Below are 56695 nucleotides of genomic sequence, written 5' to 3' on the forward strand. Positions count from 1 at the left end.
ACCCACTCCCGTTCCCGGGAGTACCCCCCCCCCCCCCCCCCCCCCCCCCCCCCCCCCCCCCCCCCCCCCCCCCCCCCCCCCCCCCCCCCCCCCCCCCCCCCGCCGTGGGTTGCGGGGGCGGCGTGCGCGGGCCGGTCCCGGATGTCACGGGCGCGGTACGGCGGCGCGCGGAACGGCGGTACGGCGGAGCGGTCCCGACATGGCCGCGAGCGGTACGGCGGAGCGGTCCCGGCATGGCCGCGCCGCCCTCGCCGCGGGTGGTCCGTGGCGAGGGCGGCGCGGTCGACAGCGGCCGGGCGGAAGGGTGTCAGGCCGGGGTCAACTCCGGGGTCGGCTCCTGGACCGGGGTCAGTCCGTGGGCCAGGCCCGACAGCGGCCGGGTGCCGCCGAGCTGGTTCAGATCGGCGCCCTCCCAGCCGCGGGCGCGCAGCTCGGTCAGGACCCGCGGCGCGCGCAGCATCCGGCCGCCCGCCACCGTGTAGGAGGCGTCGAGGTCCACGGCGGCCAGCCCGTTGACCTCGGCGACGACGGCGGCCAGCGCGTCCGCGGCCACCGCTTCCGTACGCGCCGCGCGGGCGCCCTCCCCGGCCGTCACCCGGAAGAGGTCGGGGCGGCGCGCACCGGGCAGCGCGGAGCCGGTGTCCAGGCAGTGCAGCCGCAACTCCCGCTCGTCCAGGGGCCGTTCCGTGGTGACCTCGGCGAGCAGCCGGCCGTCTTCCACGGACACCCGCGCGGACCGTACCGCCGGATGCGCCAGCAGCACGCGCTCGGTCGCGTCCAGGTCCACCGCGTCGGGTCCGAGCCGGGCCAGGCGACGCGGGGCGGGGGCGGCGAAGTCGAAGAGCGCGGCGGCCTCGTCGAGCCGCAGGTCGACGGCCGCGTCGCGGTGCGCCTCCAGCAGCCGCCCGTACCCGCGCAGGAAGTGCTCGACGGCCGCCGCGTCCATCACGTCGGCCCGCGCGTTGAGGCCGACGGTGACCCCGTCGTCCCACTCCCCGACCCGCAGATAGGTGTCGGTCTCGGACAGCGCCCACGCGGTCGGCTCCGGTGTCCGCAGGAGGCGCTCCTTGCGGGTGCCGCAGCTCTTGGTCCCGTGGTTGAGGAAGTTGACCTCGGAGGAGGTCCTGATCGGCGCGCCGCGCCGGAAGGCGTCCTGGGCGACCAGCTCCACGATCTCGTCGTACGGCGCGTACGCGTGCTCCTGCGCCGTCTCCAGCGCGGCGGCGACCCGCGCGACCACCTCGGCGAATCCGGGGTCGCCGCCGAGGTCGACCGAGACGAGCGCCGGCGAGAACATGCACGTCAGCACGGACATCCGGGGTCCGTCCTGGCGGTGGCTGGTCAGCCAGCGGTGGGTGACCGTCCGCTCCCCGGTGTACGTGGCCATGGCCACCGCGTACGCCGCCAGGTGCACCGCGGAGGGCCACACCCGCAGCCGGGCGGCGATCTCGCGGACGGCGGGGAGCAGCGCGGGCGAGGTGAGCGTCGCCCCGAAGGCGGCGACGCCGTCGGGCACGGCCGGCTCACGGCGCCGTACGAACATGTCGGCGGGCAGCTCGGGCACCGCCCGCCGCCAATAGCGCAGCATCTGCGCCCGCTCCGGCGACGGCCGCGCCTCGATGGCGGCGAGGTCGGCGGGCTGGTACGCGACCGGCCCCAACTGCGCCCGGCGGCCGGTGGCGAGCGTGCCGAGCAGTGCCTCGAAGTCGCGCTGGAAGAGCTGCATGCTCCAGTCGTCGAACGCCGTGTGGTTGAGGACGAGCGCCAGCGTGCGCGGCACTCCGCCCGTGGTGACCGCGCAGGCCCTGATCGGCCACTCGCGTTCCGGGTCGAACTCGGTGGTGGACATCTCGGCGATGACCGCCGCGGGTCCCGGCGTACCGTCCTGCTCGGTGGCGGCGACCAGCAGCGGCATCGGCCCCGGCGGCTCGACCCGCTGTCTCGGGCCCGGCCTGGCGTGTGCGTCGAAGACCGTGCGCAGCCCCTCGTGCCTGCGCACCAGATAGGCCAGCGCGGACCGCAGGCCCGTCAGGGAGAGTCCCTGCGGCAGCGGGTAGTTGGTGACGATGTGCGCGTCGTGACGAGCGCCCGCGGGCACCTGCTGGTACCTCAGCCAGTGGTACCGCTGCCCCCAGCAGAGGTCCGCGCTTCTCACCTCGGGCATCCCGCCCTCCTTCCAAACCGTGAGTGGGACCGGCCCGGCCGCATTCGCGCGGGCCCGTGAATCACCTCCCAGCATCAGGCCCGAACGGGAATAACGGCAGCGTTTCACGGTGGCCGCTTGTTGACGGCAAAAAGCTGCCATCGGGATTCGACCAGGTGCAACCCGGCAAGGGTTGACGGGAGTTGCGCCGTCCGGGAATCTCATGGTGTCGGAGAAACCAGATCCGGCATCCGGGGCCCACTCGGGTCCCGAATTTCCTTACATGGAAGGTGTGGTTCCTTTGTCCAAGACCGCCGTGAAGGCCGCCGTCAAGGCCGCGTCCAAGGCCGCCAGCAAGGCTGCCGTCAAGGCCGCTGACAAGTCGGCGACCAAGGCCGCGTCCAAGGCGGCCAGCAAGGCTGCGAGCAAGGCCGCGTCGAAGGCGGCCGTCAAGGCCGCGGTGAAGGCCGCGTCCAAGGCCGCCTGATCTCGGACCTGCAACATGTCTGAGCTCACGGCCGTGTGACGTCCGTCGCCGGCAAGGCGCCGCGTCCGCCATCAGGCGGCCGGCGCCCTGCCGGCGGGCAGCCCTCCCCCAGGGCCGGACGGCCGACCGCTCGGGCCCACTTCTCCCAGGGAAGGGGAAAGTCCGGTGGAACACGCCGAGATTATCGAGCACCTTCAGCATTCCCTCTCCGTGATCCTGGACCGGCCGCTCCCCGAATTCAGCGCGGATACCAGGATTCTCGAAGACCTGGAGATCGACTCCATGCGTTTTGTCGAACTCCTCATGAGCCTTGAGGACACCATCGGCCTCGAAGTCGACCCCGACACTCTCGAACCCGAGGTATTCCAGTCCGCAGGCTCCTTTGCCGACTACATCAAAATCCGGCTGGACCTCACGCGGGTCGCCGGTTAGCCGAACACGGCACGGCCCAACGGAGGATTCGATGAGGGACACGCTCGTGGCGTGTGAAGCGGCGGCCCATGACGGCGGGTTCACGCCCGGCCTGGAGCTGGCGCTGCGCACGGTGGAGGTCGGCGCTCCCGCGGGACGCGTCGCCGCTTTCCCGGCGGGCCGGGTGCCCACGGGCGCCGAGGTCGTGCCGCACCGCCTCGCGGAAATGGAGGGCGTCGCCTTCGTGGCGTGGCCCCACCGGCCCGCAGAATCCGCCGCACCGGCCTCGTACGACGGGCCCGACGACCGCCGCACCGTATTCGCCGCGCTGCTCGGCGCGGTACGGGTGGGCGTGTCCCGCAGGCTCCTCGACGACGCGGTCGCCCACCTGTCCGGACGGGTGGGCGGCGGCGAGCCCCTGATCCGCAAACAACTCGTGCTCGGCACCGTCGCCGACGTCATGACCGCACTCGACGCCGTACGCCAACTCCTGCTCGTCGCCCACCGCGTCCCCGCGGCCGTGGCCGACGCGCACGACCGGATCACCGCGCTCGACTGGGACACCGCCAAGCTCTTCGGGGCCTCCGGTTACCTCGCCGACGGACCGGTGCGCGCCGCGTACGTCGGCCGGCTCGCGGCGGACTGCTGGACCGACCGGGAGGACGTACAGCCATGATCCCCCTCGACACCCCGCTGCGGGAGCTGCGCGAACAGTGCCGGGAAGCGGGCCGGGAACTGCGCGCCCACGCCCTGGCCGTCGACGCCGACCCGGCCGGCACGGCCCACCTCGACCTGCCCGTCATGGCGCTGGTCAGGTCCGCCTCCACCCCCAAGGACTACCGCACCGGCTCCGCCGTGGACGACGGCGGCTACTCCGACACCTGCCTGTCCCGCGTGGTCGCCAGCGTCGAACTGGCCCGCGGCGACGCGGGGGTGCTCAGCGCCAACACCGGTCCCTCCCTGGCCGGCGTCGCTGTCGACACCCTGGGCAACGAGGCACAGCGCGAACTGTTCTACGACACCATCGCCGACGGTCGCGCCTGGACCTTCTTCGGCATGACGGAACCGGAGCACGGCACCGACGCCACGGCGATGGAGAGCAGGTTCGACGCGGCGGGCGACCCCGCCGACGGTTACCTGCTCTCCGGCTCCAAGCGCTACGTCGGCAACGCCTCCCGGGGCGCGATCGGCGTGGTCTTCGCCAGGACCGGCCGCAGCCCGCTCTCCATCCGCGGCGCGCTGATCCGGCAGCCCGCGCCCGGCTTCCACGGCGAGCCGCTGGACATGATCGGTCTGCGCGGCGCGCGGATCTGCCGGCTGGACCTCGACGAGGTGCCCGTGCCGCGCGAGATGCTGCTCGGCGCCCACCTGCCCGCCTCCCGGCGCGGTCTGTGGGGGATCAGCAGGACCTTCAACGCGATGCGGCTCCAGATCGCCGCCCTGGCCCTGGGCACCGCTCTCGGCACCCGCGACTACGTGACCGAGCAGCGTCCCGGCTGGTCGGGGCACGAGGTGGTCTCCGCCCGGCTCGACGCGGCCACGGCGCTGCTGTACGAGTCCGCCGCGGCCGTCGACCTCCAGCCCGACGTCGTACGGCCGCCGTCCATGGCGAAGCTGCACACCACCGATCTGGCGGTGCGCACCACGCACTGGGCGGCCCGGGCGCTCGGCCCCGGCGCGCTGATCGAGCACCCGCTGCTGGAGAAGTGGAGCCGGGACGTGCTCGCCTTCGAGTTCATGGAGGGCACCAGCAACATCCAGCGGCTGCACATCACCCACGACCTGGCTGCGCGGAAGGGACGGACATGACCGCCACGGACCTGACGGCGCGACCGGCCACGGCGTCCGTCCCCGCCCCCGCGACAGCTCCCGCGCCCGCGTCCTTCGCGTGGTCCGCCCGGCCGGTCACGGAGGCCGACCACGACGCCGTACTCGACCTCTTCACCGAGTCCGACTTCTACTTCCGCACCGCCCGCCCCGCCACCCGCCCGCAGTGGGAGATCCTCGCGCTGCTGGACGAGGACACCCGGCTGCTGAGCGCCGACGGACGGCCCGTGGGCCTGTACGCCCTGGAGGCGATGGGCGCCGAGCACGCCTGCCACTACGTGCTGCACCTGCGGCTGACCTCACGGCTGCGCACGGACGCCTGGGCGTCGGCGTACCGCGAGCTGGTCCGGGCGCTGCGCTGGCAGCGCGAGGTGGTCCGACTGGCCGTCGTCGTCCACGAGTTCGACGACCGGGGCCTGACCGCCGCCCGCCTGGCGGGCTTCACCGAGGAAGGCGTCCTGACCGGACACGTCGTCCACGACGGACACCGCCGCGGTTCCGTCTTCCTCTCCCGGATCTGGGAGCCCACGTCATGATGCTGCGCGGATACCGGGGCGCCGACCTGCCCCTGCTCACCGGCCACTGGCTGCCGGGCGAGCTGCTCGGCCTGTCCGTGCCCGGCAGGCCCGTCCTGGCGGAACCGGCCCGGGTGCCGGCGCCGGAAGGTCCCGGCGAGGACGGAGCGCCGGGCCAGGACGACGAGTTGTGCGTCGTGCCCGGCACCGGCTTCGTCCGGCTCGCCGCCCTGGACTGGGTGCACCGCAGGGCGCGGCTGGAGATCGGTCTGCGCTCCGGCGCGGAGACCAGCGCGGAGCCGCTGCTGAAGGCCGCCCTCGACCACGCTTTCCGGGTGCTCGGCCTGAGCCGGGTCTTCGGCTGGGTCACCCCGGCCGTGCCGCTGCCCGACGGGCTCCCGCGCGACGCCCTGCTGCGTGACGCGGGGCTGAGCCCGGAGGCCGACATCCCGCGGGCGCTGTGGCTGGACGGCCGCCCGGTGGCCCGACAGATCTGGGGAGCGACCCGCCATGGCTGACCTGACCCTGCTCGGCACCGCCGAGGCCGCCGCACGGCTGAGCGCCGCGCCGCAGGCCGCCCGCGGCTTCCTCGGCCTCGACCCGGTCACCCAGAACGGCCCGCTGCTCGCCCGCGAGCTGGCCCGTACCGGAGCGCAGGTGCTCCAGGCCGGGGACGTGCTGCTGGGATACGTGCCCAACCCCGCGCAGCCGCGCCAGGGTTGGGTCGCGACCACGTCCGCCGACCCGGAGCCGCTGGCCGCCCTGCTCGCCTTCCTGCGCACCTACCGCCGGTGCACGTCGTATGTCGCCGAGGTCCCCGACGGCTCACCGGCCGTGCCCGCGCTCGAAGCCTGCGGCTTCACCGGCGCCGGCCGGCTGCCCGGCCATGTCTTCCACACCGGCGGCTACCACGACGTGCTGGTCTACTGCGCCACCGAGGAGGGCTGACCCATGCCGTTCGTGACCGTCCGGCATTTCACCGAGGACGACATCCCCACGCGTACCGCCCTGTTGCGCGAGTCGCGCTTCCAGGCGAATCTCACCGACTTCGCGGTCGTCAGCGACGACGACGCGCTCACCGCCAACCAGCGCCGCACCCTCACGCGTGAGCACGACGTCAAGCGGATGTTCACCATGTGCGACTCCCGCGGCGCGACCGTCGGCTTCGCCTGGATCACCTCGATCGACTGGCCCGGCCAGACCTGTGAGCTGTCCTTCGGCGTGCTGCCGGAGTGCCGGGGCCCGTACGGCGCGACCGCCGTGACCGCCGCGCACGCGTACATCCGCGCGGAGTTGAACATGCGGGTGGTCGTCAACCAGGTCCTGGAGCACAACACGATGCTGGTGTCGTCCGGTGAACTCACCGAGCAGCGGCGGGTGCGCTGCGCGTACGACTCCTACACCGTCGGCGAGTGGCGCACCGCCTGCTACTGGACCGAGAGCGAGCAGGACGTGCACCGCCGGCGCGAGCAGGTCGCCGACCGGCGCCGTGCGATCGCCGCCCGTATCCGCTCCACGTCGTCCCAGCCGTCATGAGCGCCCGCGCCGCGGAAGGCGGCTATCTGCACCACGCGACGATCGTGGGCGACACCGTGGTCTTCGTGTGCGAGGACGACCTGTGGACGGTGTCCGCCGAGGGCGGCACCGCGCGGCGGCTCACCGCGGGCACGACCGCGTGCGCGGGCCCCCGGCTCTCGCCCGACGGCCGCCAGGTCGCCTTCACCGGCTCCCCCGACGGCCTCACCGAGGTCTGCCTGACCTCGGTCTCCGGCGGCCCCGTCCGCCGGCTGACCCACCAGGCGGGCCGGTGCACGGTCACCGGCTGGCACCCGCTGACCGGCGAGATCCTGTACGCGAGCACCGCGGGCCAGCCCGAGGGCTTCGGCTTCCGGCTGTTCGCCGTGCACCCCGACGGCGGCCCGCCGCGGCTGGTCGAGGCGGGCCCCGCCGCGTCCGTGTCGTACGGGCCCGGCGGCGGTTCGGTGATCGGCCGGAGCATCGCCGACCCGGCGCGCCGCAAGCGCTACCGCGGCGGCGCGGCCGGTGAACTCTGGGTGGACGACGACGGATCCGGCGCGTACCGGCGGCTCGCGCTGCCCGCGGGCAATCCGGCGGACCCCTGCTGGGTCGGCAACCGGATCTACTTCATCAGCGACCACGAGGGCACCGGCAACGTCTACTCCTGCCACTCCGACGGCACGGGTCTGACCCGGCACACCGACCACGACGAGTACTACGCGCGCGGTCTGTCCAGCGACGGCCGCCGGCTGGTCTACCACAGCGGCGCGGTCCTGCACGTGCTGGACCCGGCGCGCGGCGGCACCCGGCGGCTGCGGGTGGAGCTGGGCCCCTCGGGCGTCCAGCACCAGCGCCGTATCGTGTCGGCCACCGGTTTCCTGGACGGCGCGCGGATCGGCCCCGACGGGCAGACCCTCGCGGTCACCGCCCGCGGCAAGGCGTTCACGCTCGCGCCCTGGTCGGGTCCGGTACGGCGGCACGGGCGCCCGGACGGTGTCCGCTACCGGCTGCTGAACTGGCTCGCCGACGGCGAGCGGCTGGTCGCGGTCGCGGGCGACTCGGGGCCCGGTGAGCGGCTGGTGCTGCTGCCCGCGGAGGGCGGCGCGGAACTGCTCGGCGTGCCGCTGGCCGACCTGGGCTATGTCACCGCGCTGGCCGCCTCGCCCGCCACCGGGCAGGTCGCCTTCGCCACCAACCGGCAGGAGCTGTGGAGCGTCGACACCGACCGGCCGAAGCTGGAGCCGCGGCTGCTCGACACCAGTGCCCATGAGCGGATCGAGGATCTGGCCTGGTCGCCCGACGGCCGCTGGCTCGCCTACACCTATCCGGACACGCCCAGGAGCACGGCCATCAAGGTCGCCGAGGTGGACACCGGACGCACCTCGCGGATCACCCGACCGGTGCTGCGGGACGCGCTGCCGTCCTTCGACCCGGCGGGCCGCTATCTGTACTTCGTCGGACAGCGCGACCTGACGCCCGAGCACGACCAGGTCCAGTTCGAGATCGGCTTCCCCTTCGGCGCCCGGCCGTACGCGGTGCCGCTGACCGCCGACCGGCAGCCGCCGTTCGCTCCGCCGCAGCAGTCGGCGGGCGGCGCGTACTCCCCCGACGGGTACGACGAGGGCGATCCGGAAGGGCCGGTCGCCATCGACTTCACCGGTATCGAACGGCGCCTGGTCCCGCTGCCGGTCCCCGAGGGCCGGTACGCGGCGGTGCTGGGTCTGCCCGACTGCGTGCTGCTGCTGTCGGTACCGCTCAGCGCGCCCGAGCCGGACGACCCGCAGCAGCAACAGGAGGGCAGCGTCACCCTGGTGGACCTGGCGACCGGCGACGTGACCGAGGACTATCTCGGGCCGGTCGACGAGATCAGCACCGACCGCACCGGCACGGCGCTGCTCTACCGGCACAACCACCGGCTGCGCGTGGTGCCCGCGGGCGCGCCCAAGGAGGCCGTGGAGGACTTCGACTCGCCCATCGCCCCGCCGGGGCGGCCCACCGGCTGGGTCGACCTGGACCGGGTCAAGATCCCGTTCGTCCCTGCCGCGGAGTGGCGGCAGATGTTCCGGGAGGCGTGGCGGCTCCAGCGCGAGAGCTTCTGGAACGCCGACATGTCGGGGATCGACTGGGACGCGGTGCACCGGTGCTATCTGCCGCTGCTCGACCGGGTCGCGACCCGCGCCGAACTCTCGGACCTGGTCTGGGAGTTGCACGGCGAGCTGGCGACCTCGCACGCGTACGAGCGCGGCGGCGACTACGGCGCGCCGAGCGGTGAGGCGCAGGGTTTCCTCGGTGTGGACTGGGAGCCCGCGCCGCAGGCCGAGGGCCGGTGGCGGATCGCGCACGTGCTGCGCGGCGACCCGTGGAACCCCGACGCCACCTCGCCCTGCGACCGGCCGGGCGTCGACATCCGGCCGGGCGACGAGATCGCCGCGGTCGACGGGCACCTCGTGGGGCCCGGCGGCCCGGCGGAACTGCTCACCGGTCTCGCGGGCCGCGAGGTCGAACTGACCGTGCTGCGCGGCGGCGCCGTCCCGCGCCGGGTGGTGGTCCGCGCGGCCCGCAGCGAGGCGCGCGCCCGCTACCTGGACTGGGTGGCCCGCAACAGCGCGTACGTGGACACCGTCTCCGACGGCAGGCTCGCGTATCTGCACGTGCCGGACATGTTCAGGACCGGATACGCGGACTTCGTACGGCAGTTCCTCGGCGGTCTGGACCGGGAGGGGCTGGTGGTCGACGTGCGGTTCAACGGCGGCGGCCATGTCTCTCCGCTGCTCCTCGACCGGCTCGCGCGCAGCCGCACGGGTACCGAGCACGGCCGGTGGAGCGGCGCGGTGCCGTATCCGCTGGAGTCGCCGCGCGGTCCGATGGCGGCGCTGATCAACGAACAGACCGGCTCCGACGGCGAGATCTTCGGCCATATGTTCCGCGAGCGCGGCCTGGGCACGCTGGTGGGCACGCGGACGTGGGGCGGCACGATCGCCACCTGGCCGCGGCACGGGCTGGTCGACGGCACGGTGACCACCCAGCCCGAATTCTGCTACTACTTCCGCGGGGTCGGGGCGGGGCTGGAGAACCGCGGGGTCGAGCCGGACATCACGGTCGCCGTGGTCCCGGCGGGGCCGCAGCCCGGCCTGGACGCGCAGTTGGCGACGGCGGTGACGCATCTGCTGACGGTGCTGCCGGCACCGGCGTCGACGGACGGGTCCGGCATGGACCTCGCACCGGCCGACGCCGGGGCGGTCGACGCCGGGGCGGTCGACGCCGGGGCCGTCGGCGCCGCGACGGGACGGAGCGGCGGATGAGCGGGCCGGAGGCGGCGGGGCGGGCCGCGGCCGGACCGCTCGTCCCCACGCCTCTGGCGGCGAGCCCCTTGGAGACCGGGCCGGTCGCGGCCGGAAGGGCCCTCGCTGCGCCCGTCGCCGGGACCTGCGAGGTGTGGCTGGTGCCGGTGCGGCGGCGCGCGGCGTGGGCCGGTCTGCTCGGCGCCGAGGAGCGGGAGCGGTGGCAGGTGCTCGGCGAGGGCGCGGCGGCCGATACGCTGCTGACCTCGCGGGCGGCCCAACGGCTCGTCGTAGGAAGCTACTTGGGCGTGCCACCGGCCGAGGTGGCCGTCGAGCGGGGTTGCGGGCTGTGCGGCGCGCCCCGGCACGGCCGCCCCCGAGTGACGGACGCCGCCTTCGACTTCTCCGTCTCGCACACCCGCGAGTGGCTGCTGATCGCGGTCGTCGGCAGCGGCCTGATCGGCGCGGATCTCGACCAACTCGACGCGGACCGTGACGCGGACGGCCTCGCGGCGCTCACCCTGACCCCCGCCGAGCGCGCCGCGTACGACCAACTCCCGCCCGGCGCGCGCCCGGAGGCGTTCCTCGACGCCTGGGTGCGCAAGGAGGCGGCGATGAAGCTGACCGGCCACGGCCTGTCGGCTCCTCCCGCGGCGATCGACGTCAGCACTGCGCTGGCCACGGCGCCGACCGTGCGGGACTGGCCCCGCGCCCCGCTCCACCTCACCCCCCTCGCGGCCCCGCCCGCCCATCGCGCGGCCCTGGCCACAACGGTTCCGGTGACCCACGTCCGGCGGCGCACGCTCCCGGAGTGACGGCGGCCACGCACGGCGGCCACGGACGGCGGCCACGCCGAACGGCCGCACCCGACCGCGTACCGATGCGTTTCGGACGGCGCCGGGCGGCGGTCGGCGCGACGCGCGCGGGTGCGCGACGGCACGGCGCGGCGTCGCCGGTCGGGGCCGCCGCGCCGACCTCAAGCGGGCGCCCCGTTCGGGGCGTGACGTCCCGTCACCGAAGGCGTGACCACCGGGTCGCATCGGCGTGAAACGGCCCGAATCCGCCCTACCGGCGAGTGCGGAGAGCGAACTAGCCTCGACACCAAGTTAGTTGCCTACGGCACTTAGTGCTACAGGCACTGACCTCTGCTGCCCCTGGCACCGCTCTGGCACCTTCCGCACCGGCAAGACAGGAGTGTCCCGTCATGGCCACCGCCGCGCACCCGCCCGTTGCCGTCACCGCCCCCGCCGCCCGAGGGACGTGCCCCTTCGCCCCACCGCCCGCCTACGAACAGGCCCGAGGCGAGGAGGGGTTGAGCCGCGTCCGGCTGTGGGACGGCACGTCGTGCTGGATGGTGACCCGGCACGCGGACATCCGCTCCGTGCTGCGGGACCGGAGCTTCAGCTCGGACGCGAGGCGGCCCGGCTTCCCGTTCCTCTCGGCCGGCCTGCGGACGCTCGCCACCGACCGGCCGACCTTCATCCGGATGGACGACCCGGACCACGCCCGGCTGCGCCGCATGCTCACCGCCGACTTCATGATCCGCAAGGTCGCCGAGATGCGACCGGCCGTACGCCAGGTCACCGACGACCTGCTGGACCGGATGGCCGCCCGCGCCGACCGCACCGCGGACCTGGTCGCCGACTTCGCGCTGCCGCTGCCCTCCATGGTCATCTGCCTGCTGCTGGGCGTCCCCTACGCCGACCACGCCTTCTTCCAGCAGTGCAGCAGCACGATGCTGCGCACCGACGCGCCGCCGCGGGAGGTCGCCGCGGCGCAGGACGAACTGGGCGCCTATCTCGCCGGGTTGGCGCGCGCCAAGCGGGCCGCGCCGGACGACAGCATCATCAGCCGCCTCGCCGAGCAGGACGTCCTGGACGACGACGAGATCGCGTCGATGGGCCGGCTGCTGCTGGTGGCCGGGCACGAGACCACCGCCAACATGACCTCCCTGTCGGTCCTCGCCCTGCTGCGCGAGCCCGCCCAGGCCGCGCGGCTGCACGAGGCGGCCCGGCTCGACGAGGACGGCGACGGCTCCGCCCTCGACACCGCCGTCGAGGAGCTGCTGCGCTACATGACGGTGGTCCACAACGGGATCGGCCGGGTCGCCGTCGAGGACGTGGAGGTCAGCGGCACGCGGATACGGGCGGGCGAGGGCGTCCTGTGCATGATCGGCGCCGCCAACCGGGACGAGGACGCCTTCCCCGAGGGCGGCCTGCTCGACCTCGGCCGCCCCGGCGCCCGCCGCCACCTTGCGTTCGGCTTCGGCGTCCACCAGTGCCTCGGCCAGCCGCTCGCCCGCCTCGAACTGCGCGTCGCGCTGCCCGCCGTACTCCAGAGGTTCCCCGGCCTGCGCCTGGCCGTCCCCTTCGAAGAGCTGCGCTTCCGCCACGAGATGGCCGTCTACGGGCTGCACGCGCTCCCGCTCGCCTGGTGAACCCCGCCGCTCCGCAACGAAAGGAACGCCTCATGCGTGTCCACGTCGACACCGACAAGTGCTGCGGCTCCGGCATGTGCGTCCTGACCGCGCCGGGCGTCTTCGACCAGCGCGACGAGGACGGCATCGTGCGGCTGCTGGCCGACGAGCCGCCCGAGGCGACGTGGGACGACGTCCGCGAGGCCGAAGTGGGCTGCCCGGCGCAGGCGATCGAGACGGTCGAGCCGTAGACCGCAGCCGCAGCCGCAGCCGTATGACGTACAGCCGTACAGCCGCGGTGATCCGGGGGCGCTCCGCAGAGAGCGCCCCCGGATCACCGGCCGCCCGGCAGTTCCCGCCGCCGGTCGCAGAAGGGGCACAGCCGGTGCGGCGCGACGCGCAGGTCCATCGCGATGTCCTGTCCCGGTCCGCCGCGCCTCGCACGCTGCCCGGCTCAGGCGATGTAGCGGGCGAGTGAGGTGACGACCGCGGCCGGGCGCCGTGACCCTTCGATCTCGATGGTGCTCTCCAGCCTCACCTGGACGGCCGCGTCCAGGCGTGCGGCCTCCGCGAGCCGCGCCGTGGCGCGGATCCGGGAGCCTTCGAGCACGGGCGTGACGAACCGGACGCGGTCCAGGCCGTAGTTGACCGCGAAGGAGACGTTGTCGACGCGGTAGAGCCGGGTGGTGAGTTCGGCGAGCAGCGACAGGGTCAGGTAGCCGTGGGCGACCGTCCGCCCGAAGGGGCCGGAGGCCGCGCGGTCCGGGTCGACGTGGATCCACTGGTGGTCCCCGGTCACGTCGGCGAAGGCGTCGATGCGCTCCTGGTCGACCGCGATCCAGTCGCTGGCCCCCAGATCCTCGCCTCCGGAGTCGGCCAGATCCGTCAGGCCGTCGAAGATCCGCACGTGCCTCGTCCCTTCTGGTTGTCGTCCCGGCCGCTCCCCCGGCGCCGGTGCCGGGAGTCGTCGCCGGGCTGCCGCCGCGTGATCGCCCGGGAGTCGAACCGCCACCGGCCGTCCACGCGGCGGAACCGGTCGGCGTAGGTGTTGCGGGTGACGAGCAGGGCCCGCTCACCGGGGAACCGCTGGGTGACCTCGATGCCGCAGGTCCCGTACGCCTCGTCCCGCGAACCGCCGGGTGCCAGGCTGATGTCGTGCACGCGGTGCCGGGTGTGCGTGGCGCCGTCGTAGGTGAGGACGTTCTCCCGCATCCAGTCCTCGACGTCGGCGCCGGGCATTCCCAGCCAGGTGCCGTCGCGGAAGAGGCGGGCGAAGCGCGCGAAGTCACCGGTGTCCACGCTGTCGCAGTACGCGGTGAGCAGGGCGGTGATCCGCCGGACGTCCTGGGCGTCGAGCGCCGGGCCCCGGGGTGTGGGGCCCGGCGCGTCGACCGGGTCGCGCCGGGTCACGAGGGCTGCTTCGCCAGTTCCTTGGGCTTGCCGCCGACGAACTGGAAGGCCACGAGCGACTTGCTGAATCCGTCGCGTCCGTCACCGAAGTTGATCAGCGAGCCGTCCTTGCCCGCGGCGCCCGCGAAGGGCGTGATCGCGTCGATCGCCTTGGCGAGCTTGTCCCCGTCGGTGTCGCCGTCGGTGGCGTCGAGCCCCTTCTTCAGGACGGTGAAGGCGTCCCAGGTGGCGCCCGCCTGCTCCGCCAGGCCCAGCGCGAGCGCGTCCGCGCTGCCGCCGTACTCGGTGGCGTACGCCTTGACGAAGTCCTGGTACTCCGGCTTGGACGGCTGCTGGTTGGCCAGCGTGTAGATCGCCGGGAGCTTGGTGTACGCGTCGCCGCCGATCTTCAGGGCGTCCGGCGCGATGAGCGAGCCGAAGCCGACGACGGGCACGTTGACCCCGGCCTCCGCCATCGTCTTGAGCATGAGTCCCGCGTCGGCCGCCGCGGAGCCGATGTGGACGACGGCGTCCGGGTGCTCGCCCTTCAGCTTGGTCACGGCCGAGGTCAGGTCGGTCGCGCCCAGCGTGTAGTGCACGGTGTCGCCCGGGTCCATGCCCGCCTGCTTCGCCTGGTCGACGATCGGCTTCCACAGCGTCGATCCGGTCGGGCCGTCGTCCGCGGTCACCACCGGGTGCTTGTAGCCGAGCGACTTGAGCAGGTCGATCATCTGGACCGGGTAGTCGCTCTGGTCGACGGTGGTGCGGAAGGTGTACTTCGCGCCGTCCATCAGGGCGGGTGAGATCGTCGAGGAGTTGATGAAGACGATCTTGCGCGGCTCGACGATCTTGCGGATCGCCAGTCCCTCGATGCTGGTGTAGCCGCCCATCATGACCCCGGCCTTGTCGACCGTGATGGCCCGCTGGGCGACCTTGGCCGACTCGTCGGCGGTGAGCTTGTCGTCGTAGACCTTGAGGGAGAGTTTCCGGCCGCCCGCGCCGCCGTCCGCGTTGATCGTCTTCACGGCCAGTTTGGCCGTGTTGACCATCTGCTCGGCCACTGCCGCGTTGCCGCTGGTGAGCGGGGCGGCGAAGCCGATGACCAGGGTCTTGCCGCCGCCACCGCCGGAGGTGCTGCCCCCGCCGTTGGAGCCGCAGGCGGCGAGCGACATCGTGGCGGCGAGCGCCAGGACGCCGACGCCGAAGAGGGATCTGTGCACAACAGGCTCCTTAACGAAGTGAAATGATGGATCGCCGGCGACGGCGCGTACGCGCGTCACGGGGAGGGTGGGCGGGCTCAGCCGCGAGCGGGCTCAGCCGGAGGTGCTCTCGGTCGGGGGCGGCCTCGGCCGGACCCGGCCTCGGTCGCGTGGCGCGGTCTCAGCCGGAGGTGGCCTCGGTCGCGTGGCGCGGTCTCAGCCGGAGGTGGCCTCGGGCCGCCACTGGGGCAGGCCGATCCCGTCGGCGATCCGCAACTGATACGCCTGGACGCGCTGGCCGACGCGGACCTCGTCCACGGGGCAGTCGGTGATGTTCCCCATCATGCGCGGCCCCTCGTCGAGGTCGACCAGCGCGATCACGTACGGCGCGTCCTCGTCGAATCCGGGCATGCCCGCCTGCCGGACGACGGTGTAGGTGTAGACGGTGCCCCGCCCGCTCGCCGCCTCCCACTCGGGCGTCGCCGCACAGACGCGGCAGATCAGCCGCGGGTAGTGCTGCGTGGCGTGGCAGGACGGGCAGCGCTGGATCAGCAGCGTGCCTTCCTGGGCGGCGCGGAAGTAGGTGGCGCTGACCGGGTCGAGTTCGGGGACCGGCTTCGCCCAGGTGTCGGCCACGTCGATGACGTCGAGGGTCCCCTGTGGGCCGCGGATGTTCTCGGTTGCCATCTGCCTCATCTGCCTTTCCCGAGGATGGTGACGCCGATCGTGGAGAACCAGCCGCCGGAGCCGGCCGCGAGCGCCACCTCGCAGTCCGGCACCTGCACCTCACCGGCCTGGCCGCGCAGTTGTCTGACCGCCTCGATCAGCAGGAAGATCCCGCGCAGTCCCGGATGGCAGGCGGACAGGCCGCCGCCGTCGGTGTTGACGGGCAGCTTCCCGCCGAGCCGGAGGTTGCCCTCCTCGGCGAAGGGGCCGCCCTCGCCCGGCTCGCAGAAGCCCAGGCTCTCCAGCAGCAGGATGACCGTGATGGTGAAGCTGTCGTAGAGCATGGCCATGTCCACGTCGGCCGGGGTCAGTCCGGCGCGCGCGAAGGCGTCGGGGCCGGAGCGGGCTCCCGCCGTGGTGGTCACGTCCGGCGCCTGCGAGATGTTCCAGTGGTTCTGGCGGGCGGCCGTGCCCAGGATCGAGACGTACGGCTGCCTGAGGTCGCGGGCGCGCTCCTCGGTGGTGACGATGACGGCGCCGCCGCCGTCGGTGATCGCGCAGCAGTCGAACAGGTGCAGCGGGTCGGCGATCATCCGGGAGCCGAGGACGTCGTCCACGGTCAGCGGCTTGCGGTATATGGCCTGCGGATTGTGGGCCGCGTGTTCACGGACCGCGACGGCGACGCTGGCGAGCTGTTCCGGCGTGGTGCCGTACTCGTACATGTGGCGCCGCGCGGCCATCGCGTACGCGGCGACCGTCGTCTTGCCGTACGGCTCCTCGTACGCCGCGCCGCCGACGGGCCTGCGGCCGTACGCCGTGCCGAGGCTCCGGCCCATCCGGGTCAGCAGGTCGCTGCCGTAGGTGAGGAGGATCGTGTCCGCCATGCCGGACCGGATCGCGGCCTCGGCGTGCTGGATCTGGAACTCGTAGGCCGATCCTCCGGTGTACGTGCCCTCGATCCACCGCGGGTCGAGGCCCAGGTACTCCGCGGTCTCGGGGAGGTCGACGCCGGGGACGCCGGGGATCCATGCCTCGGCGCAGCCGAAGCCGTCGATGTCGTCCTTGCGCAGGCCGGAGTCGGCCAGCGCGCGTTGCATCGCCTGGGCCTGGTGGCCGAGCGCGTCGAGATGGGGCGCCTTGGGACCGTCGGACAGTCCGACGGCGGCGATGACCGGGGTGCGGTCGGGGCGGGTCACGGCTCAACTCCTCCTGTTCGTCGTGGGGTTCGTGTGGCGCAGTTCGTGTTTCTGGATCTTGCCCGAGGCGGTTCTCGGCAGCTCGGGGAGCACCTGCCACGAGGTGGGGATCTTCTGCTTGGCGAGCTTGGCCCGGTCCAGGTACGCCGTCATCTCGGCGTCGCCCGGCCACTTCTCGCCCGCGGCGAGGGTGACGAAGGCGCCGACGACCTCGCCGAGCCGCGGGTCGGGCAGTCCGACCACGGCCGCCATGTCGACGGCCGGGTGCCGCTGGATGAGTTCCTCGATGTCGCGGGCGGAGAACTTCTCGCCCGCGCGGTTGATGATGTCCTTGGTACGGCCGGTGATGCGGACCAGACCGCGCGCGTCGACCCGGCCGAGGTCGCCGGTGTAGAACCAGCCCTCCTCGTCGAGCTGTTCGCGGGTGAGGGCCGGGTCGGTGTAGCCGATGAGGGCCTGCGGACCCCTGATCCGCAGTTCGCCCTCCGCGCCGGGCGGGAGCGGCCGGCGCTCGGCGTCGACGGCCTGGATCTCGCTGCCGGGGACGACGGCGCCGTCGTACTCGGCCCTGATGTCGAGCGGTTCGGTGGGGGCGACCCAGGAGACTCCCCCGCCGGTCTCCGTCATGCCGTAGCCGCGCAGCGCGGTGATCCCGACCTCGCCCGCCTCCCGGATCAGGTCGGGTACGGTCGCCGCGCCGCCGGACATGAACACCGAGATCGGGTGGCCGGCGCCGATGCCCTCGCGGTGGGCCGCGACCAGGTCGTGGAGGAACACCGAGGCGGCGGTGGTGAAGGTGCACCGTTCGCGTTCGATGATCCGGGCCGCCTCCGCGCCGTTCCAGACCGGCATCACGACGATCTTGGCGCCCATGGACGCGGGCCAGACGACCCCGGCGTTGAAACCGGCCAGGTGGGACAGGGGCGAGGCGCAGAAGAAGACGTCCTTGGCGCTCAGCGACATGGTGTGCCGGATGCTGCGCGCGTTGGACACGAATCCCTGGCCCGTCAGCTCGACGCCCTTGGGCGCGGAGGTCGTCCCCGAGGTGTAGAGCATCAGGCAGCACCGGTCGGGTTCGAGCGGGTCGGGGAGCGAGACGGCGGGCCGCCGGTCGTCCCGGCCGGGGAAGGCGCGCCAGCCGGGCCGCGGCTCCTCCAGGTCCACGCAGAAGCGGGCGACCGGCCCCCAGGTGGCGCCCTCCAGGATGCCGTCCAGCTCCTCGGCGGGGCGCCTGCCGCGGTTCTCCGCGATCGAGATCACCGCGCGCGGCTTGCAGTCGTTGACGATGTGCGCCATCTCGTGCTCGCGGTAGATCGGCACGACCGGGACGTTGACCGCGCCGATCCGGAAGGCGGCGACCTGGCCCAGCAGCGCCTCCGCCAGATTCGGCAGCTGGATCATGACGCGGTCGCCGCGAACGACTCCCGCCTCGACCAAGTGCGCGGCGAGCACATCGGCCCACGCGGCGAATTCGCCGTACGTCAGCCGAAGGTCGCCGATCACCAGGAATTCGCGGTCCGGGGTGCGCTCGGCGACGTCGAACACCCACCATCCGAGACGCTCGGAGGTCCAGTATCCGTGCTCGCGGTAGTACGCCTCGCGGTCGGTCCTCGTCGTCGGCGCGGGAGCAGCGGCCATGCTCTTTCCTCTCGTCGCGAACTGTGCGGACGGCGAAGCGGAGGCCGTTCACGGGAAGTGGTTAGCCATGTGTAACATCGTCTTAAACCGAGCGCAATGGATCGCGTCAATCTCTTTACCTGGCTAAGCAAATGTGTTTCAGTGCCTCCTGATCACGCTGTTCACGCTGATCACCCGGGGGCACATCTCGCGGACCGAGCCGCACGAGCACGGAGGAGAAGGGCGAGAAATGGACGAGCTGAAGGGGAAGGTCGCCGTCGTCACGGGGGCCGGCCAGGGCATCGGGCGCGCCGAGGCGCGGGCGCTCGCACGGGCGGGCGCGCATGTGGTGGTCAACGACGTGGGCCGTACGCCGGAGGGCCGGCCGGCCGCCGACGAGGCCGTCGAGGAGATCCGCGCGGCCGGGGGCAGCGCCGAGGCCAACGGGGACGACATCTCCACCTGGGACGGCGCGGAGCGGCTGATCGCCCAGGCGGCCGGCGTCCGGGGAAAGCTCGACTTCCTCGTCTGCAACGCGGGCATCATCCGGGACCGCACCATCGTCAACATCTCCGAGGCCGAGTGGGACGCGGTGATGGCCGTCCACCTCAAGGGCCACGCCGGTCCCCTGCACTTCGCCGCCGCCCACTGGAAGGCGCTGCACCAGGCGTCCGGCGAGCCGGTCGACGCCGCCGTGGTGACCACGTCCTCGGAGGCCGGGCTCTACGGCAATTTCGGGCAGGTCAACTACTCGGCCGCCAAGGCGGGCATCGTCGCCCTCACCCAGGTCGCGGCGCGCGAGCTGGCACGCTACGGCGTACGCGCCAACTCCATCTGCCCGCGCGCCCGGACCGGCATGACCGAAGGCGTCGTCGAGGGCATGGCGCCCGCCGAGGGCGCGGCCGACGAGTGGGACCCCGAGAGCGTCGCCGCACTCACGGCCTTCCTCGGCTGCGCGCACTCGCGGGGGATCACCGGCCAGGTCTTCGTCGTCCACGGCCCGACGGTGTCCCGCATGCGGGAGTGGACGCCCGCGGACGAGATCACCGGGAGCACGGCGCTGCGGCTGGACGACATCATCGCCCAGCGGGACCGTCTCGGCTCGGTCCGGGACACGACCGTCGTGGACTTCGCCGAGGCGTCCGCGCGATCGGGCCGCGTGGCCGCGATCTGACGGTACGTCAGCCGCGTACGACGGTGGCCGGGCCCTCGGGGCCCGGCCACCTTTTCGCTGTCCGCGTCGTCAGTCCTCCACGATGATCGCCGCCGCCGGGCACCCGGCCGCCGCCGCGTCCGCCGCGGCGCGGTCGGCGGCGCCGATCCGCTCCCGCAGCACGGCCACGGCCCCGTCGTCGTCCAGGCCGAAGACCGAGGGCGCCACCAGGACGCAGTTCCCCGCGCCCACGCAGGCGTCCGCGTCCGCGCTGACGGTGGCGGTAGTTGTGGAAGTGGCCGGGGCGGCCTCTTCGGCCGGGGCCACCACGGCGTTGAGCGGGCTGAACGAGCGCGGCATGTAGCCGCGGTAGCGCGCCGGTTCCGCGTCGCGGTCCCAGCGCAGCGTCCCGTAGCGGTCGAGCAACTGCGAGATCACCTCGACCTCCTCGCCGCGCGAGAGCGCCGCGCCGACGCAGTAGCGCGGGCCGACGTTGAACGCGACGTGCGTCTTGAGATTGCCGCGGTCCAGGTCGACGGTCTCGGGGTGGTGGAACTGCCGGGGGTCCCGGTTCGCGGCCCCGTTGACCGGGTGCACCCGGTCGCCCTTGGCGATCAGCCGTCCCGCCACCTCCACGTCACGGGTCGCCACGCGCACCCGGAACTGCACGGGCGCCAGGTAGCGCAGCACCTCCTCGCCGAAGGCCACGATCTGGCGCTCGTCCCCGCGGATGCGGTCCTGCAACTCGGGGTGGTTCAGCAGCGTGTGGATGGCGTTCTTCAGGAAGTGCGCGGTGGTGTCGGTACCGGCGAAGAACAGCACCCGCGCCTGCGCCAGGATCTCCTCCTCGCCCCACTGCTCCAGCACGCCCTGCCCCTGCTCCCACAGCACCGAGATCAGGTCGTCGCGCGGCTCGTCCCGGCGCGCCCTGATGACCGGGAGCAGCACCTCGTTGAGGGCGGAGGCCGCGGCGGCCGCCTCCGCGTACGCCTCCTCGTCCTCGCCGAAGGTCTCGGTCCAGCGGAACATCGTGGAGTTCCAGCGACGGCACTTGGCCATCAACTCCTCGTCGCGCCAGTCGAGTCCGAGCAGCGCGGCGATGACGTCGCTGGGCACCACCGAGGCGAACTCGGCGGCGAGGTCGACATGGGTGCGCCCCTCGATCGCGTCGAGCCGGGCGCTCACCAGCTCCGCGATGAAGGCGGTGCGGTACTTGCGGACCGTCGTCGGCGTGAAGTGCTGGAGGAGGAAGTTGTGGACGCGGTGGTGCTGCTCGCCCTGGAGGAGCAGCACTCCCTTGGGTCCCCCGTAGACGTCCGCCGCGCCCTTGAGTTCGAAGTACGGGTGGGCGAAGAGATCCTCGTTGAGCTGGATGTACCGGCACTCCTCGTAGCCGACGACGATCCAGGCGTTCATGCCCTCGTCCCAGTGGACGGGACCGCGGGCGAGTCGGTCGGCGAAGAAGGGATACGGGTCTTGGTCGCGTGCTTCCTTCAGGCTCTCCATGGCGGGTTGGGCCTCCGAGGTGGATGGGGTCAGGCGCCCCCCGACGACGCCGGGCGGTGGGACACCAGAGCGGTGTCGACACCGGTGGGTCCGAGGTCGGCCGAGCCGCCGGGGTGGCCCAGCGGCTCGTCGCGCCCCGGAAGGGGTTCGAGGAAGAAGCGGGCGTTGTCCTCCACGAAGTCGGCCTGGCCCTCGGGTACTTCGTCGCGGTACTTGATGGCCGTGACGGGACAGACCGGCTCGCAGGCACCGCAGTCCACGCACTCGTCGGGGTGGATGTACGCCTTGCGCGAGCCCTCGTAGATGCAGTCGACCGGGCAGACCTCGACGCAGCTCCGGTCGAGCACGTCGATGCAGGCGCCGTGGATGACGTAGGCCATGGGAATGCCGACTTCCTGGTTGAGAGGGACAGTGGTGAACGCCCGCCGGTTCGGGCGGTGATGAACGGCTCCCGGTGGGGGCGGTGTTGGACGCCCGCCGGTTCAGGCGGTGATGAACCTCCGGTGGGGCGGGGTTCGGGCGGTGGCGAACGGCTCCCGGTGCGCCCGGGGTTCGGGCGGTCGTGGGCGCCCGCGCGTCAGGCCGCGCCCCGGTCCGGCCGGTCGGCGTCCGCGGCGGCGACGTGCCGCAGGGTCTCCCAGTCGGGGATCTTGGTACGCGCCCGGCCGAGGTTCCGGCCGCGGCTCTCCTCCTCCGCGTCGATCGACAGCCAGCCGTCGTACGTGACGGGCCTGACGCCGCGCTCGGCGAGCACCCGGTCGACCTCGTCGGGCCCGGCGCCGCGGGGCGGCCGGGCCGCCAGGTCCGCGACGACACCGGCCACCGTGTCGGCGGCGCAGGCCCGGTTCGTGCCGACGACCCCGGACGGCCCGCGTTTGGCCCACCCGGCGACGTAGTGACCGTCGAGCGCCCGGCCGTCGGGGCCCAGCACCCGGCCGGCGTCGTGCGGGACGCGGCCCAGGTCCTCGTCGAACGGCAGGGCGCCGACCGGTGTGCTGTGGTAGCCGACCGACCGGACGACCATGCCGGCCGTGAGATCGGTGACCTCGCCGGTCGCCACGACCGCGCCGTCGGCCTCCCGCGTCCTTTCCAGGCGCACGGCGGTGACGGCGCCGCCGTCGCCCAACAGCTCCACGGGGCGGGACCAGAAGTGGAAGCGCAGGGTGCGCCGGACGGCGGGCACCTCACGGGAGGCGAGGTCGGCGAAGACCTTGAGGTTGGCCGCGGTCAGCGGGTCCTGCGACCCGGCGGGCAGCAGCCCGGCGTCCAACTCGGTCGCGACATCGTGGAGTTCGAGCAGTTCACGCAGTTCCTTCGCGGTGAACTTCGCGTGCTCCGGTCCGCGGCGGCAGACGAGGTGGACGTCGCGGACACGGCTGCGCGCGAGCCGGTCCAGGACGTGCGGCGGCATGTCGGTCCGCGCCAGGTCCGCCGCCGACTTCACCAGCAGGCGCGCCACGTCCAGCGCCACATTGCCCGCGCCGACGACGGCCACCGACTCCGCCTCCAGCGGGAAGGACTCCCCCGCGCGGGCGTGGTCGGGATGGCCGCTGTACCAGGCGACGAAATCGGTGGCCGAGCAGACCCCGGCCAGCTCCTCCCCCGGTACGGCGAGCCTGCGGCCGACGGAGGCGCCGGTCGCGAACACCACCGCGTCGTACAGCTCCGCGAGTTCCCGCGTCGTCACGTCGCGGCCGACGTGGACGTCACCGAGAAAGCGGACCCCGTCGCGTTCGAGCACCTTCCGCAGGGCGACCACGATGGACTTGATCCTCGGGTGGTCGGGCGCGACGCCGTACCGCACCAGGCCGTACGGCGTGGGCAGCCGGTCGTAGACGTCGACCGACACATCGAGCGCGCCGCGCACGAGAGCGTCGGTCGCGTAGACGCCCGCCGGTCCCGAACCGACGACGGCGACACGGTAAGGGTTCATCTGCTCCTCATCCCCACCATTATTTAGCCATGTGTACTTAACCAGGCGAAGCAATACGTGTCAACGGTCACACCACGGGTCGTTTCAGAGGGTTCGCGGCGCGGACGCGACGACCGCGCGCGTGGCGTCCGCCGCCCGCCGCGCCACCTCGGACGTCGGCCGCGACCGCAGCGCGTCGCAGTAGACCTCGACCGAGAACGGCGCCTCGACGCCCGGCCGGTCGAGGGCCGCCACGAACGCGCGCAGGTCGAAGTCGCCCTCGCCGGGCAGGACCCGGTGGTGGACGGCGTCGACCATGCGGTCGGGGTCGACCGGCGGCACCGGGCCGTCGTTGAACTGCACCATGAACACGCGCTCCGGCGGCGCCGTACGCAGCAGCCCCAGGTCCGGGTCACCGCGGAAGAAGTGCCAACTGTCCACGCACAGACCGCCGTTGCCACGGTCCGCCCCGGCCACGACGGCCAGCCCGGACGCCAGGTCGGGGATGCTGCTGTAGGGCACGAATTCCAGCGCCACCCTCAGCCCGTGCGCCGCCGCCCGGTCGCACAACTCCCCGAAGGCGTCCACCACTTCAGGTCCGACCGGCCGGGCGTCGAAGGTGCCGACGGTCTGCGCGAAGGGCACCCCGAAGGTGTCGGCCAGATGGAAGGCGGTCCTCTCCAGCTCCGGGTCGGCGTAGACCAGACCAGGACGGCCGGCGACACCCGCCGGTCGGCCCGGCGCGCCGTGGAAGCCGAACAGCACCTCGACCTCGTTGATCCGCACGTCCCACTCGGCGAGCACCGCGGCGAGGTCGCGGTCCTTCCACCCCCGCGCGAGCAGGTCCCGGTAGTACGGGATCGCGAGCCCGATCCCCTCGTACCCGGCCCGGCGGGCCGCGGCGACACGGTCGGGGAACGACGCGTCGCGCACGGTGCCCCAGGCCAGGACCAGCCGGGGCTCGCGCGCCGCGGGCGGCGCGTTCACCCGGCGGCTCCCGTCAGGTCGGGCAGCACGCGGCGCTCGACCAGCGTCCGCAGCGCGTCGCGGAAGGTCGCCTCGGTGTCGTGGACCCGGGTGTAGCCGGCCTGTTTCACCTTGACCGTGCTGACGAGCGCGGGCGGCGGCATCGTCGTCAGGCCGTAACCGAAGGTGTAGTCGGCGTACTGATGCGACCGGCCGAGGACGTCGAGCAGGGAGAGCGGGCGCAGCCGGTGCTTGGTCACGATGTCCTGCCAGACCCCGGCCAGCCGGGGCAGCTCCTCGGTCAGACTCATCGGACGGGGCGGCGCGCACGGCACGCCCATCGCGTCGGCCAGGGACGGCCAGAGCTCCTGCCAGGAGAACACCTCGCCGTTCGTCAGGTTGAAGTGCTCGCCCCGAGCCGCGGGCGAGGTCGCCGCCCACACCAGGGCGCCCGCGACCAGCCGCGCGTCCACCACCTGGCGGACCGGGTGGACCGTGCCGCCGGGGAAGCCGAACGGGATGCCCGTCGCGGCACTGAGCGCGGCGAAGGCGCCGATCACCGGCGGTGTGCAGTAGGAGACGCCGTACGCCGGTCCCACGACCTGGACCGGCCGCAGAATGGTCCAGTCGAACGCGTGGCGGTCGGCCAGCTCCCTGAGCAGGTCCTCCTGGCGCCAGTAGAAGTTCTCGTGGTCATCGCGCGGCGCCCGCTCCCGCGCCGGGACCGGGATCGGGTGCAGGTGGGCGCCGTACGCCTTCGTCCCCTGCATGACGGTGGCGTGCCGCAGCGCGCCCCCCTCGGCCAGCGGCCCGAGGACGTTGCCGAGCATCGCCTCGTTGGTCGCCATCTGCCGCGGGTCGGACCACCCGGCGACCAGGTCCGGTTTTTCGTACGCCGCCGCGTAGACCAGGTGGGTCGGCCGGGGTGCCAGCGCGGCGACGGCCTCGCGGGTCGCGGACCCGTCCGTGAGGTCCACCGGCACGTGCCGGCACCGTACGGATCCGTCCGCCTCGGGCGGGCGTCGTGAGAAGGTGACCACGTCCCACCCCTCGGCGGCGAAGGCGGTGATCGCCGCGGCCCCTATGAGCCCGCTGGCCCCGGCCACCAGCACTCGTCCAGCACTCATCTCGTCTCCTTGACGATGGGGCCCGTGTCGGCGGTCCTGCGGTCAGAAGGGCGGAAGCAGTTCGACGTCCTGCGGCGCGCTCACGAAGTAGCGCTCGACCAGGCGCCGGGCAAGCTTCCAGGCGCCCGCGCGGCGCTCGTAGACGTCGTGGTAGGTGCAGCTCACCCAACTGATCCTGCCGTCCGGGTGGACGCAGACGGCGATGGCGTCGCTGCGGCCGGTCGCGCGGTCGGGGGTCTCGAAGCGGGCCGTGTGGTTGGTGGTCCAGTGATAGGTCTCCTTCCACACCTTCCCGATGACCTCCTGCGAGCGGCGGATCTCGTCCGTGCCGTGGAAGTCGCCGCGCCCGCCGGGGATCAGGTACTCGGCGTCGTCGTGCCAGATGCTCATGAAGCGGTCGATGTCGCGGCGGTCGGTGCCCTCGCAGTAGCCCGCGACGATGTCGGCGAACTCCGCCCGGCCCTCCAGCTCGTCGATCCGCTGCTCCAGCGACCGGCCCTCGGTGCGTGTCGTCATGTGCTCAGACCTCGGCCTTCGGCGCGGTGCGGAACTTGTCGGGGTAGTCGTCCGGCAGGTCCTCCTCGGCCAGCGGGACGATGTGGTGGTCCAGGACGTAGCGGTCCTCGCCCTTGGCCTTGTCGTTCTCGTCGAACTCCCAGAAGACGACGGTCCTGGCCGACAGCACGTAGAAGGGGCTCGCGGGCGAGGTGTCGTCCACGAAGCCCATCTTGCGGGCGACCGCGGCGGTCAGGATCTGCCGGAAGGTGCCCTCGGTGACGATGTCGTAGTCGCCGACCACCACACGGGTCTTCTTCGACTCGATGACGTACGAGCCGTTGTTCACCATCTCGGTGTAGTTGGCTCGAACCTGCTCGATGCCCTTCGGGCCGGTGTCCCCCTTGACGTTCCCCAGGACGCCGTACTCGTGGTACTGCGGGTCGTCCGAGAGCGTCGGCAGGACCATGTCGAGGTCGGCCAGCACCTCGCCCTTCGAGTGGTGGACAACCGTCTCGAGATGCTTGAGCTGCAGAGGTGTTTTGGCCTTGTGCATGTGCGCCTCGAAGCTGGTGTATGTCAGCTCCGGCCTGAAGTCCTTCATTTTCCCTCCTCAGGGATACGGGATCTCCGTGTGACGGTCGCCACAATTTATCTAACCATGTAAACTAATGGCTGAATCCGACACCCGCAAGGGTGTTCGGCGAATCAGCGCAGATGTACGCAAACCCCCGATGAAACGGGGTTTCTGGACATGGCCCTGACAGATCTACGGCGTGGGCACGTGGCGTCGGGAAGCCCGCCGGGCGCATACTTAGCAGCGCGAAGTTGATGAGGCGAACGCCCAGATTCGGGGTAAGGATGACCACGACCACTAACGGCTCTGTCGACCGCGTCAAGCACGAGCACGCCATCCGGCGCGAGGATCTGACGCGCCTGCGGATGACCCTCGGTCGCCTCGGACGGGTATTGCGGCAGCAGAATGACGACGGTCTGAGCTATGCCCTCATTTCGCTGCTCTTCAACATCGGCCGCAACCAGCCCGTCTCCGCGGGCGAGCTGGCGGCGTCGGAAAGGGTCTCCCCGCCGTCGGTGACCAGGTCGCTCAACCGCCTCATCGAACTCGGCTACGTCTCCCGTACCGCCGACCCCGCCGACCGCAGGGCGGCGCTGATCGAGCTGACGCCCAGCGGCGCCGACGAGCGCGAGCAGGTGCTCAAGAGCCGCGAGGTCTGGCTGGAGGAGCACCTGGGACGGCTGGACGACACGGAGCTGGAGAGCCTGCTCACCGCGCTGCCCGCCCTGGAGCGGCTCTGCGACCCCGAGCTGCCGCGCCGCCCCTGACGTCCCCCGGCCCGCGGCGGCCGGCGGGCACCGGCCGTAGGTGGCGGTCAGCGGATCTCGACCTCCTCGCGTGAGCGTGCCAGGGCCGCCTCGGCGCCCTCGCGACGCACCTCCCGCAGGAAGTTGAACTCGCCCGGCTGGAAGTGGATGTTGCTCAGCGAGGCGCCGACGACGGTGGTCGCGGCGAACGAGAGCCCGACGCCCAGCTTCTCCAGCGACGCGAAGACGGCGTACTTCTCGGTGACGATGCCGTCCCGCATGATCGACGCGCACATGGCGGCGAGTTCGGCCGCCCCCCGTGGCGCGTCCTCGGCGACGCGGTCGACCAGACCGTAGTCGAGCGCGGTCCGCGCCGACCAGGCCACGTTGCAGTACATCAACTCCTTGGCCCGCTTGAGGCCGACCGTCGCGAACAGCAGCGACATGTCGCCGTCCACCCCGACGTTGTGCCACCGGGGGGAACCGAAGGTCGCGTCCTCGCCCGCGACCACCAGGTCCGCGCAGAGCGCCAGGTAGAGGCCGGTGTCCCAGCAGCGGCCACGCGCCTCGACGACCGTCACCTTCCGGCAGTGCAGCAGCCGGCTGTACAGGCCCGTGCTCCCCCACCACGCCTCGTCCAGCGCGATCAGCCGCGCCCGCTGGCTCGGGTGCTTGCGCACCGATCCGCCGGGCGCCTGCACGTACTGGTCCCAGGCGTCGGCCGGGTCCCAGCCCGCGCACAGGTCGTCGCCCTCGCCGCGGATCAGGACGGCCTTCACGTCGTCGTCCCGGTCGACGTCCGCAAGGTGGGCCGCGAACTGCTCGGCCATGGCGCGGGTCATGAGGTTGCCCGTCGCGGGACGCCGTACGGTGACGGTCGCGATGTGGTTCTCGTGGTCCTTGCCCAGTTCGACCCGGCCCTCGCTCATGCGCTCTCCTCCGTGAGACCGGACCCGACCGCCGCGCGGTGGATCGCGTAGTGGTCGGCCAGGTCGAACTCCCGGCCCACGCCGTGCGCGTCGTAGACGGCCTGCTGGAGCATCTTCGACATCGTCATGCCGTCCAGCGGCATGCCGATGACGGCGGCGGTCATCGACACGGCCTCCGCGCGGAGCCGGCCGACCGGGACGACCCGGTTGACCAGCCCGATCCGCCCGGCGGTGGCCGCGTCGTGGACGGTCCCCCTGAGCAGCCACGACTTGGCGCGGTTGAGCCGGACCGTCAGCGCGGCCAGGACGAAATTCGCCTCGGGCACATCGAGGAAGGGCGAGCCGAACACGGCGTCCTCGCTCGCCACGGCCAGGTCGGTACAGAGCAGGAGCGCGGTGCCCGCCCCGTGGCACGCCCCGCGCACCTCGGCGATCACGACCTTCTTCGCGAAGCAGGTCGCCTGGTAGACCGCGGTCGACGCGGCGAAGGCGCGGTGCCAGGTGGTCGGCGCCTCGGCCGCGGACGGGAATCCGGTGGCCGCCTCCGGCGCGAAGTCGGGCCCCGTGGTGCGCAGCACGATCGCCTTGACGTGGTCGTCGTCCGACGCCTCGACGACGGCCGCGGCCAACTCGGCGGCGAAGGCGGGGTCATGGGCCGTCAGCGGGGCGAAGCTCTCCACCTCGATGTACGCGCGGCCGTCGGCCACGCGGAGGTCGACGGCGCTCATCCCTTCACCCCCAGGCGGGGGTCGGCCGCGCCTTTGCGTTTCTTGTCGGCGTCGAGCGCGCCGCCAACGCCGACGTCTCTCGCGGTCTTCCAGAAGTCCATCTCGTCCGGGCCCGATTGGAGGAAGTGCGAGACCAACAGCCCCGTGATCGAGGGGACGCTGGTGTCCATCGCGCCCTCGGCGGCGCGCAGCCGCGACTTCAGGTACAGCAGGTGGCCGGGGGGCCGGGCGGCGAGGTCGGCCGCGATCGTCCGTGTGGCCGCGGCGAGTTCGGCGGCCGGGGTGACGGTGTCGACGAGGCCGAGGTGGTGCGCCTCGGTCCCGCTCATCGGCATCGCGGTGAAGCCGGTGCGGCGCGCGGCCTTCATGCCCAGGATGCGGTTGATGTGCACGCTGGCGACCGCGCCCGCCGGGCCCAGGAAGCGCGCTTCGAGCGCGCCGATCCTGCTGTCCTCGGCGGCCGTCACCACGTCGGCCTTGCACGCGATCATGAAGTAGGCCGCCGCGGCGCAGTAGCCGTGCAGTTGGGCGACGGTGACCTTCGGAGAGCGGGAGATCGCCTGGCTGAAGCCCAGTCGGCCCCACGCCATGTCCGCGCCGTACCGGTAGCCGACCGTCAGGGTGCGGCGCCGCTCGTGCGGGCGCTTCTGGCCCCACTGCTCGTTGATCTCGTTGCCGCTGCAGAACGACTTCCCGTTGCCCCGGATCACGATGACCCGCACCGTCGGGTCGTCCCCGGCAAGCGCCATCAACTCGATGATTCGGTCGCGCATGGGCACGCTCATGGCGTTGTGCTTCTCCGGCCGGTTCAGCGTCAGATACGCGATGCCGGACGCCGGGTCGGCCTCGTACAGCACCTGTCGCGCCGCGGCGGCGATGCTCTCCGGGGTTCCGTACTTCACGCCTTGCCCACCTCTTCCGTTGCTCGGGGCGAATCCGACGGTGCGTGCGCGGGCCGCGCCTGCTCGACCACGCCGTCCGCGACGAGCGCGTCGATACGGTCCTGCGGGACGCCGAGGCGCGCGAGTACGTCGCGGGTGTCGGCGCCCAGCTCCGGTGTCCAGTCGCCGACCCGCGCGGGGGTGGCGCTGAGCAGGAACGGGTTGCCCACGGTGCGGACGGTCCCCCAGGTCGCGTCCGGCTGCTCGACGACGAAGCCGTTCGCGAGGACGTCGGGGTCGCGGGCGGCCTCGACGAAGGTGTTGACGGGAGCCACGGGTACGCCGTTGTCCCGCATCCGCTCGACCCAGGTGTCCCGGTCGGCGGTCAGGAAGATCTCCTCCAGGACCGGCTCCAGGACGTCGCGGTGCCGCTCGCGGATCCTGCTCTTCTCGAACCGCGGATCGTCGCGCAGGTCAGGCCGGCCAAGGGCCGCGGTCAGCCCGTGCCACACCTTCTGGTCGGTGGCGCCGATGACGATCCAGCGGTCGTCCCCGCAGCGGAACGCGCCCGAGGTCGACGTCACACGGCCCTGGGTGCGCTTCACCTCGTCGCCGTGCAGCGCGATGGTGACCTCGGCGGTGTGCATGGCCAGGCAGGAGCCGACGAGCGAGCCGTCCACGCGCTGGCCGCGCCCGGTGCGCTCCTTGGCCAGGAGCGCGGTCAGGATGCCCATCGCGAGGAAGACGGCGCCGGCCGAGTCGGCCATCCCGCGGCTGGCGAGCCGGGGCGCCCCGTCCGGGGTGCGGACGAAGTCCGAGAGGCCGGAGACGGCCTGCGCGACCATGTCGAACATCGGCTCCTTGGCGCGCGGGCCCAGGGGGCCGTAGCCGGACGCGGCGGCGTAGACGATGCCCGGATTCTCCTGGCGCAGGGTGTCGTAGCCCAGGCCCAGCTTCTCCATGACGCCGAGCCGGAAGTTCTCCACGACGACGTCGCACTCGCGGGCGAGGGCCTTGACGATGTCGCGGCCCTCGGGGGTGGTGATGTCGACGGCGATCGACTTCTTGCCGCGGTTGAGGCCGGTGAAGAACCCGGCGTATCCGTCCGGGGCCTGGCGCAGCCGCCGGTCCCACTCGCCGCCCGGCCGCTCCACCTTGACGACCTCCGCGCCGAGGTCGGCGAGGATGCGGGTCGCGTAGGGGCCCTGGAGGAAGCGGGTGAGGTCGAGGACCTTGATCCCGTCGAGCGCTCCGGCGAGGAATTCGGGCGCGCCGGGCGCGGGCTGGGGCACGGTGTCCGGAGTGACCACAGGCGCGGTCGCGCGGTCGACGCCGGTTCCGTCCTCAGGCGCGGTCGTACGCTCGACGCCGGTTCCGTCCTCACGCGCGGTCGTACGCTCGACGCCGGTTCCGTCCACAGGCGCGGTCGCGCGCTCGATGTCGGGCGCGGTCATGCGTCCTCCCCCACCGTGGCCGTGACGAGTACGTCGAGCGCTTCGACCCGACTGCCGTTGACGCGCAGGGGGTTGACCTCCAGGGTGTCCAGGCTGGGTCCGACCGACAGGGCGGCCCGGCTGATCGCCACGATCGCCTCGCTCAGCGCGTCGAGGTCGGCGGCCGTGCTGCCGCGTGCGCCGCGCAGCAGGGCGGCGCCCTTCAACTCCCCCAGCATCCGGCGCACTTCGCGGGCGTCGACGGGCAGCACCCGCAGGCTGGTGTCCTTCATGACCTCCACCCAGATGCCGCCGAGGCCCACCGCGAGCACCGGCCCGAAGGTCGAGTCGACCGTGACGCCGACGAGGAGTTCCTGTCCCGGCTCCCGCATCGGCGAGACGAGCACACCGCGCAGGTCGGCGCCGGGGACGTTCCGCGCCACCGTCGCCGTGATCGAGTCGTACGCCGTCGCCGCGGCCCCGGCGCCCTCGACGCCGAGGACGACTCCGCCGACGTCGGACTTGTGCGCGACGGCCCGCGAGCAGATCTTCATCGCCACCGGGCCGCCGGCCTTGGCCGCCGCGCCCGCCGCCTCGGCCGCGGAGTGGACGAGCACGGCCGGGACGATCGGCACACCGGCCGCCTCCAGCAGGGCCCGCCCCTCGTCCTCCGCCCAAGTGCCGGCCGTCGGCCCGTCGCCGACCGCGGCGGGCGGCACTTCCCCGGTCCCGCTCGCCGTCACCCGAAGCGCGTCGCGCTGCTCGACCCACCGGGCCACATGCCCGAGGGAGGTGATCGCGAGGTCGACGCCGGGCAGCAGGAACAGCTTGTTCTCGGAGAGCAGCGACAGGGCGTACGGCGAGATGTCCAGGCAGGTGTTGGACGAGAGGAAGACCGGTACGGGCGAGGCGGCCACGATCTCGCCGATGATCTTCATCCGGCTCTCGATGAACGTCGGGTCCTCGGGGCGCTCGTCCGGCAGTGGCGTCATCATCGAGAACATGAAGTCGATCCCGGAGTCCTCGACCGCGATCTCCATGAGGTCGTCCTCGGCCTTCGTCGGCCGGGGTCTGGCGCGGGCGTGGCCGAAGCCGGTGGTGTCGAGGGGGTTGAGGATCGAGGCGAACTCCGGCAGGTGCGCGGCCAGTTTGGCGCCGGTGTCCTCCTGCCAGCCGGGCAGGGCCAGGCCGTTGACCGAGGCGAGGTCGGCGATGATGTTGCAGCCGCCGCCGGACGAGGTCACGACGCCCATGCGGCGGCCGTCCGGGAGCCGCGGGCTGTAGCCGAACACCCCGGCGGTCGCGACCAGTTCCTCGACGCTCTCGACGCGGACCATGCCCGCCTGCCGGAACGCCGCGTCCACGACGGCGTCGTCGGTGGCCATGGCGCCGGTGTGCGCCATGGCGGAGCGCATGCCCTCCTCGCTCCGCCCGGCCTTGTAGACCACGATCGGCTTGCCCGCCCGCAGCGCCTTCGTGCCGAGTTCGAAGAGCCGGTCCGGCTCGCGCACGGTCTCCAGGAACAGGGCGATGGCGCGGGTGCTCTCGTCCTCGATCAGGTAGTCGAGGACGTCCAGGCTGGTCAGTACGGCCGAGTTGCCCACCGACGCCCACAGCGTGGAGCCCACGCCGTGCGCCTGGGCGAACTGATACGTCGCCCGCGCCATCGAACCGCTCTCGAAGACGGCGCCGACCGGACCGGCCACGGGTGCGGACTCGGTGGCGACGGCCCAGGGCACCACCCCGTCCACCGCGTTGATGAATCCGATGGTGTTCGGGCCCATGAGTGTCAGGTCGAGATCGACCGCGCTCTGCGCCAGCCGCCGCTGCCGGTCGCGTCCGTCGGCTCCGGACTCCCCGTATCCGGAGGCGAGGATGACCGCGTTCTTGATACCCGCCGCGGCGGCGTCCTCGAGGATGGCGTCGACCCGGCTCGGGCCGACCATGATGTAGGCCATGTCGACGGGCTTTTCGAGGTCCCGCAGCGTCGGGACGGTCGGTTTGCCGAACACCTCGTCGTACTTGGGGTGGACGAAGCGCACGTCCCGCACCCCGCCGCCGAGTTCGAGGGCGTTGAGGAGATTGCGCGCCCAACTGGAGCTCGGCGATGCTCCCACGACCGCGATACTGCGGGCGCCGAAGAAGCGGCGCAGCCTGTCCGGCTCGACGATCGAGCGTCGTGCCGCGTAGTCAACGGTGAGCATGGGGCGTAACTCCTCGGGAGTCGGGCGATGGAGATCGGACCGTGGGATTCGGGCGGGGATTCGGGCGGGGATTCGGGCGGGGAAGGTCGGGCGAAGGGATGTCGCGCGAAGGGATGTCGCGCGAAGGACGTGGGCGAAGGACGTGGGGCGATTTATTTAGCCAAGTAAAGTATCACCCATGGCCCTGCGGCCGGACACCTGGGCGACCCGGCCGCTCAGCCGAAATAGGCGGCGTTGAGCTCGGCCCCCTGGAGGGAGGACGGCGTGCCGGTGGCGGCGATCCGGCCGTCGCGCAGGACGATCAGCCGTTCGCTGGCCCTGGCCAGGCGGTCGCTGTTCTGCTCGACGACCAGCATCGAGATGCCCTCGGCCTGGAGGGCCCGCAGGGACGCGTAGATCTTTTCGATCACGACCGGGGCGAGCCCCAGCGACGGCTCGTCCAGGAGCAGCAGTCTGGGCCGCTGGATGACGGCGCGGGCCAGGGAGAGCATCTGCTGCTCCCCGCCGGAGAGCAGGCCCGCGAGCTGCGTGCGGCGCTCCGCCAGGATCGGGAACAACTCGTAGACCAGGGCCTGCTTCTCGGCGATCGCGCGCCGCACCGCACGCCTGCTCAGCCGCATCGCGGAGATCTGCAGATTCTCCTCGACCGTGAGCGGGCGCAGGACGCGGTGCCCCTCCGGCACGATCACGATCCCCTTGCGGACGCTGGCGGCCGTCGAGAATCCGTTCATCCGCTCGCCCTGGAAGGAGACCTCCCCCGACCGGGGCTTGAGGCCGCCGCTGAGGGCGCGCATCAGGGTCGTCTTGCCCGCGCCGTTCATCCCGACCAGGCCGAGCAGTTCGCCCTCGGCGAGGGTGAAGGAGACGTCGTGGAGTACGGGTTGGTGGTCGCCGTAGCCGGCCGTCAGGCCGGTGACGTCGAGAAGCGGCGTGCTCATCCGGGAACCCCCAGGTAGGCGGAGATGACCTCTTGCTGTGCGAAGACCTCGTCGGGCGGGCCCTCCGCGATGACCTGGCCGTGGTCCAGGACGTAGACGCGGTCGCAGGCGCTGGTGATCAGCGGAAGATTGTGGTCGACCAGGACCACCCCGAGGTCGCGGGCGCCGAGCGCGCGGACGGTCGCGGCGATCTCCTGGCGTTCGAACTCGGTGAGTCCCGCGCCGGGTTCGTCCAGCAGCAGGAACGCCGGGTCGAGCATCAGATTGCGGGCGATCTCGACCAGGCGGAGCACGCCGTACGGCTGGTCCGCGGCCAGGCTCCTGGCGCGGTCGGCGAGGGCGAGGTCGGTGAGCAGGGTCATCGCCCGGTCGCGTCCGGCCAGCGCCTGCTTGCGGGCGGCCGGGCTCAGCAGCGACTGGCGGAGCCAGCCGACCCTGCCGATGCCGTCCCCGGCGAGCATGACGTTCTCCAGCAGGGTCAGTTCGGGGATGACCTTCGGGCTCTGGAACGTCCGGCCGATGCCCGCCCGTACGAGGTTCTGCGCGGGCGTGCCGAGGATCTCGTCGTCGCCGAGGCGCACGGAGCCGGTCGCCCGGACGTCCCCGGTGATCGCGTTCAGGAGCGTGGTCTTGCCCGCGCCGTTGGGGCCGATGAGTCCGATGACCTCACCGGTCGCGAAGGAGAGCGAGACATCGTTGACCGCGGTGTTGCCGCCGAAGGCGACCGACACTCCGCGCACCTCGACCCGTGCGTCCCGGTGCACGGCCCTGACCGAGTCCGCGAGGCGGTGGGTCACCTGGGTCACCGTCTCGGCGACGGCGAGGCCCGGTTCCCGCGGCTCCAACTCGCCGGTGGGCTCTGCCGCTTCGTCCGGCCGTCGGCGCCTGAGCAGCCACTTCACGAGGTTGTCCAGGCCGCCCGCGATGCCGCCGCGGGTGAGCACGACGAGCACCAGGATGCCCACGCCGTAGACCAGGTCCTGGGCCTGGCTGGTGGCCAGCGACAGCTCGTCCATCACCAGGATGGCGACGACGCCGAACACCGGGCCGAGGAAGTAGCCGCTTCCGCCGAGGATCGCGGCGAGCAGCAGCGCGACCAGGCGGGTGAAGCTGAAGGTCTCCAGGTCGATCACGAGCTGGAAGTGGGCGAAGAGCACCCCGGCGAGTCCGGCGAGGCCGCCGGAGATCGCGAAGGCGACCAGCCGCGTCGAGTCGGGCGAGACCCCCACGGAGGCGAGCACGCGCGGCCCCTCGCGCAACGCGGTCAGTTTGCGCCGCATCGCCGACAGGTGGATGCGCAGGACGAGTTCGTACGTGAGCCACGCGAAGAACGCGGCGAGCCAGTAGTACGAGAGATAGCCGCTGATGAGCTGGTGGCCGAAGAACGTGGGCAGCGGAATCGAGTAGATGCCGATCGTGCCGCCGCTGAACTCGTGCCAGTTCACCATGACTTCGGCGAGCGCGAGCGCGAAGGCGAGCGTCTGGATGGCGAGGAACAGCTCGTTGAGCCCTCGGGTGGGAACCGCCACGAGAACGGAGAGCACGGTGGTGACCGCGACGGAGATCAGCAGCGCGGGCCAGAACGGCATTCCGAACCGGACTTCGAGATAGACGCTGGTGAAGGCCCCGACGCCGTAGGTGATGACGACCGAGAGATTGAAGATGCCCGCGTAGCCGTAGACGATGTTGAAGGCCGTCGTGAGGATGTACGCGATGACTCCGGCGGACGCCAGGTGGACGTAGTAGTCGTTGCCGCCGGCGACGAGTCCGACGATCACCAGGACCAGTGGGCCCGCGACGTGTTTGGCCCAGACCGAGGTCAGTGCCTTGCGTATTCCTTCGGGTTTCTTCGGGGCGCCGCTCACCTCGCGCGGTGCGGCCTTGTCCAGTCCGATGGTGCTCATACGCGCTCAGCCGTTCCGCGGAAGGTGAACAGCCCTGTCGGCCGCACGAGCAGCACCAGGGACAGGATCACGAAGAGTGAGGTCAGGTGGTAACTGGCGGCGATGTGCTGGTCGGTGAAGGTCATCACGAAGCCGGCCACGACGGCGCCGCCCACCGCGCCGAAGAGACTTCCGAGGCCGCCGATGACGGCGCCGACCAGGCTCAGGACGAGGAGGGTGGGCGCGACGTCGACCGAGACGCTGCCGAGCGAGGCCTGGAAGATGCCGCCGATGACCAGGCAGGCGCCCGAGACCACCCAGGCGAGCAGTTCGAACCGCATCGTGCGGACGCCGTAGACCTGCGCCAGTTCGTGGTCGAAGGAGACGGCGGACAGGTGGTGCCCGATGAGCGTCCGGTCGAACAGGAACCACATCACGAGCAGCAGGAGGAGCGACAGGCCGATGACCAGCAGCCGTTGCTTGGAGGTCTCGTAACTGCCGATCGAGACCGAGCCGTGGATCCAGGGCTGCACGATCGAGGGCTCGCCGCCGAACCACGTGCGGGTCAGGAAGTTGAGCAGGAGTCCGAAGCCGAGGGTGGCGAGGGTCAGGCCGATGACCGGCACCTTCTTGCGCTGCGCGGGCACGATCGCGATCGCGTAGCAGGCGGCGCCCAGGACACCGCCGACCACGATCGTCAGGACGACGCCGAGACCGCTGTTGCCGGCCCCCCAGGAGGCGCACGCGGCACCGGCGAAGACGCAGAAGTTCCCGGCGCCGAAGTTGACGACGCCGCTCACACGGAACACCAGACTCACCGCCAGGACCAGCGGAATCAGCACCGCCGCCTGCGAGAGGCCGGTCACGACCAGCGAGATCATTGCGCACTCCCTTGTGCCCAGGAACGGTCCGCACCAGAATCTTTCACATGGCTAACTGCTATGAGACTGAGGTCGCGGATCACCCCTGTCAAGGGGTCGTCGGAAACCTTCCGCGTCGGCCCACGTCGGCACTGCCGGATTTACTTAGCATGATGTAACGTTCGTCGCCCGACCACAGAGAGGGGCCCTTCATGAGCACCGAGCCGCTGCTCCGGCTGTACCACACCGGCATGATCGTGGACAGCCTCGACAAGGCGATGACGGCCATGGGCGACGCCCTGCGCCTGGACTGGGCACCGCCGCTGACCTCGACCGTTCCGCTGGAGTGCCCCGACGGCGTCGTCGGGCGCGAGGTCCGCTTCACCTACTCGCTCCAGGGCCCGCACTTCATCGAACTGCTGGAGCAGATCGACCCGGCGCCGTACCTCAACGTGACGGGCGGGCGCAGGGTCCACCACCTCGGCTACTACACCGACGACCTGCGCGCCGCGGCGACGGCGCTGGAGGCCAGGGGATACCGGCGCGAGCTGAACGGCGTCGCCGAGGACGGCGGCATCGGCCGCGCCACCTTCCACTACAACCCCGAATCCCCCGGCATGTGGATCGAGTTGGTCTCGCACGAGGTGGCCGAGCAGATCGACGGCTGGATCGCCGAGGCCGCCGCCGCCAAGAACATCCCGTACGTCTCCCCGTTCGCATGAGCGGGCCGCTGACCGGACTCCACGTCCTCGACCTGTCGACGTACGTCGCGGGCCCCTCCGCGACGATGACGCTCGCCCAACTCGGCGCGGACGTCGTACGGGTGGATCCCGTCGGCGGCGCCACGGACACCCGGCGGCTGCCGCGCGGCGCGGACGGCACCAGCCTGTACTGGGCAGGGCTCAACAAGGGCAAGCGCTCGGTCGAGGTCGATCTGCGGTCGGAGTCCGGGCGCGACGTGGTGCGCGAACTGCTGGCCGCACCGGGCGGCGGCCACGGCCTGCTGGTCACCAACGCGGTCGGCCAGTCGTGGCTGGACTACCAGGAACTGCGCCGCGTCAGGCCCGATGTCATCGTCGCCCACATCGGCGGGCGCGGCGACGGACGTCCGGCGGTCGACTACACGATCAACTCCGAGGTGGGCCTGCCCTGGCTCACCGGACCCGTGGACTCCTCGCTCCCGGTCAACCACGTCCTGCCCGCCTGGGACCTCCTCACCGGTCTGCACGTGGCACTGGCCCTGCTGGCGGCGCACACCGAACGCGCCGCCACCGGTCGCGGCCGGCTCGTCGAGGTCAGCCTCGCCGACGTCGCCGCCGCGACCATGGCCCACCTCGGCTTCGTCGCCGACGCGGTGGTGAACGGCGCGGGACGGCTGCGCGACGGCAACTACCTCTACGGCAGCTACGGTTGCGACTTCGCGACCGGCGACGGCCGCCGGGTGATGGTCGTCGCCCTGACCGCCAGGCACTGGGACAAGCTCGTCGGACTGACCGGCACACGTACCGTCCTCGACAGCCTTCAGCGCACGCTCGGCGTGGACTTCGGCGACGAGGCGGCGCGGTACGAGCACCGGGACCTGATCTCGGCGATCCTCGCGCCGTGGTTCTCCGCGCACACCCACACCGAGGCCGTCGCCGCGCTCGACGCCGGGCACGTCCTGTGGGGCGACTACCGGACCGTCGGCGAATTCGTCCGCGATCCGCTGGTGACCGCCAACGGCCTGTTCCACCAGGTGGATCAGCCGGGCGTCGGCGTGTTCCCCGTACCGGGTCCGGTCACGCGGTCGGCCGGATGGGGGCAGGACACGCCCGCCCCCGCGCCCCGGCTCGGCGCCGACAACGACGCGGTCCTGCGCGAGTGGTCGCGGGCGCCCGCCGAAGAGCCGCGGGCCGAAAGCCGCCCGATATGAGCACCGACCGGCTCTTCCTCACCTTCACGCACCTCAACGACGCCACCCGGCACGCCGAGTACAACGCGTGGCACCAGCTCGACCACCTGCCGGAGAACGCGCTGCTCCCCGGCGTCGCCTGGGGGGACCGCTGGGTCCGCACCCCGCGGTGCGCGGCGGCCGGCCATGTCGGCGACGACGCCTACGCACCCGTCCAGTACGCCGTCGCCTACGGGTTCCGTGCCCCGCTGGAGTCCGCGCTGCGGGAGTGGACCGACCTCAACCAGCGCGCGCTGTGGTGGGGCCGCCGCCCCGAACTGCCCTGGACCGAACGACGCCCGGTCGGCTTCTTCCACCCGGTCAAGGAGTACGCGGCCCCGCGCGTCCTCGTCGCGGCGGCGGCGCTCCCGCACCGCCCGCACCGGGGCGTCCACCTCACGCTGTCCAGGACGGCCGCTCCCGCCGAGCCCGCGGGCGCGGCCCGTTTCGCCGCGCTGGACCGGGAGTTGATCCCGGCGGTGCTCGCGGTGCCCGGTGTCGCGGGCGCGGCGACGTACCGGTTCGCCGAGGGCGCGGGCGGGTTCGGGTCACCGGCCGGGAGCGCCGACGACGGTCTGACGGTGCGCGTGCTGTACCTCGACGGCGACGTCCTGGAGACAAGCGCCCGCGTCGAGGACGCGCGGCCCGACTGGATCGGGCGGGACAGCGCGCCCGGCGACGCGGAGCACGTCCTGCTGAGCACCCCGATGCTGTCAATCCGCCCGTGGGAGTGGGACTGGTTCGACGGCGGCCGGCCGCGGCTCTGACCGGCGCGCGCGGCGGCTCGGCACACAGCAGCTGACCACGACCGAGGCCGCGCAGGTGGCGGCGCAGGCGAGCGCGGCCCAGGTCAGCCCGGTCGTCGTCGCCTCCCCCGCCGGTCCGTGGGCCGCGCCGATCAGCGCCGCGGTGACCGCGCTGCCCACCGCGCCGCCGACCGCCCGCAGCAGGATGTTGACGCTGGTGGCGCTGCCGGTCTCGCCCGGTTCGACCGAGTCGACGATGAGGCCGGGCAGCGTGCCGAAGGTCGCCCCCGCTCCCCAGGACGTCAGGACGACCGCGGCCACCAGCAGCGCCAGGTGCCCGTCGACCTCGATCAGCATCAGCGGCCCGAGCGCGCCGACGACGCCTCCCGACGCCAGCGCGACCCGTCGGCCCCTGGCCCGCGCCAGCGCCGTCGCGGTGCGGCTGCTCAGGTAGTTGCACAGCGCGATGGGGACCATCACCACACCGATCGCGCTGAGGCTGAGCCCCACGCCGTACCGGGTGTCGCGGGAGGCGAGACCGATGCGGGTGATGAGGACGGGGGTGTTGTAAAGGCTCACGCCCATCAGCAGGCCGGTGAGGTGCGCGGCGAGGACGTCGCGCCGGGCGAAGAGCCGCAGTTGCACCAAGGGGTGGGGGGCGCGCAGTTCGAGCCGGATCCACCACAGCGACAGGCAGAGGGCCGCTGCGCCGAGGACGAGCACTCCGGCGCTCGACCAGCCCCAGGAGTTGCCCTGGCTGACGGCCAGCAGCGCGCACGCCGTGGCGGCGATCAGGACCACCGCACCCGGCACGTCCAGCGGCGCGTCACGGCCCACCGGCACCGTTCGCGGCAGACCGGCGGCCACCGCGAGCGTGACGAGCAGCGCGAGCACCGTGGCGCCGCCGTACGCCGCCCGCAGGCCGAAGTGGTCGGCCACGAACGTCGTGAGCGGGTAGGCCGCCCCGGCACCGAGCGCCGTGGTGATCGACAGCAGCGCGACCAGGCGGGCCGTCGCGGGACCGGAGTACAGGTCGCGGGCGCACGCGATGGTCATCGCCACCAGCGCCACCGCGACGCCCTGGAGCGCGCGTCCCGCCAGGAAGACCCCGAAGTGGGTCCCGGCGGCGGAGACCGCGCATCCGAGGGTGACCAGCGCGCACACCACGACCATCGCGGGTCTTCGCCGCCGTCCGTCGGCGAGCCGGCCGAGCAGCGGGGTCAAGGTGGCGCCGACGAGCAGGGTGATCGTGTACGACCACTGGGACGCCTCGGTGCCGACGCCGAAGGTCTGCTGGACCCGCGGCACGAGCGGGGCGCCGAGGGTGACGACCGCCGCCGAGACCAGGGCGGCGGACACCAGCAGTGCCGACAGGGCACGCCCGCGCGCCCCCGGCCCCGGCGGCCGGTCGTTCAGAGGGTCACCGTCAGCCTGTCCACCGACCGCATCTTCAGGCCCGACCACGCGGGCTCGAACCCGTCGGCCAGGCGCATGCCGGGGAACCGGTCGAGCAGGACGTTCGAGGCCATCTCCAGCTCGGACTTGGCGAGCATCGCGCCGAGGCAGAAGTGCCGCCCCGAGCCGAAGGCGAAGGTGTCACCGGCCGCGGTGAACGTCTTGGCGTGGTCGAGGTCGGGCCGGTGGAAGTCGAAGGTGTCCGGGTCGGAGAACCGGTCCTCGTCGCGGTTGGCCGAGGCCATGAGGAGCATCACCAGGGTGCCCGCGGGCAGCAGGGTGCCCTTGACCTCGACGTCCTGGGTGACCTTGCGGCCGTTCATCTGGGACGGCGGGCTGATCCGCAGGGTCTCGCTGATCGCGGGGATGACCTGCGAGCGGTCGTCCCGTACCTCCTCGAACAGCGTCCGCTCGCGCAGCAGATAGGCGAACATACTGGCCAGCGCCTTGCCGGTGGTCTCGGACCCGGCGTTGAGCAACTGCGTGACGTGGGTGAGGATTTCGAGGTCGTCCAGGCGCTCGCCGTCGATCTCGGCGGTGATCAGCCCGGAGATGAGGTCGTCGCCGAGGTGCGAGCGGCGGTCCTCGATCACGGGGGCGAGGTACTCCCAGAGTTCCTTGGTGGCCCGGCGGCCGAGTTCATCGATCTCCGGGTCGCGGGCGAGGTTGCCGAGGAAGGCCACGTGCCTGCTGTACCAGTCGAAGAACCGGTCGTAGTCGCTGTGCGGCAGCCCGAGCATGTCGGTGATCACGTAGACCGGGAGGTAGTAGCCGAAGTCGGCCAGCAGGTCGACGGTGTCGCCCGGCCGGAAGCCGCGGGTGAGGTGCGCGGACGCCGACGCGACGGAGCGGTCCAGGATCGTCGCGACATTGCGCGCGATGACCGGCGCCCACTTCTCCAGGCCCTTGCCGCGGAAGTACGGGGTGACCAGGGCCTTCTTGCGGCTGTGTTCGGCGCCGTCCATCTGGAGCATCGAGCGGCCGAAGACGGGCTGGAGGCTGACCTCGTAGTTCTGGGTGGAGAACAGCGGGTTGCGGTAGGCGGCTCCGACGTCGGCGTGCTTGCTGATCAGGTAGCCGCGGTAGCCGTCGTCCCAGTGCACGGGGGCCTCGGCCCGCAGCCGCCGGTAGAAGGCGTCGGGGTCGGCCGCGACCTCGGAGGAGAGGAATCCGGGCAGCGTCCCAGCGGTGGTGTCGGTCATCACGACGTCGCCTCCTGCGCGATCTCGTCGAGTCGGTATCCGGGTGTGCCCCCCGTGAGCGGCATGACGGTCAGCGACAGGCCGCCGTCGACGGGCAGGTCCACGCCAGTGACATGCCCGGCGCGCGGACCCGCGAGGTAGAGCACGGCCTCGGCGATGTCCTCGGCGCGCGCGATCTTCCGCATGGGGGAGACCGCTTCGCGGTAGCGCCGGTTCGCCGCCGCGGCCGTGTCCTCCGCGTCGCCGAACGATTTACGGGTCAGGCCGGTGTCCGTCGGGCCGGGCGAGACGCAGTTGGCCCGGATTCCGTACCGGCCCCATTCCACCGCCATCTGCTGGACCATCATCTTCAGCGCCGCCTTGCTCGCGCTGTACATGCCGAGCGGCGGTGTCGGATGCGTCGCGGAGATCGACGCGGTGGCGACGATCGCACCGCGCGACGCGCGGAGCGCCGGGAAGGCCGCCCGTGCCAGCAGGAAGGTCGCGCGGGTGTTGACGTCGAACGTGCGCTGGAAGGTCTCCAGGCTGAGGTCTTCGAGCGGGTCGGCCGAGCTGATCCCGGCGTTGCTCACGAGGGCGTCGAGGCCGCCGAAGGCGGAGACGGCCTCTTCCACCGCCTTGCCGACCGCCGCCGGGTCGCTCAGGTCGACGGCCAGCGGCAGGCATTCGGCGCCGGTCCCCCGGAGTTCGGCGGCGACCGCCTCGATGGCCCCGGCGTCGCGGTCGAGCAGCGCGAGCCGCGCCTGCCCGGCTCCTTCGCTCCCGGCCGCGCGCGCGGCCAGGGTCGCCACCGCACGTCCGATCCCACTGCCCGCGCCCGTGATGAGGTAGCGCACCGGAACCTCCCGATCATTCATTTAGCGATGTGAAATAACACGATAGGAGTGCTGCCCGCCACCGTCAAGGCACGGGATCGGCCGCCGTCACGGCATCCGATCAGCCCAGCAGTCGGACCGGCATGGCCAGTGGCGTACGCAGTGAACGGCCGCCCCAGCGCAGGTCGGCCTCGACCGGCCGCGCGCCGGGGAACCTGCGCGCGATCGTGCCGAACAGCGCCGTCGCCTCCATCCGCGCCAGACCGGCCCCCAGGCAGAAGTGCGGCCCGAGGCCGAGCGAGACGTGCGCGCGGCTGTCGGAGCGGGCGATGTCCAGCTCGTCCGGCCGCGCGAAGACCGCGGGGTCCCGGTTGGCCGCGGCGAGCACGCCGATGACGGTGTCGCCCGCCTCGACCGCGACGCCGTCGACCTCCCGCCCCTCCTTCGCGACGTACGGCAGGAAGTGCGCGGGCGTGACGAAGCGCAGCAGCTCCTCCACCGCCGCCGGGACCCGCTCGGGCTCCGCGACGAGCAGATCCCACTGGTCCGGGTGGCGCAGCAGTTCGAGCAGCCCGATGGCCAGCAGATTGCTGGTCGTCTCGTGTCCCGCGAAGATCATCAGCGCCATCATGGCCATCGCCTCCTCGTGGGAGACCACGCCGCTGTCCTCCGATTCCAGCAGGGCGGCCACGAGGCCGGTCTCGGAGCCGCTCGCCCGCTGGCGCGCCACGAGCACGTCGATGTACGTCATCAGGTGCCGGTACGCCTCGTCGGCCTCGACCGCCGCCCTCTCGGAGTCGGCGTTGAACTTGTTCTCGGCGATCTTCTGGGCCCATGAGTGGACCATGTCGAGGTCGTCGATCGGGATGCCCAGGAGGTCGCCGAGCACCTGGAGGGGAAGGGAGTACGCGAACTTCTTGAAGTCGGCCTCGCCGCCGCCCGCCGCCAGCGCGGTCAGATTGCGGTCGACCCGTTCGCTGACCTTGTCCTGCATCTCACGGGCCAGATTGCGCGCCGAGAACGGCGGCTGGACCGCCCGCCGCACCCGCGGGTGGTCCGGCGGGTCCATCCGCACCAACTGGTGGAACTCCTGGTCGAGGACCCGGCCGAAGGCGGCGCTGCCGTGCGGGCTGAACTCCCGCTTGGCGCGCTCGTAGCGCGCGGAGGTCTTCGTGCCCTGACGGCTGTAGAGGATGTTGTTGTCCCCGAGCAGTTGGTGCACGTGCTCGTGCCGGCTCAGGATCACCACGTCGCCCTGCTTCCAGACGGGGATCTCCTCGCGCAGCCGGTTCCAGGTGGGGTACGGGTCCGCGAGTCTGTCGCCGTCCCCGGCCAGCAGGGCGAGTACGTCGTCCCGCAGGGCGTCCGTGCCCGCGCTCGTACCGCTGCTCATGCCCGTACCTCCGCTCGGTCCCGCACCGCTGCTTGATCCCGCACCGTCACTGACTCCCGCACCGCCGCGTGATCCCGCACCGTCGCTCACTCCCGCACCGCTACGACGAGCTTGCCGACGACGTGGCCGGTGAGCAGGTCGGCGAAGGCCGGGCCCGCGGCGGCCAGGCCGGGCGCCAGGTGGATCTCCTGGTCGAGGGCGCCCGAGGCGATCATGTCCGCGAGCGCCCGGCGCGCGTCGGCGTTCTCCGCGGCGAAGTCGGCCGCGCGGAAACCCTGGACGGTCAGCGAACGGGTCACCAGCCGGAACCAGTTGTCCAGCGGCAGCGGCGGGACCACCGCCTCGCCGATGCCGGACATCTGCCCGCACAGGGCGACGCGGCCGAGCGGTCGCAGCCGCTCGACCAGCCGCGCGGACGTCTCGCCCCACACGTTGTCGAAGACCGCGTGCAGCCCTTCGGGCGCCCAGCGGTCGACCTCGGCGGTCCAGTCCGGAGCCCGGTGGTCGACGGCGGTGATGCCGAGCCGCTTGAGGCCGTGCGCCTTGTCGGGGCCGCCCACGACGCCGAGGACGTCGGCGCCGCTCGCGGCGATGAGCTGCGCGGCGACCTGGCCCACTCCCCCGAAGGCGCCGGTCACGACGATCTTCTCGCCGCGACGCGGGCGGAGCACCCGCCGTACCCCGAAGTAGGCGGTCAGACCGGTCAGTCCGAGCAGACCGACCGCGTGGTGGAGGGCCACGCCCTCCGGGGCGTCGTACCGCTCGGCGCTCGCGGCCGGGACGCGGACCGCGGTGGCCCAGGCGCCCGGCGCGGTCACCGTGTCCCCGACATCGAACGCGTCGCTCCGGGACTCCACGACGGTGCCGACGACTCCGGCGGGCGGGACGAAACCGGCGCCCTCCGACCGGAGCCGGATCCGCTGCGAGGGATCGAGGGAGGCGTACCGGACCTCGACGAGGATCTCGCCGTCGACCGCCGGGGGCAGTTCCCGTTCGGCCACCTCGAACGAACCGGCGGTGAGGGGTTCCGCGCCGTCGTGGGTGAGCCGGGCTTCGTGTGTGGTGACCGACCCTGCCATGGGGGCCCCTTTCGGATTGCGCAATAAATTAGCATGGTTAATGGATTGTCGACAGAATCCACCGGCTCATCGGACGACTCGTCCGCCGACTCGTCCGTCAGCTCGTGCGTCAGCTCCTGCGGCGGCCGGGCGCCGGCTATTGCAGCGGGTTCACGGCCCGGTGGTCGCCGACCGCCGCCGCCAGGCGGGAGAGGTGGTGGCGCCGGTCGCCCAGCAGGTGCTCGATGGCGGTGAGCCGCATCGCGTAGTGCCCGACCTGGTACTCCATCGTCATGCCGATCCCGCCGTGCAACTGGATCGCCTCCTGGCCGATGTGCCGCCCGGACTCGGCGGCCCGGAGTTTGGCGCGCGACGCCGCCTCGATGCCTTCGGCCGCGCCGCTCCCCGCCAGACCGCCCTCCCGCTCCCTCTCGTCGCTTTCCGCGAGCACCATCGACGCCCACAGCACCGTGCTGCGCGCGAGTTCGAGCGAGACGTACATGTCGGAGGCGCGGAAGGTGAGGTTCTGGAAGGCGCTCAGCGGTTTCCCGAACTGGCGGCGGTCGCGCAGGTAGTCGCGGGTGATCTCCAGCGCGCGCTCCATGGCGCCGAGCGCCTCGTGGGCGTACGCCACCTGCGCGCGGGCCCGGGCGTACGCGATCACGCCGGTCGCGTCGGCGGCCGGATCGCCCAGCGGCTCGGCGGCGGTCGCGCCGAAGGTCACCCGGGCGGCGCGTCCCCCGTCGTACGTACCGAACGGGGTCCGCTCACCCCCGGCCGTCGTGAAGAGCGCCGGTGTTCCGCCGACGTCGGCGACCACCACGAGCAGGTCGGCACGGGCTCCGTTGAGTACGGGCGAGGCGCCGCCGTCCAGCACCCAGCGCTCGCCGTGGCGCCGGGCCGTGACGCCGGGACCGCCGACGTACGCCGGAAGGAGGGTGCCGTCCGCGATGCCGGACACGTCGCCGCCCGCCCGCGCGAGGAGGCCGCCGCACAGGACGACGGCCTCGACGAAGGGCTCGGGGGCCAGTACGCGCCCGATCTCCTCGGCCACCACGCCGACTTCGACCGGGCCCGCGCCCATGCCGCCGGCCTCTTCCGCGAACGGCAGTCCGAGGACGCCCATCGCGGCCAGCCGGGACCACATGGTCTCGTCGTATCCCGGCTCCTTGGCCGTGGCGTCACGGCGACCCTGGACCGTGGCGTAGGCCGTGCCCAACAGACCGCGTACGGCGTCCCGCAGGGCGCGCTGCTCGTCAGTGCGGTCGAAGTCCATGTCTCACAGCCCCAGGATCGTGCCGGCGATGATCTGTCGTTGCACCTCGTTGGAGCCGCCGTAGATGCTCGCGGCCCGCAGGTGGAGATAGGCCGCGGCGGCCGGGCGGGTCCACGGCGGCGCGCCCGCGGCCGGGTCGCCGGAGAGCCCCTGCTCGCCCGCGAGGCCGAGGACGAGTTCGGTGACGGCCTGCTGGAGTTCGGATCCGGCGAGCTTGAGGACGGACGAGGCGGGCTGCGCCTTGCCGTCCGCCGAGTCGGCGGCGACCCGGATCGAGGTCAGTTCGACCGCCAGCAGGTCGTTCTCCAGCCGCGCGAAGTCCGCCGCGAGCAGCGGATCCTCGCGCAGCCGGTCCCCGGCCCATGTCTTGGCCTGCGCCAGCAGCCACTTGGTCCCGCCCACGCCCGCGATCCCCACCCGCTCGTTGCCGAGGAGGAATTTGGCGTAGTCCCACCCGTGGTTCTCCTGGCCGACGAGGTTGTCGACGGGGACGCGCACGTCCTCGAAGAAGACCTCGTTGACCAGGCTCCCGCCGTCGATGAGCTGGATCGGCCGGACGGTGACGCCCGGCGAGGCCATGTCGATCAGGAGGAAGGAGATGCCGGCCTGCTTGCGCGGGGCGTCCGGATCGGTGCGCACCAGCGTGAAGATCCAGTCGCCGTACTGGGCGTAGGAGGTCCAGGTCTTCTGGCCGTTGACGACATAGTGCGCGCCGTCGCGTACGGCCGAGGTGCGCAGAGCGGCCAGGTCGGAACCGGCGTCGGGCTCGGAGAAGCCCTGCGACCACCAGATGTCGACGTTCCGGGTGGCCGGCAGGAAGCGCTCCTTGAGCTCCCGTGAGCCGAACGCGGCGATGACCGGGCCGACCATCGAGGCGTTGAAGGTGACCGGCGGCGGAACGCACGCCGCCTGCATCTCCTCGTGCCAGATGTGCCGTCGCAGCGGCGTCCAGTCCCTCCCGCCCCACTCGACCGGCCAGTTGGGCACCGCGATCCCGGCCGCGTCGAGCGTCCGCATCGACTCGACCATCTGCTCCTTGGTCAACTCCTCGCGCGCCGCCACCGTCTCCCGAATGTGCCCCGGCACCCGCGTGGTGAAGAACCGCCGCAACCCGTCACGGAAGGCCGCGTCCTCGGGCGACAACCTCAGCTTCATACGGCTCCTCGAGGAATCACTTAACATCCCTAAGTAATATCCTCACCGTGGCACGCCACCCGAACCCCCGTCAAGAAGCGCGAACGCCCCGGTGCCCGGCCCAGCCGCCGAGGACCGGGACTCCGCGACGGTCAGGTGCGCCGGGATGGGCCGGTCAGGGCGGTCAGGGCCGCGCGGGCCTTGGGGGCGGCCAGGGGGCTGAAGTGGGGGTTGACGGACAGGGCGGTCGCGAGGTCGGTGCGGGCCGCCGCCGTGTCGCCGAGGGACCGTTCGATCATGCCGCGGTGGTAGCGGAACAGAGCGTTGCGGGTGCCCTGGGCGAGGGCCAGGTCGCTCTCGGCGAGGGCTTCGCGGTCGCGGCCGTTGGCGTGCAGGGCCCAGGCCAGGGCGTCGTGGGTGTCCATGAAGGGGCGGGACTCGATGCCCCGGCGGGCGATGGCGAGGGCCTGCGCGGCGTCGCCGTGGTCGGCCTCGAAGAGGGCCGCGTCGGAGTCGAGGGCGACGCCGTTGGCGGTGAAGAGCTTCTGCTCGGCGCGGAAGAGCTGGTACTGCTCGTCGGCCTGCGCGGTGCGGCCGAGGGACTGGTACAGCTCGCCGAGCTGGAGCACGTACTCGGGCTGCGGGACCCGCTGGACGGCCCGGTTGAGGTCGGCGAGGGCGGCGTCGGTCCTGCCGAGCGCGGCCTCGGCCCTGGCCTTGGCCTGGAACAGCGAGGTGTAGGTCGGCGCGACGCGCAGACCGGCGGCGGCCTCGGTCAGCTCGGTGGCCGGATCACCGTTGTTGAAGGCGAGTTCGCCGAGGTAGTAGTGGGCGAACGCCTGGTCGGCCGGGCCCGCGGAGTCCTGGAGGGCGCGGCGCATGTCGGTTCTGGCCGTGTCGATGTCGCCGCGCAGTTCGGCGACGTACGACGCGCGCGCCAGCGAGGGCGCGCCGGGCCTGAGGTCGACCATGCGCTGTACGGCGTCGGCGGCCTCGTCGTAACGGCCGAGCTGGGTGAGGGCGTCGGCGAGGGTGCCGTACAGGGACGAGTTGTACGGATTGACGGCCACCGCCTTGCGCGACCAGGTGAGCGCCTGGCGGAAATCGTGCCGCCCGGCTTCCAGGGCGGCCATGCCGCCCATCGCGGTGAAGTTGTCCGTGGCGTCCACCGACAGCGAGCGCTTCAGGACGGCTTCCGCCTTGGGGTAGTACGTCGGGTCGGCAGTGTTCTTGGCCTGCTGGACGTAGTCGAGGCCGAGGGTGCCGAGCGCGACGGCGTCGCGCGGGCTCTGCCGCAGGTGGGCCTGGATGCCGTTGATGTCCTGGGCGAGCGGGTCCGCGCCGGCCGCCGGGGCCCCGGCTTCGCCCGTGGGACCCGCGGCGCGGTCGGCGCCCGTCACCGGCCAGGGGGCGAGGCCGAGGCCGCCGGCGAGGAAGAGGCCCACGCCGAGGACGGTGGTGACGGCGGCGGACAGCAGATGACGCCGGGGGCTCCGGCGGACGGACGTAGTCAATTCCCGCTCCGATGGGGGGTCTTGGGGGTGGCGTGGGGGGACGGGCGCGGCGGCTTCGGGTCGGCGGGCGTGGCGTAGACGACGACGTTGTCGAGATAGCCGCCGCCCTCGGGTCCCGCGTACGCGCCGCCGCAGGTGATCAGCCGCAGCGTGGGCGGACCGGCGGTCGCGTAGACCTGGTCGTCGGGGAACGCGTCCTTCTCGTACTGCCGCAGCGCCCGCACGGTGAAGTCCAGGTGGCTGTGGTCGGCGCGGTCGACGGTGATCCGGTCGCCGGGGCGCAGCGTGGACAGTCCGTAGAAGGCGGCCGGGCCGGTGAGGGAGTCGACGTGGCCGACGACGATGGCGGCGCCCGGGTCGCCGGGGCGCGGGCCGTCGCTCCACCAGCCGACCTGGCCGGGGTCCTCGGGAACGCCGAGGTGGCCGTCCTGCTGGACCTGGAGGCCGATCAGGGGGTGGTCGAGGCCGATGCCGGGGATACGGATCCGGACCGGCCGTGCGGCGGGCGCCGCGGGGGCGACGGCGGCGGCGTGGCCCCCGGCGGTCGCGGGGACCGGCAGCGTGCCGACGTCGACCTGCGTGGTCTTCGGCGGCCGGGCGGTGAGCAGCGCGCAGCCGCCCGCCGTCATCATGCCCAGACCGGCGAGGACGCCCAGCGCGGTGATCAGGCGCCAGGGCCGGGCGGGGCGGAATCTGAGGGCGCGCCGCAGCCGCCCGGCCTCCGGTGCGGAGGCCGGGCGGCCCGAGGCGGCGGGGGCGGTCACACCCGGTCGGCGCGCCTGCGGCGCAGCGCCAGGAGTCCGGCGGTGGCCAGCAGGGCGCCGCCGCCCAGGGCCGTCACCGGAACGGCGGGGAAGCCGCCGTGGAACGCGGTGCCGCCGAAGCCGGCGCCCACGCCGCCGTCGGGGTGCAGCGAGTCGGCCTGGTTGACCGCGGCGGTGTTGGGCAGCGCCACGTACGGGAAGGTCGAACCGGGCTGGCGGTAGGGGGTGTCGACGGCGTCGCCCGCGGCCAGCGCGGGCACGATCTTTCCGGTCTCCGCCGCGCCTTCCAGCGCCTGGAGCTCGATGTCGACGACGTCGTCGTTGAGCCGCCGGCCGTTGGGGAAGCCGGCCAGGTCCTGGCCGAGGACGCCGAGCCGGTTGGGGTTGGCGGAGGGCGCGACGGCCATGTTCAGCCGCAGTTCCTCGGACGGTGTGAACTTCGCCTTGTCCACGTCGGCGTTGAGCAACTGCGAGTTGAGGTCGGCCTGGACCGGTCCGCACGCCTTGCAGATTCCGGACAGGAAGATCTCGGCGAGGTCCTTGCGCGGGGTGGCGGGCGCCGGGACGCCGTAGATGCTCTGGATGAGCTTGGGCACGATCGGGTCCAGGACCTTGTCGACGACCGGCTGCACGGTGTGGTCCTGGTCCGGGTTGAGGGTGTTGAAGGCGTCCTTGTACTTCAGCGGGACGACGACCTCGTTGACCAGCGGGTTGCCGAGGCGCGAGACCTGGTGCCAGCCCGTCTCGCCGCCCTTGTCGGGCATCGGCGGGCCGCCCTTGCCCTCGTCCTGCGAGTCCGCGGCGCCCGCGGTTTCCCCGGCACCCCCCGCGCCCCCGGCACCCTCCGCGCCGTGGGACGCCATGCCCTCGTCGCCCTTGCCGGACGGCGCGGCGACCGCCGCGCCCTGCCGGTCGGTGGTGGACCAGACGCCGATGACGGGGTTGCGGGTCGCGTCCCCCTTCAGCGCCAGCGCGGACTTGGGCACCTGGAGGGCGATGGTGTTGACGTTGTAACCGGCGAGCGTGTTGTGGCCGGTCTCCTTGAGGTTGCCGCCGTACAGCAGGTCGAAGACCCGCAGGTCGAGGAAGAACGGGTCGGACGCCTGCCCGGCGTAGGTCTGGCCGCCGTCGGGGAGGGCGACGGTGGCCTCCTTGCGCAGTGAGGCGTAGTCCGGCATCGACGCCTTGCCGACGTTGGAGGGGGCCGCGGGCGCGTCCTTGAGGAGCGTCTTGGTGTTGCCCTCCGCGTCGGTCACCGTCAGCGTGTACGTCTGACGGAAGTTCAAGGTGGTGTCGTCCAGCGACTTCACGACCCCGGTGTTGTACAGGAACTGGTTGGCTTCGTCCCGGTAGTGGTCGGTGAAGGACCAGGTGTACGTGGTGTCGGCCTTGCCGTCGCCGTCCGCGTCGATCTTGATGTTGTAGTGGGCGTCGTTGGCGAACGGGTAGAAGTTCGGGCCGCCGTTGGGCTCCTCGAACGGGATCCAGTTCGCCACCAGGGTCACGGTGTCGGGGTTGTCCGGGCTGGTGAAGGCGTAGACGTCGGTGTTGTCCGCCTTGGGGTCCCCGGCGATCAGCGGCGCCTCGCGGTGGCTGGAGGCGGAGCTGACACCGGGCGTCAGACCGGTCAGGACGACGGAGGACACCAGGGCCAGCAGGCCGGCGGTGGCGAGTGAACGTTCGGCGGCGCGGGCCGCCGTGCGGCGGGGCGGGTGGGAAGACTGCATGGACCATCCGTTTCCAGGCGGGGCCGCCGCCCCCCGGCTGGGGGCGGGACGGCGCAGAGCGGGGACGGCTCAGCCCTGAACGGAACCTCGATGACCGCGCCGTACGGTGACGGCGACGGCACCGAGCAAGTCCGATATGAGGCTTAAGCTACGCATAAAGCACCATGCGCCGAGGGGGCCTGCAACGCGCCAGGTCCGAAATGCGGCAGAAGGGTTCTCGCTGTGGGCCACCACGGTCAACAAACCTGGATCCGCCGGTACTCGGGCCAGGGGCGGCGGTGGTGACGGGGCGACAGCGGGCTCAGGAGCCGGGGCTGCCTCCCTCCGCGCCCCGGCCCTGTGCGCCACCCCGGTGGCAGCGGTGAGCCGCCCGAGTGAGTACGCGCCCGTGACAGGTGCGGGGTCGGCCCATCGGGTACCCGCGCGGCCCCGCCCGCGCCGCCGGGGCCGGGATTCGGCCTCCCCGCAGGCCCCGCGCCGGGCCTCCCCACAGGCCCGCGCCGGGCCTCCTCCCCACAGGCCCGCGCCGGGCCTCTGCTTGCCCCGTTGGGGGATGCCCTGGTAGGACTGTGACGCGCCGTCACCGTCACATGTTCGATAACGCGGGGGTTCATGTGGTCGCCACGGCCTTCACGTCGTCGCCGCGACGACGCCCGGGAGTCCCGGGACCGGCCCGACGGCGGCTCCCCACAGTGGTACGGCAGGCCACGCAGCACGGGCTGGTGCTGGCCGCCGTCGCCGTGACCGTCCTGCTGTGCGCGACGGCGCTCGCCGCACTGGCGACGCTGGCCGGGAGTTCGGTACAGGCGGGCGCCGTACGGCGGTTGGCCGCCGACCTCGACGCGCAGGTGACCGTCAACGCGCCCTTCCGCGCCGGAGGCATGGCCGTCGCCGACCGGGATGTACGGGCCGCCGCCGACCGGACGTTCGCCGGGGTGCCGCAGCACACCTATGTGGGGCTGCTGGGTTCTTCACCGGTCTCGGTGACGGGGATCGACGGGGTCACGGGCCCGCCGCGCGGCCCCGGGGGAACCGGATTGCACCCGGTCGCCGTCCAGGACGCGGGCAGATTCGGGCAGTTGGTCGCCGGACGGTGGCCGGTCGGCACAGCGGACGCGACGGCGGACGCCTTCACCTCGCTGCCCGACGTACGGATCGCCGCCGGGTCCACCGCCCCGGTCGACGCGGCGCTGCCGGACGCGCTGGCCAGGCGGCTGGGAGTCACCGCCGGTTCCCGCCTCCAGGTGCGCGACGGCTTCAGGCACTCCATGACGCTGCGGATCACCGGCGTCTTCCGGCCGACCGGCCCCGTCGGATTCTGGCCCGCGATGGCCGGCGACGTGACGGCGGACGAGACCGCCAGCCAGGACCTGCTCGTGGTCTCGGCGTCGGCTCTCAACGGGAGCGTCGTCCTGAACAGCCATCTGACGGCCCACTGGAGTATGCAGCCGGACTTCGCCCGGATCGACGCCGACAGCCTCCCCGGACTGCACGACCGGATGCGCGCCTTCTCCGGCAGCGCGAGCCGCGTGTCGGTGTTCGGCGGACGGCAGCCCGCTCTGGACGACCTGACGGTGGCCTCGGGGCTGCCGGGCGCGATCGACGGCCTGGCGGTGCCGATGGTGGCGGCCCGGTCCTCGCTGTACCTGCCGAGCGTGCTGCTGGCGGTCCTCGCCCTGGCCACCCTGGTACTGGCCGCCCGCCAGCTCACCGAGCACCGGCGCGACGAACTGGCACTCCAGCAGGCCAGGGGCGCGGGCACCCCGCGACTGCTGCGCGCGGCGGCGGCCGAGTGGGCGGTCACCGGCGTTCCGGCCGCGGCCGTCGCGCCGTTTCTGGCCGGGCTGCTGCGCCCGGGCAGCCGGGGAACCGCCGCGTGGGCGGCGGTTGGCCTGACCCTGCTGGTGCACGCGGCGGCGGTGCTGCTGCCCGTCCTGCGCTCGACGCGGTCCCGGCCGGCCCGCGGTGTACGCGCCGCCGCCCAGCGGCTGGGCGCCGACCTGGCGCTGCTGGCCGTCGCGGCCCTGGGCTATCTGGAGCTGCGGCGGCACCATTCGCTGATCGCCGACGTCGGCACGGGCGGCGCGGGCGCGGACCCGGTGCTGGTCCTGGTGCCCGCCCTGGTGGCCGGGGCCGCCGCCCTCCTGCTGCTGCGCCTGCTGCCGCTGACCTCCCTGCTCCTGGACGCGTTCGGCCGTCGCAGCCGGGGCCTGGCCCTCGCGCTGGCGGGCTGGCAGTTGAGCCGCCGGGCCGCGCGCAACGCGGGACCGGTCGTCCTGATGTGCCTGGCCGTGTCCGTGAGCGCCTTCGCGACCACCGCGCTGGCCTGCCTGGGCGGACTGGCGTCCGAGCAGGCCGCGTTCACCGTCGGCGCGGACGTACGCGTCCAGCCGTCGGCGGACGGCGGCTACCCCTCGTCCGTACTGGGCGCCGCCTATCGCGCGCTGCCCGCGGTGACCGCCGTGACCCCGGTGACGCAGTCGACGGTGAACCTGCCGGGCGACGCCACCGAGGGCCTGGTCGGCACGGTCGGCGGGCCCGCTCCCCCCACCCCGTCACCGGTCGTCTTCGGGGTGCCGCTCCCCGGCCGTCCGACCGCGCTGCTGCTGGACGAGCGGCTGCGCAGCGACGGCAGCCGCGCGGCGCCGAATCTGGAGTTGACCGTGCAGGACGCGTCCGGCCTCGTCAGTACGCTGGCGACCCGCCTGCCCGCCGCCGACGGCGCCCGGCACACCGTCGTGGTCCCCCTCGACGTGGCGCTGAGCGACGGCCACCCGCGGGCGTATCCGCTGACGGTGACCGCCGTGAACGTCCTGCCGCAGCCGAACGCGCGGCCCGCGCGGCTCGACCTGGAGCTGATCCGGGTCGGCGCGCGGGACAGCGCGGACACGTGGGTCACCGGCCTTCCCGGCGGCCAGGTCTGGGCCGACGGTACGACCCACGCCTCCGACGCCACCGCCGGGGCCTGCGAAGGCAAACCGGCGGGCGACTACAGTCCGGGCACTCCCGGGGTGTGCGCGATCACCCCGGGCCGCTCCGAGGTGCTCAGGACCACCGTCAGCACCGGCGTCAGGGCCTCGACCGCGACCGGAGACGCCTTCGGCGGCCTGGCCGACAGCGACTACGAGACCCGGCCCGGCAGCCAGGTGCGCCTCGTGGCGGGCCCGGCCGGCCGTCCTGCGCCGCTCCCGGTACGCGCCGACGCCGCGGCCCTGCGCGACACGCGCCTGAGCGTGGGCAGCACCACCACACTGGATCTGGGCGGCGGCCGGATCACCGCGACGATCGTGGGCCTGGTCGACTCGCTGCCGGGACTGGGCCGCGGGCAGGGGCATCTGATCGCCGATCAGCGCCAGCTCGCCGCCGCGATGACCGTGGCCGGAGTCGACCAGGAGGATCCCGCGTTCTGGTGGATCAGCAGCACCGACAGCGCGCGTACGGCCGCGGCCGCCGAGGCGCGGCCCGCGCTGGGCCGGGTCACGACAGCGGAACGGACCGCGGCGGCACTGCGCGACGACCCGTTCCGCGCCGGGCTGCGCCGGGTGCTGGAACTCGTCCGCTACCTGGCCCCCGCTTTCGCGGTCATCGCCTTCACCGTGCACGCGGTGGTCTCCACCCGGCAGCGCCGCAAGGAATTCGCGCTGCTGCGGGCGATCGGCGTCCGGTCCACGGGCCTGTACGCGCTGTTGGGCGCCGAGCAGCTGAGTCTGGCGCTGTTCGCGGTGGTGCCGGGCGCGCTGATGGGCATGGCCCTGGCCTCGGCGGTGCTGCCGCTGGTCACCGTGGACGACAGCGGCCACGCCCCGTATCCCCCGCTGCCGAACGTCACTCCGTGGGGCACCGTGACGCTGACGGCGGTGGCGACCGCTGTGGCCATCAGCGCGATCGTGCTGGCGCTCGCCCGGCTGCTGACCCGGGTGGACCTCGTACGCGTGCTGCGAGCGGGTGAGGACCGATGAGCCGGGCCGGACGCGACCGCGCGGGACGGCGGACACCAGCCGAGGGAACGGGCGCGGGGGACAACGGACGTGGGGCAACGGACGGGGCGGAGACGCGAGCCGAACGAACGGGCATGACCGGAAAGGGACTTGGGGCAACGGGTACGACAGAGACGGGATCGGCGGGAGCGGACACGGCGGTGAGGCGGCCGGGGGGTACGGGCGCCTCGGTGACACTGCGCCTGATACGTCAGGAGACCCGCGGCGACCTCCCGCTGCTGGTCTGCCTGACGGTCATGGTGATCGTGTTGACGGCGCTGTGCGCCTGGGCCCCGGCCGTCGTGGGCCGCCAGGAGGACCGGGCGCTGCGGCAGCGCGTCGCGGCGGCGCAGGCCGAGGCGCCGCTGATCAGCGTCAGCGCCACTCCGGAGGTCTTCGACACCGACCCGCCCGCGGTGGACATGGCCACCCTGCTGGGCGCGGGAAGCACCTTCACCGAGCAGCTCAGCGGCACCGGCGCGCGCCGCCTGACCTCCGTCGGCGGCGGTTACGACTACAACCCGGCGTCCCTGGTCGCACCGCCGCCTCCCGGCCCCGCGAACACCGCTACCAAGCTGGCGCTCAGCTACCTGCCGTCCGCGCGGGCCCATCTGCGCTACGTCAGCGGCCGCGCCCCGGCCGACCGCACACCGCTGGGCACCGCGCCCCAGATCGGGTTGTCGCAGGCCACGGCGCGGGCC

At 72.7% G+C, this 56695-nt stretch carries 51 protein-coding genes (1 of these 51 cut by a window edge); 19 read left to right on the forward strand and 32 right to left on the reverse strand.

Annotated elements, in window-relative coordinates; genetic code table 11:
- Positions 1–307: 307 nt before the first annotated feature.
- Positions 308–2164 carry a condensation domain-containing protein gene (locus tag ACZ4EF_RS09315; RefSeq protein ID WP_467503635.1) on the reverse strand — a complete coding sequence of 619 codons (1857 nt, stop codon included), beginning with the start codon at positions 2162–2164 and terminating at the stop codon, positions 308–310.
- 280 nt (positions 2165–2444) lie between these two features.
- On the opposite strand from ACZ4EF_RS09315, the gene ACZ4EF_RS09320 reads away from it, so the two are divergent.
- The 12 genes from ACZ4EF_RS09320 (at position 2445) to ACZ4EF_RS09375 (ending at position 12849) form a co-directional block, all read left to right on the forward strand.
- The gene (locus ACZ4EF_RS09320; RefSeq protein ID WP_355342376.1) at positions 2445–2630 is read left to right on the forward strand and encodes a hypothetical protein; all 186 of its coding nucleotides are present in this window, start codon (positions 2445–2447) and stop codon (positions 2628–2630) included.
- A 165-nt stretch (positions 2631–2795) separates the two neighbouring features.
- Positions 2796–3062 (forward strand): acyl carrier protein, encoded by a 267-nt coding sequence (locus tag ACZ4EF_RS09325; protein WP_188284224.1) that lies wholly within the window; start codon positions 2796–2798, stop codon positions 3060–3062.
- Between the two features lie 31 nt (positions 3063–3093).
- On the forward strand, positions 3094–3717 hold the full coding sequence (locus ACZ4EF_RS09330) for an acyl-CoA dehydrogenase family protein (protein ID WP_355342379.1): 624 nt from the start codon (positions 3094–3096) through the stop codon (positions 3715–3717).
- Positions 3714–4850, forward strand: a complete 1137-nt coding sequence (locus ACZ4EF_RS09335; RefSeq protein ID WP_355342382.1) for an acyl-CoA dehydrogenase family protein — start codon at positions 3714–3716, stop codon at positions 4848–4850. Before ACZ4EF_RS09330 ends, ACZ4EF_RS09335 begins: the two co-directional genes overlap by 4 nt.
- Complete coding sequence (locus ACZ4EF_RS09340; protein WP_391163053.1) at positions 4847–5404, forward strand: GNAT family N-acetyltransferase; 558 nt, start codon at positions 4847–4849, stop codon at positions 5402–5404. The genes ACZ4EF_RS09335 and ACZ4EF_RS09340 overlap by 4 nt, the downstream gene beginning before the upstream one ends.
- Positions 5401–5901, forward strand: a complete 501-nt coding sequence (locus ACZ4EF_RS09345; protein WP_355342388.1) for a GNAT family N-acetyltransferase — start codon at positions 5401–5403, stop codon at positions 5899–5901. Before ACZ4EF_RS09340 ends, ACZ4EF_RS09345 begins: the two co-directional genes overlap by 4 nt.
- Positions 5894–6331 carry a GNAT family protein gene (locus ACZ4EF_RS09350; protein WP_355342391.1) on the forward strand — a complete coding sequence of 146 codons (438 nt, stop codon included), beginning with the start codon at positions 5894–5896 and terminating at the stop codon, positions 6329–6331. Before ACZ4EF_RS09345 ends, ACZ4EF_RS09350 begins: the two co-directional genes overlap by 8 nt.
- Before the next feature lie 3 nt (positions 6332–6334).
- Positions 6335–6919 (forward strand): GNAT family N-acetyltransferase, encoded by a 585-nt coding sequence (locus ACZ4EF_RS09355; RefSeq protein ID WP_355342394.1) that lies wholly within the window; start codon positions 6335–6337, stop codon positions 6917–6919.
- On the forward strand, positions 6916–10203 hold the full coding sequence (locus ACZ4EF_RS09360) for a S41 family peptidase (RefSeq protein WP_467503639.1): 3288 nt from the start codon (positions 6916–6918) through the stop codon (positions 10201–10203). Before ACZ4EF_RS09355 ends, ACZ4EF_RS09360 begins: the two co-directional genes overlap by 4 nt.
- Positions 10200–10997, forward strand: coding sequence for a 4'-phosphopantetheinyl transferase family protein (locus ACZ4EF_RS09365; RefSeq protein WP_467503641.1), 798 nt, complete (start codon positions 10200–10202; stop codon positions 10995–10997). The genes ACZ4EF_RS09360 and ACZ4EF_RS09365 overlap by 4 nt, the downstream gene beginning before the upstream one ends.
- A gap of 389 nt (positions 10998–11386) precedes the next feature.
- The gene (locus ACZ4EF_RS09370; protein WP_391046026.1) at positions 11387–12619 is read left to right on the forward strand and encodes a cytochrome P450; all 1233 of its coding nucleotides are present in this window, start codon (positions 11387–11389) and stop codon (positions 12617–12619) included.
- 32 nt (positions 12620–12651) lie between these two features.
- Positions 12652–12849, forward strand: coding sequence for a ferredoxin (locus tag ACZ4EF_RS09375; protein WP_188284234.1), 198 nt, complete (start codon positions 12652–12654; stop codon positions 12847–12849).
- Between the two features lie 203 nt (positions 12850–13052).
- Here the strand turns inward: ACZ4EF_RS09375 and ACZ4EF_RS09380 are convergent, their stop codons facing one another.
- The 6 genes from ACZ4EF_RS09380 to ACZ4EF_RS09405 form a co-directional block, all read right to left on the reverse strand.
- Entirely contained in the window at positions 13053–13505 is a 453-nt protein-coding gene (locus tag ACZ4EF_RS09380) for a MaoC family dehydratase (RefSeq protein ID WP_467503644.1), read from the reverse strand.
- Positions 13484–14008 (reverse strand): nuclear transport factor 2 family protein, encoded by a 525-nt coding sequence (locus ACZ4EF_RS09385; RefSeq protein ID WP_467503646.1) that lies wholly within the window; start codon positions 14006–14008, stop codon positions 13484–13486. The genes ACZ4EF_RS09380 and ACZ4EF_RS09385 overlap by 22 nt, the downstream gene beginning before the upstream one ends.
- Positions 14005–15207: an ABC transporter substrate-binding protein gene (locus tag ACZ4EF_RS09390; protein WP_391046030.1), complete on the reverse strand. Its 1203-nt coding sequence runs from the start codon at positions 15205–15207 to the stop codon at positions 14005–14007. Before ACZ4EF_RS09390 ends, ACZ4EF_RS09385 begins: the two co-directional genes overlap by 4 nt.
- A gap of 195 nt (positions 15208–15402) precedes the next feature.
- Positions 15403–15882 carry a Zn-ribbon domain-containing OB-fold protein gene (locus ACZ4EF_RS09395; RefSeq protein ID WP_355342415.1) on the reverse strand — a complete coding sequence of 160 codons (480 nt, stop codon included), beginning with the start codon at positions 15880–15882 and terminating at the stop codon, positions 15403–15405.
- Complete coding sequence (locus ACZ4EF_RS09400) at positions 15879–17048, reverse strand: acetyl-CoA acetyltransferase (RefSeq protein WP_401308602.1); 1170 nt, start codon at positions 17046–17048, stop codon at positions 15879–15881. The genes ACZ4EF_RS09395 and ACZ4EF_RS09400 overlap by 4 nt, the downstream gene beginning before the upstream one ends.
- Positions 17049–17051: 3 nt before the next feature.
- Positions 17052–18686: a class I adenylate-forming enzyme family protein gene (locus ACZ4EF_RS09405; protein ID WP_467503649.1), complete on the reverse strand. Its 1635-nt coding sequence runs from the start codon at positions 18684–18686 to the stop codon at positions 17052–17054.
- Between the two features lie 229 nt (positions 18687–18915).
- Here ACZ4EF_RS09405 and ACZ4EF_RS09410 point away from each other — a divergent pair, with 229 nt between their 5' ends.
- Positions 18916–19839, forward strand: coding sequence for an SDR family NAD(P)-dependent oxidoreductase (locus tag ACZ4EF_RS09410; protein ID WP_355342424.1), 924 nt, complete (start codon positions 18916–18918; stop codon positions 19837–19839).
- A gap of 69 nt (positions 19840–19908) precedes the next feature.
- Here the strand turns inward: ACZ4EF_RS09410 and ACZ4EF_RS09415 are convergent, their stop codons facing one another.
- From ACZ4EF_RS09415 to ACZ4EF_RS09445, 7 genes are all read right to left on the reverse strand, one after another.
- Positions 19909–21324 (reverse strand): cytochrome P450, encoded by a 1416-nt coding sequence (locus tag ACZ4EF_RS09415; protein ID WP_467503652.1) that lies wholly within the window; start codon positions 21322–21324, stop codon positions 19909–19911.
- A gap of 29 nt (positions 21325–21353) precedes the next feature.
- Entirely contained in the window at positions 21354–21704 is a 351-nt protein-coding gene (gene fdxA, locus ACZ4EF_RS09420) for a ferredoxin (RefSeq protein ID WP_355342430.1), read from the reverse strand.
- 197 nt (positions 21705–21901) lie between these two features.
- Positions 21902–23257, reverse strand: coding sequence for an FAD-dependent oxidoreductase (locus ACZ4EF_RS09425; RefSeq protein WP_467503654.1), 1356 nt, complete (start codon positions 23255–23257; stop codon positions 21902–21904).
- Positions 23258–23341: 84 nt separating this feature from the next.
- Positions 23342–24223: a sugar phosphate isomerase/epimerase family protein gene (locus ACZ4EF_RS09430; protein WP_467503656.1), complete on the reverse strand. Its 882-nt coding sequence runs from the start codon at positions 24221–24223 to the stop codon at positions 23342–23344.
- Positions 24220–25329, reverse strand: coding sequence for an NAD-dependent epimerase/dehydratase family protein (locus ACZ4EF_RS09435; RefSeq protein ID WP_467503658.1), 1110 nt, complete (start codon positions 25327–25329; stop codon positions 24220–24222). The genes ACZ4EF_RS09430 and ACZ4EF_RS09435 overlap by 4 nt, the downstream gene beginning before the upstream one ends.
- A gap of 42 nt (positions 25330–25371) precedes the next feature.
- Positions 25372–25845, reverse strand: coding sequence for a nuclear transport factor 2 family protein (locus ACZ4EF_RS09440; protein ID WP_467345972.1), 474 nt, complete (start codon positions 25843–25845; stop codon positions 25372–25374).
- Between the two features lie 4 nt (positions 25846–25849).
- A complete protein-coding gene (locus ACZ4EF_RS09445; protein ID WP_355342444.1) occupies positions 25850–26428 on the reverse strand; it encodes a hypothetical protein in 579 nt (192 codons plus the stop codon).
- Between the two features lie 257 nt (positions 26429–26685).
- Here ACZ4EF_RS09445 and ACZ4EF_RS09450 point away from each other — a divergent pair, with 257 nt between their 5' ends.
- A complete protein-coding gene (locus ACZ4EF_RS09450) occupies positions 26686–27168 on the forward strand; it encodes a MarR family winged helix-turn-helix transcriptional regulator (RefSeq protein WP_355342447.1) in 483 nt (160 codons plus the stop codon).
- A 47-nt stretch (positions 27169–27215) separates the two neighbouring features.
- Here the strand turns inward: ACZ4EF_RS09450 and ACZ4EF_RS09455 are convergent, their stop codons facing one another.
- The 8 genes from ACZ4EF_RS09455 to ACZ4EF_RS09490 form a co-directional block, all read right to left on the reverse strand.
- The gene (locus ACZ4EF_RS09455) at positions 27216–28076 is read right to left on the reverse strand and encodes an enoyl-CoA hydratase/isomerase family protein (RefSeq protein WP_391163033.1); all 861 of its coding nucleotides are present in this window, start codon (positions 28074–28076) and stop codon (positions 27216–27218) included.
- Complete coding sequence (locus ACZ4EF_RS09460) at positions 28073–28804, reverse strand: enoyl-CoA hydratase/isomerase family protein (protein WP_467503662.1); 732 nt, start codon at positions 28802–28804, stop codon at positions 28073–28075. The genes ACZ4EF_RS09455 and ACZ4EF_RS09460 overlap by 4 nt, the downstream gene beginning before the upstream one ends.
- The gene (locus ACZ4EF_RS09465; protein WP_355342456.1) at positions 28801–29706 is read right to left on the reverse strand and encodes an enoyl-CoA hydratase/isomerase family protein; all 906 of its coding nucleotides are present in this window, start codon (positions 29704–29706) and stop codon (positions 28801–28803) included. The genes ACZ4EF_RS09460 and ACZ4EF_RS09465 overlap by 4 nt, the downstream gene beginning before the upstream one ends.
- A complete protein-coding gene (locus ACZ4EF_RS09470; protein WP_467503664.1) occupies positions 29703–31139 on the reverse strand; it encodes a CaiB/BaiF CoA transferase family protein in 1437 nt (478 codons plus the stop codon). Before ACZ4EF_RS09470 ends, ACZ4EF_RS09465 begins: the two co-directional genes overlap by 4 nt.
- A complete protein-coding gene (locus ACZ4EF_RS09475; protein WP_391163028.1) occupies positions 31136–33322 on the reverse strand; it encodes an acetate--CoA ligase family protein in 2187 nt (728 codons plus the stop codon). The genes ACZ4EF_RS09470 and ACZ4EF_RS09475 overlap by 4 nt, the downstream gene beginning before the upstream one ends.
- A 215-nt stretch (positions 33323–33537) precedes the next feature.
- Positions 33538–34260, reverse strand: coding sequence for an ABC transporter ATP-binding protein (locus ACZ4EF_RS09480; RefSeq protein ID WP_355342465.1), 723 nt, complete (start codon positions 34258–34260; stop codon positions 33538–33540).
- Positions 34257–36164, reverse strand: a complete 1908-nt coding sequence (locus ACZ4EF_RS09485) for a branched-chain amino acid ABC transporter ATP-binding protein/permease (protein ID WP_467503667.1) — start codon at positions 36162–36164, stop codon at positions 34257–34259. The genes ACZ4EF_RS09480 and ACZ4EF_RS09485 overlap by 4 nt, the downstream gene beginning before the upstream one ends.
- Positions 36161–37024 (reverse strand): branched-chain amino acid ABC transporter permease, encoded by an 864-nt coding sequence (locus ACZ4EF_RS09490; protein WP_355342471.1) that lies wholly within the window; start codon positions 37022–37024, stop codon positions 36161–36163. The genes ACZ4EF_RS09485 and ACZ4EF_RS09490 overlap by 4 nt, the downstream gene beginning before the upstream one ends.
- A 191-nt stretch (positions 37025–37215) precedes the next feature.
- On the opposite strand from ACZ4EF_RS09490, the gene ACZ4EF_RS09495 reads away from it, so the two are divergent.
- The 3 genes from ACZ4EF_RS09495 to ACZ4EF_RS09505 are packed head-to-tail and all read left to right on the forward strand — an operon-like array spanning position 37216 to position 39700.
- The gene (locus ACZ4EF_RS09495; RefSeq protein ID WP_467503669.1) at positions 37216–37725 is read left to right on the forward strand and encodes a VOC family protein; all 510 of its coding nucleotides are present in this window, start codon (positions 37216–37218) and stop codon (positions 37723–37725) included.
- Entirely contained in the window at positions 37722–38915 is a 1194-nt protein-coding gene (locus ACZ4EF_RS09500; protein WP_467503671.1) for a CoA transferase, read from the forward strand. The genes ACZ4EF_RS09495 and ACZ4EF_RS09500 overlap by 4 nt, the downstream gene beginning before the upstream one ends.
- A complete protein-coding gene (locus ACZ4EF_RS09505) occupies positions 38912–39700 on the forward strand; it encodes a hypothetical protein (protein ID WP_391046057.1) in 789 nt (262 codons plus the stop codon). The genes ACZ4EF_RS09500 and ACZ4EF_RS09505 overlap by 4 nt, the downstream gene beginning before the upstream one ends.
- On the opposite strand, the gene ACZ4EF_RS09510 is transcribed toward ACZ4EF_RS09505, so the two are convergent.
- The 10 genes from ACZ4EF_RS09510 to ACZ4EF_RS09555 form a co-directional block, all read right to left on the reverse strand.
- A complete protein-coding gene (locus ACZ4EF_RS09510) occupies positions 39647–41038 on the reverse strand; it encodes an MFS transporter (protein WP_355342481.1) in 1392 nt (463 codons plus the stop codon). The two genes, ACZ4EF_RS09505 and ACZ4EF_RS09510, sit on opposite strands and share 54 nt — an antisense overlap.
- 53 nt (positions 41039–41091) lie before the next feature.
- On the reverse strand, positions 41092–42336 hold the full coding sequence (locus ACZ4EF_RS09515; RefSeq protein ID WP_391046059.1) for a cytochrome P450: 1245 nt from the start codon (positions 42334–42336) through the stop codon (positions 41092–41094).
- Positions 42336–43193: an SDR family NAD(P)-dependent oxidoreductase gene (locus ACZ4EF_RS09520; protein WP_467503674.1), complete on the reverse strand. Its 858-nt coding sequence runs from the start codon at positions 43191–43193 to the stop codon at positions 42336–42338. Before ACZ4EF_RS09520 ends, ACZ4EF_RS09515 begins: the two co-directional genes overlap by 1 nt.
- 79 nt (positions 43194–43272) lie before the next feature.
- The gene (locus ACZ4EF_RS09525; protein ID WP_401856409.1) at positions 43273–44544 is read right to left on the reverse strand and encodes a cytochrome P450; all 1272 of its coding nucleotides are present in this window, start codon (positions 44542–44544) and stop codon (positions 43273–43275) included.
- 86 nt (positions 44545–44630) lie between these two features.
- Positions 44631–45623 (reverse strand): zinc-binding dehydrogenase, encoded by a 993-nt coding sequence (locus tag ACZ4EF_RS09530; RefSeq protein ID WP_401719040.1) that lies wholly within the window; start codon positions 45621–45623, stop codon positions 44631–44633.
- 136 nt (positions 45624–45759) lie between these two features.
- On the reverse strand, positions 45760–46878 hold the full coding sequence (locus ACZ4EF_RS09535) for an acyl-CoA dehydrogenase family protein (protein WP_467503677.1): 1119 nt from the start codon (positions 46876–46878) through the stop codon (positions 45760–45762).
- A 3-nt stretch (positions 46879–46881) separates the two neighbouring features.
- Positions 46882–48033: an acyl-CoA dehydrogenase family protein gene (locus ACZ4EF_RS09540; protein WP_355342498.1), complete on the reverse strand. Its 1152-nt coding sequence runs from the start codon at positions 48031–48033 to the stop codon at positions 46882–46884.
- A gap of 131 nt (positions 48034–48164) precedes the next feature.
- A complete protein-coding gene (locus ACZ4EF_RS09545) occupies positions 48165–49526 on the reverse strand; it encodes a tetratricopeptide repeat protein (protein ID WP_467345955.1) in 1362 nt (453 codons plus the stop codon).
- Positions 49523–50290, reverse strand: a complete 768-nt coding sequence (locus ACZ4EF_RS09550; RefSeq protein ID WP_467503680.1) for a class F sortase — start codon at positions 50288–50290, stop codon at positions 49523–49525. Before ACZ4EF_RS09550 ends, ACZ4EF_RS09545 begins: the two co-directional genes overlap by 4 nt.
- Positions 50287–52017, reverse strand: a complete 1731-nt coding sequence (locus tag ACZ4EF_RS09555; RefSeq protein WP_401719049.1) for a DUF4331 domain-containing protein — start codon at positions 52015–52017, stop codon at positions 50287–50289. Before ACZ4EF_RS09555 ends, ACZ4EF_RS09550 begins: the two co-directional genes overlap by 4 nt.
- A gap of 692 nt (positions 52018–52709) precedes the next feature.
- Between ACZ4EF_RS09555 and ACZ4EF_RS09560 the strand changes: the two genes are divergently transcribed.
- Together ACZ4EF_RS09560 and ACZ4EF_RS09565 are read left to right on the forward strand one after the other, a co-directional pair.
- Positions 52710–55976: an FtsX-like permease family protein gene (locus tag ACZ4EF_RS09560; RefSeq protein ID WP_467503681.1), complete on the forward strand. Its 3267-nt coding sequence runs from the start codon at positions 52710–52712 to the stop codon at positions 55974–55976.
- A gap of 209 nt (positions 55977–56185) precedes the next feature.
- A protein-coding gene (locus ACZ4EF_RS09565) for a hypothetical protein (RefSeq protein WP_467503683.1) crosses the window boundary here: on the forward strand, positions 56186–56695 show its 5' portion. The gene runs 276 nt beyond the window's last position; 510 of the gene's 786 nt are visible here — the first part of the coding sequence; its start codon is at positions 56186–56188; its stop codon lies beyond the right edge, outside the window.

This window comes from Streptomyces sp. NPDC025721 (genome assembly GCF_055558595.1).

Coding starts and splice junctions, on each gene's coding strand:
- ACZ4EF_RS09315 (WP_467503635.1), bottom strand. CDS start 2,164: ATGCCCGAGGTGAGAAGCGCGGACCTCTGCTGGGGGCAGCGGTACCAC.
- ACZ4EF_RS09330 (WP_355342379.1), top strand. CDS start 3,094: ATGAGGGACACGCTCGTGGCGTGTGAAGCGGCGGCCCATGACGGCGGG.
- ACZ4EF_RS09335 (WP_355342382.1), top strand. CDS start 3,714: ATGATCCCCCTCGACACCCCGCTGCGGGAGCTGCGCGAACAGTGCCGG.
- ACZ4EF_RS09340 (WP_391163053.1), top strand. CDS start 4,847: ATGACCGCCACGGACCTGACGGCGCGACCGGCCACGGCGTCCGTCCCC.
- ACZ4EF_RS09345 (WP_355342388.1), top strand. CDS start 5,401: ATGATGCTGCGCGGATACCGGGGCGCCGACCTGCCCCTGCTCACCGGC.
- ACZ4EF_RS09350 (WP_355342391.1), top strand. CDS start 5,894: ATGGCTGACCTGACCCTGCTCGGCACCGCCGAGGCCGCCGCACGGCTG.
- ACZ4EF_RS09355 (WP_355342394.1), top strand. CDS start 6,335: ATGCCGTTCGTGACCGTCCGGCATTTCACCGAGGACGACATCCCCACG.
- ACZ4EF_RS09360 (WP_467503639.1), top strand. CDS start 6,916: ATGAGCGCCCGCGCCGCGGAAGGCGGCTATCTGCACCACGCGACGATC.
- ACZ4EF_RS09365 (WP_467503641.1), top strand. CDS start 10,200: ATGAGCGGGCCGGAGGCGGCGGGGCGGGCCGCGGCCGGACCGCTCGTC.
- ACZ4EF_RS09370 (WP_391046026.1), top strand. CDS start 11,387: ATGGCCACCGCCGCGCACCCGCCCGTTGCCGTCACCGCCCCCGCCGCC.
- ACZ4EF_RS09375 (WP_188284234.1), top strand. CDS start 12,652: ATGCGTGTCCACGTCGACACCGACAAGTGCTGCGGCTCCGGCATGTGC.
- ACZ4EF_RS09395 (WP_355342415.1), bottom strand. CDS start 15,882: ATGAGGCAGATGGCAACCGAGAACATCCGCGGCCCACAGGGGACCCTC.
- ACZ4EF_RS09405 (WP_467503649.1), bottom strand. CDS start 18,686: ATGGCCGCTGCTCCCGCGCCGACGACGAGGACCGACCGCGAGGCGTAC.
- ACZ4EF_RS09410 (WP_355342424.1), top strand. CDS start 18,916: ATGGACGAGCTGAAGGGGAAGGTCGCCGTCGTCACGGGGGCCGGCCAG.
- ACZ4EF_RS09415 (WP_467503652.1), bottom strand. CDS start 21,324: ATGGAGAGCCTGAAGGAAGCACGCGACCAAGACCCGTATCCCTTCTTC.
- fdxA (WP_355342430.1), bottom strand. CDS start 21,704: ATGGCCTACGTCATCCACGGCGCCTGCATCGACGTGCTCGACCGGAGC.
- ACZ4EF_RS09425 (WP_467503654.1), bottom strand. CDS start 23,257: ATGAACCCTTACCGTGTCGCCGTCGTCGGTTCGGGACCGGCGGGCGTC.
- ACZ4EF_RS09435 (WP_467503658.1), bottom strand. CDS start 25,329: ATGAGTGCTGGACGAGTGCTGGTGGCCGGGGCCAGCGGGCTCATAGGG.
- ACZ4EF_RS09440 (WP_467345972.1), bottom strand. CDS start 25,845: ATGACGACACGCACCGAGGGCCGGTCGCTGGAGCAGCGGATCGACGAG.
- ACZ4EF_RS09445 (WP_355342444.1), bottom strand. CDS start 26,428: ATGAAGGACTTCAGGCCGGAGCTGACATACACCAGCTTCGAGGCGCAC.
- ACZ4EF_RS09450 (WP_355342447.1), top strand. CDS start 26,686: ATGACCACGACCACTAACGGCTCTGTCGACCGCGTCAAGCACGAGCAC.
- ACZ4EF_RS09455 (WP_391163033.1), bottom strand. CDS start 28,076: ATGAGCGAGGGCCGGGTCGAACTGGGCAAGGACCACGAGAACCACATC.
- ACZ4EF_RS09460 (WP_467503662.1), bottom strand. CDS start 28,804: ATGAGCGCCGTCGACCTCCGCGTGGCCGACGGCCGCGCGTACATCGAG.
- ACZ4EF_RS09470 (WP_467503664.1), bottom strand. CDS start 31,139: ATGACCGCGCCCGACATCGAGCGCGCGACCGCGCCTGTGGACGGAACC.
- ACZ4EF_RS09475 (WP_391163028.1), bottom strand. CDS start 33,322: ATGCTCACCGTTGACTACGCGGCACGACGCTCGATCGTCGAGCCGGAC.
- ACZ4EF_RS09480 (WP_355342465.1), bottom strand. CDS start 34,260: ATGAGCACGCCGCTTCTCGACGTCACCGGCCTGACGGCCGGCTACGGC.
- ACZ4EF_RS09485 (WP_467503667.1), bottom strand. CDS start 36,164: ATGAGCACCATCGGACTGGACAAGGCCGCACCGCGCGAGGTGAGCGGC.
- ACZ4EF_RS09490 (WP_355342471.1), bottom strand. CDS start 37,024: ATGATCTCGCTGGTCGTGACCGGCCTCTCGCAGGCGGCGGTGCTGATT.
- ACZ4EF_RS09495 (WP_467503669.1), top strand. CDS start 37,216: ATGAGCACCGAGCCGCTGCTCCGGCTGTACCACACCGGCATGATCGTG.
- ACZ4EF_RS09500 (WP_467503671.1), top strand. CDS start 37,722: ATGAGCGGGCCGCTGACCGGACTCCACGTCCTCGACCTGTCGACGTAC.
- ACZ4EF_RS09505 (WP_391046057.1), top strand. CDS start 38,912: ATGAGCACCGACCGGCTCTTCCTCACCTTCACGCACCTCAACGACGCC.
- ACZ4EF_RS09515 (WP_391046059.1), bottom strand. CDS start 42,336: ATGACCGACACCACCGCTGGGACGCTGCCCGGATTCCTCTCCTCCGAG.
- ACZ4EF_RS09520 (WP_467503674.1), bottom strand. CDS start 43,193: ATGAATGATCGGGAGGTTCCGGTGCGCTACCTCATCACGGGCGCGGGC.
- ACZ4EF_RS09525 (WP_401856409.1), bottom strand. CDS start 44,544: ATGAGCAGCGGTACGAGCGCGGGCACGGACGCCCTGCGGGACGACGTA.
- ACZ4EF_RS09530 (WP_401719040.1), bottom strand. CDS start 45,623: ATGGCAGGGTCGGTCACCACACACGAAGCCCGGCTCACCCACGACGGC.
- ACZ4EF_RS09535 (WP_467503677.1), bottom strand. CDS start 46,878: ATGGACTTCGACCGCACTGACGAGCAGCGCGCCCTGCGGGACGCCGTA.
- ACZ4EF_RS09540 (WP_355342498.1), bottom strand. CDS start 48,033: ATGAAGCTGAGGTTGTCGCCCGAGGACGCGGCCTTCCGTGACGGGTTG.
- ACZ4EF_RS09555 (WP_401719049.1), bottom strand. CDS start 52,017: ATGCAGTCTTCCCACCCGCCCCGCCGCACGGCGGCCCGCGCCGCCGAA.